Origin of the sequence: Haloechinothrix salitolerans (assembly GCF_042662605.1) — a bacterium.
Lineage (GTDB): Bacteria > Actinomycetota > Actinomycetes > Mycobacteriales > Pseudonocardiaceae > Haloechinothrix_A > Haloechinothrix_A salitolerans.
In genome coordinates this window covers 3,645,555-3,703,225 of record NZ_JBHSXX010000001.1, presented here as the reverse complement: position 1 = coordinate 3,703,225, position 57,671 = coordinate 3,645,555, and the positions used below count along the sequence as shown (strand labels likewise).

48 protein-coding genes and 1 pseudogene (2 of these 49 cut by a window edge) are annotated in these 57,671 nt (G+C 68.3%); 23 read left to right on the top strand and 26 right to left on the bottom strand.

Going from position 1 to position 57,671, the window contains the following annotated elements; translation table 11 throughout:
* The 4 genes in view from ACFQGD_RS17565 to ACFQGD_RS17550 are tightly spaced (at most 18 nt apart) and all read right to left on the bottom strand, a layout consistent with a single transcriptional unit that may run on beyond the window.
* Positions 1-721, bottom strand: the 5' portion of a protein-coding gene (locus ACFQGD_RS17565) for a CoA-transferase subunit beta (RefSeq protein ID WP_345403096.1). Its footprint begins 218 nt before the window's first position; 721 of the gene's 939 nt are visible here — the first part of the coding sequence; it begins with the start codon at positions 719-721; its stop codon lies beyond the left edge, outside the window.
* On the bottom strand, positions 718-1,638 hold the full coding sequence (locus tag ACFQGD_RS17560) for a CoA transferase subunit A (protein ID WP_345403099.1): 921 nt from the start codon (positions 1,636-1,638) through the stop codon (positions 718-720). Before ACFQGD_RS17560 ends, ACFQGD_RS17565 begins: the two co-directional genes overlap by 4 nt.
* Positions 1,639-1,648: 10 nt before the next feature.
* Complete coding sequence (locus ACFQGD_RS17555; RefSeq protein WP_345403102.1) at positions 1,649-2,419, bottom strand: SDR family NAD(P)-dependent oxidoreductase; 771 nt, start codon at positions 2,417-2,419, stop codon at positions 1,649-1,651.
* Positions 2,420-2,437: 18 nt separating this feature from the next.
* On the bottom strand, positions 2,438-3,808 hold the full coding sequence (locus ACFQGD_RS17550) for an FAD-dependent oxidoreductase (RefSeq protein ID WP_345403105.1): 1,371 nt from the start codon (positions 3,806-3,808) through the stop codon (positions 2,438-2,440).
* A gap of 182 nt (positions 3,809-3,990) precedes the next feature.
* Between ACFQGD_RS17550 and ACFQGD_RS17545 the strand changes: the two genes are divergently transcribed.
* From ACFQGD_RS17545 to ACFQGD_RS17525, 5 genes are read left to right on the top strand one after another with little or no spacing between them, the layout of a single operon-like run.
* Entirely contained in the window at positions 3,991-4,767 is a 777-nt protein-coding gene (locus ACFQGD_RS17545) for a phosphosulfolactate synthase (protein ID WP_345403108.1), read from the top strand.
* Entirely contained in the window at positions 4,764-5,684 is a 921-nt protein-coding gene (locus ACFQGD_RS17540) for an XcbA family protein (protein WP_345403111.1), read from the top strand. Before ACFQGD_RS17545 ends, ACFQGD_RS17540 begins: the two co-directional genes overlap by 4 nt.
* 2 nt (positions 5,685-5,686) lie before the next feature.
* Positions 5,687-7,030, top strand: coding sequence for a 3-sulfopropionylcysteine synthase XcbD (gene xcbD / locus ACFQGD_RS17535; protein ID WP_345403114.1), 1,344 nt, complete (start codon positions 5,687-5,689; stop codon positions 7,028-7,030).
* Positions 7,027-8,034 carry a 1-aminocyclopropane-1-carboxylate deaminase/D-cysteine desulfhydrase gene (locus ACFQGD_RS17530; RefSeq protein WP_345403117.1) on the top strand — a complete coding sequence of 336 codons (1,008 nt, stop codon included), beginning with the start codon at positions 7,027-7,029 and terminating at the stop codon, positions 8,032-8,034. The genes xcbD and ACFQGD_RS17530 overlap by 4 nt, the downstream gene beginning before the upstream one ends.
* On the top strand, positions 8,031-9,539 hold the full coding sequence (locus ACFQGD_RS17525; RefSeq protein ID WP_345403120.1) for a lyase family protein: 1,509 nt from the start codon (positions 8,031-8,033) through the stop codon (positions 9,537-9,539). Before ACFQGD_RS17530 ends, ACFQGD_RS17525 begins: the two co-directional genes overlap by 4 nt.
* 28 nt (positions 9,540-9,567) lie before the next feature.
* On the opposite strand, the gene ACFQGD_RS17520 is transcribed toward ACFQGD_RS17525, so the two are convergent.
* From ACFQGD_RS17520 to ACFQGD_RS17510, 3 genes are all read right to left on the bottom strand, one after another.
* A complete protein-coding gene (locus ACFQGD_RS17520; RefSeq protein WP_345403123.1) occupies positions 9,568-11,250 on the bottom strand; it encodes a PucR family transcriptional regulator in 1,683 nt (560 codons plus the stop codon).
* Positions 11,247-11,864, bottom strand: coding sequence for an MEDS domain-containing protein (locus ACFQGD_RS17515; RefSeq protein ID WP_345403126.1), 618 nt, complete (start codon positions 11,862-11,864; stop codon positions 11,247-11,249). Before ACFQGD_RS17515 ends, ACFQGD_RS17520 begins: the two co-directional genes overlap by 4 nt.
* A gap of 158 nt (positions 11,865-12,022) precedes the next feature.
* Complete coding sequence (locus tag ACFQGD_RS17510; RefSeq protein ID WP_345403129.1) at positions 12,023-13,081, bottom strand: hypothetical protein; 1,059 nt, start codon at positions 13,079-13,081, stop codon at positions 12,023-12,025.
* A gap of 197 nt (positions 13,082-13,278) precedes the next feature.
* On the opposite strand from ACFQGD_RS17510, the gene ACFQGD_RS17505 reads away from it, so the two are divergent.
* From ACFQGD_RS17505 to ACFQGD_RS17490, 4 genes are read left to right on the top strand one after another with little or no spacing between them, the layout of a single operon-like run.
* The gene (locus ACFQGD_RS17505) at positions 13,279-13,467 is read left to right on the top strand and encodes a hypothetical protein (protein ID WP_345403132.1); all 189 of its coding nucleotides are present in this window, start codon (positions 13,279-13,281) and stop codon (positions 13,465-13,467) included.
* Between the two features lie 30 nt (positions 13,468-13,497).
* The gene (locus tag ACFQGD_RS17500) at positions 13,498-14,640 is read left to right on the top strand and encodes a 2-hydroxypropyl-CoM lyase (RefSeq protein WP_345403135.1); all 1,143 of its coding nucleotides are present in this window, start codon (positions 13,498-13,500) and stop codon (positions 14,638-14,640) included.
* Between the two features lie 20 nt (positions 14,641-14,660).
* Positions 14,661-15,704 (top strand): cobalamin-independent methionine synthase II family protein, encoded by a 1,044-nt coding sequence (locus ACFQGD_RS17495; RefSeq protein ID WP_345403138.1) that lies wholly within the window; start codon positions 14,661-14,663, stop codon positions 15,702-15,704.
* A 12-nt stretch (positions 15,705-15,716) separates the two neighbouring features.
* Positions 15,717-17,279: an acyl-CoA synthetase gene (locus tag ACFQGD_RS17490; protein WP_345403141.1), complete on the top strand. Its 1,563-nt coding sequence runs from the start codon at positions 15,717-15,719 to the stop codon at positions 17,277-17,279.
* On the opposite strand, the gene ACFQGD_RS17485 is transcribed toward ACFQGD_RS17490, so the two are convergent.
* Genes ACFQGD_RS17485 through ACFQGD_RS17470 form a run of 4 tightly spaced genes read right to left on the bottom strand, consistent with a single transcriptional unit; the run spans position 17,204 to position 24,186 of the window.
* A complete protein-coding gene (locus ACFQGD_RS17485; protein ID WP_390221066.1) occupies positions 17,204-19,498 on the bottom strand; it encodes a molybdopterin-dependent oxidoreductase in 2,295 nt (764 codons plus the stop codon). The two genes, ACFQGD_RS17490 and ACFQGD_RS17485, sit on opposite strands and share 76 nt — an antisense overlap.
* Positions 19,499-19,505: 7 nt before the next feature.
* A complete protein-coding gene (locus ACFQGD_RS17480; RefSeq protein ID WP_345403147.1) occupies positions 19,506-20,246 on the bottom strand; it encodes an SDR family NAD(P)-dependent oxidoreductase in 741 nt (246 codons plus the stop codon).
* 25 nt (positions 20,247-20,271) lie between these two features.
* Positions 20,272-21,846, bottom strand: coding sequence for an FAD-dependent oxidoreductase (locus ACFQGD_RS17475; RefSeq protein WP_345403150.1), 1,575 nt, complete (start codon positions 21,844-21,846; stop codon positions 20,272-20,274).
* Between the two features lie 27 nt (positions 21,847-21,873).
* Positions 21,874-24,186: a helix-turn-helix domain-containing protein gene (locus ACFQGD_RS17470; protein WP_345403153.1), complete on the bottom strand. Its 2,313-nt coding sequence runs from the start codon at positions 24,184-24,186 to the stop codon at positions 21,874-21,876.
* 308 nt (positions 24,187-24,494) lie between these two features.
* Between ACFQGD_RS17470 and ACFQGD_RS17465 the strand changes: the two genes are divergently transcribed.
* Positions 24,495-25,373, top strand: coding sequence for a phytanoyl-CoA dioxygenase family protein (locus ACFQGD_RS17465; protein WP_345403156.1), 879 nt, complete (start codon positions 24,495-24,497; stop codon positions 25,371-25,373).
* Positions 25,374-25,520: 147 nt separating this feature from the next.
* Positions 25,521-26,642 (top strand): cobalamin-independent methionine synthase II family protein, encoded by a 1,122-nt coding sequence (locus tag ACFQGD_RS17460; protein WP_345403159.1) that lies wholly within the window; start codon positions 25,521-25,523, stop codon positions 26,640-26,642.
* 38 nt (positions 26,643-26,680) lie between these two features.
* Here the strand turns inward: ACFQGD_RS17460 and ACFQGD_RS17455 are convergent, their stop codons facing one another.
* Positions 26,681-27,619 carry a TIGR03564 family F420-dependent LLM class oxidoreductase gene (locus ACFQGD_RS17455; protein WP_345403162.1) on the bottom strand — a complete coding sequence of 313 codons (939 nt, stop codon included), beginning with the start codon at positions 27,617-27,619 and terminating at the stop codon, positions 26,681-26,683.
* A 117-nt stretch (positions 27,620-27,736) separates the two neighbouring features.
* Between ACFQGD_RS17455 and ACFQGD_RS17450 the strand changes: the two genes are divergently transcribed.
* Positions 27,737-29,149 carry an aldehyde dehydrogenase family protein gene (locus ACFQGD_RS17450; RefSeq protein WP_345403165.1) on the top strand — a complete coding sequence of 471 codons (1,413 nt, stop codon included), beginning with the start codon at positions 27,737-27,739 and terminating at the stop codon, positions 29,147-29,149.
* Between the two features lie 36 nt (positions 29,150-29,185).
* Here the strand turns inward: ACFQGD_RS17450 and ACFQGD_RS17445 are convergent, their stop codons facing one another.
* Positions 29,186-30,883, bottom strand: coding sequence for a PucR family transcriptional regulator (locus ACFQGD_RS17445; protein ID WP_345403168.1), 1,698 nt, complete (start codon positions 30,881-30,883; stop codon positions 29,186-29,188).
* Positions 30,880-31,500, bottom strand: a complete 621-nt coding sequence (locus ACFQGD_RS17440) for an MEDS domain-containing protein (RefSeq protein WP_345403171.1) — start codon at positions 31,498-31,500, stop codon at positions 30,880-30,882. The genes ACFQGD_RS17445 and ACFQGD_RS17440 overlap by 4 nt, the downstream gene beginning before the upstream one ends.
* Before the next feature lie 295 nt (positions 31,501-31,795).
* Between ACFQGD_RS17440 and ACFQGD_RS17435 the strand changes: the two genes are divergently transcribed.
* The gene (locus ACFQGD_RS17435; RefSeq protein WP_390221065.1) at positions 31,796-32,854 is read left to right on the top strand and encodes a sulfite exporter TauE/SafE family protein; all 1,059 of its coding nucleotides are present in this window, start codon (positions 31,796-31,798) and stop codon (positions 32,852-32,854) included.
* Positions 32,855-32,900: 46 nt separating this feature from the next.
* Here ACFQGD_RS17435 and ACFQGD_RS17430 read toward each other — a convergent pair whose 3' ends face one another.
* Positions 32,901-33,281, bottom strand: coding sequence for a cyclophilin-like fold protein (locus ACFQGD_RS17430; RefSeq protein ID WP_345403177.1), 381 nt, complete (start codon positions 33,279-33,281; stop codon positions 32,901-32,903).
* A 218-nt stretch (positions 33,282-33,499) separates the two neighbouring features.
* On the opposite strand from ACFQGD_RS17430, the gene ACFQGD_RS17425 reads away from it, so the two are divergent.
* A complete protein-coding gene (locus ACFQGD_RS17425) occupies positions 33,500-33,691 on the top strand; it encodes an antitoxin (RefSeq protein WP_345403180.1) in 192 nt (63 codons plus the stop codon).
* 184 nt (positions 33,692-33,875) lie between these two features.
* Here the strand turns inward: ACFQGD_RS17425 and ACFQGD_RS17420 are convergent, their stop codons facing one another.
* Positions 33,876-34,325, bottom strand: a complete 450-nt coding sequence (locus tag ACFQGD_RS17420) for a hypothetical protein (RefSeq protein WP_345403183.1) — start codon at positions 34,323-34,325, stop codon at positions 33,876-33,878.
* A 139-nt stretch (positions 34,326-34,464) separates the two neighbouring features.
* Positions 34,465-35,271: a 3'(2'),5'-bisphosphate nucleotidase CysQ gene (locus ACFQGD_RS17415; RefSeq protein WP_345403186.1), complete on the bottom strand. Its 807-nt coding sequence runs from the start codon at positions 35,269-35,271 to the stop codon at positions 34,465-34,467.
* Positions 35,272-35,449: 178 nt separating this feature from the next.
* Between ACFQGD_RS17415 and ACFQGD_RS17410 the strand changes: the two genes are divergently transcribed.
* Together ACFQGD_RS17410 and ACFQGD_RS17405 are read left to right on the top strand one after the other, a co-directional pair.
* Entirely contained in the window at positions 35,450-37,018 is a 1,569-nt protein-coding gene (locus ACFQGD_RS17410) for an arylsulfotransferase family protein (RefSeq protein ID WP_345403189.1), read from the top strand.
* A 225-nt stretch (positions 37,019-37,243) separates the two neighbouring features.
* Positions 37,244-38,464, top strand: a complete 1,221-nt coding sequence (locus ACFQGD_RS17405; protein WP_345403192.1) for a Cys-Gln thioester bond-forming surface protein — start codon at positions 37,244-37,246, stop codon at positions 38,462-38,464.
* A 228-nt stretch (positions 38,465-38,692) separates the two neighbouring features.
* Here ACFQGD_RS17405 and ACFQGD_RS17400 read toward each other — a convergent pair whose 3' ends face one another.
* The gene (locus tag ACFQGD_RS17400) at positions 38,693-38,971 is read right to left on the bottom strand and encodes a hypothetical protein (protein WP_345403194.1); all 279 of its coding nucleotides are present in this window, start codon (positions 38,969-38,971) and stop codon (positions 38,693-38,695) included.
* A 182-nt stretch (positions 38,972-39,153) separates the two neighbouring features.
* Positions 39,154-40,980, bottom strand: coding sequence for a flavin-containing monooxygenase (locus tag ACFQGD_RS17395; protein WP_345403197.1), 1,827 nt, complete (start codon positions 40,978-40,980; stop codon positions 39,154-39,156).
* Between the two features lie 120 nt (positions 40,981-41,100).
* On the opposite strand from ACFQGD_RS17395, the gene ACFQGD_RS17390 reads away from it, so the two are divergent.
* From ACFQGD_RS17390 to lexA, 3 genes are all read left to right on the top strand, one after another.
* A complete protein-coding gene (locus tag ACFQGD_RS17390) occupies positions 41,101-42,306 on the top strand; it encodes a sigma-54-dependent transcriptional regulator family protein (protein WP_345403200.1) in 1,206 nt (401 codons plus the stop codon).
* A gap of 125 nt (positions 42,307-42,431) precedes the next feature.
* Positions 42,432-43,697 (top strand): hypothetical protein, encoded by a 1,266-nt coding sequence (locus ACFQGD_RS17385; RefSeq protein ID WP_345403203.1) that lies wholly within the window; start codon positions 42,432-42,434, stop codon positions 43,695-43,697.
* 64 nt (positions 43,698-43,761) lie between these two features.
* Positions 43,762-44,421: a transcriptional repressor LexA gene (lexA, locus tag ACFQGD_RS17380; RefSeq protein WP_345403206.1), complete on the top strand. Its 660-nt coding sequence runs from the start codon at positions 43,762-43,764 to the stop codon at positions 44,419-44,421.
* Positions 44,422-44,468: 47 nt separating this feature from the next.
* On the opposite strand, the gene ACFQGD_RS17375 is transcribed toward lexA, so the two are convergent.
* From ACFQGD_RS17375 to ACFQGD_RS17360, 4 genes are all read right to left on the bottom strand, one after another.
* Positions 44,469-44,735: a GlsB/YeaQ/YmgE family stress response membrane protein gene (locus ACFQGD_RS17375; protein WP_345403209.1), complete on the bottom strand. Its 267-nt coding sequence runs from the start codon at positions 44,733-44,735 to the stop codon at positions 44,469-44,471.
* Between the two features lie 77 nt (positions 44,736-44,812).
* Positions 44,813-45,499, bottom strand: a complete 687-nt coding sequence (locus ACFQGD_RS17370) for a hypothetical protein (protein WP_345403212.1) — start codon at positions 45,497-45,499, stop codon at positions 44,813-44,815.
* 495 nt (positions 45,500-45,994) lie between these two features.
* A complete protein-coding gene (locus ACFQGD_RS17365) occupies positions 45,995-46,891 on the bottom strand; it encodes a hypothetical protein (RefSeq protein WP_345403215.1) in 897 nt (298 codons plus the stop codon).
* Between the two features lie 120 nt (positions 46,892-47,011).
* A complete protein-coding gene (locus tag ACFQGD_RS17360; RefSeq protein WP_345403218.1) occupies positions 47,012-47,431 on the bottom strand; it encodes a CBS domain-containing protein in 420 nt (139 codons plus the stop codon).
* Positions 47,432-47,654: 223 nt separating this feature from the next.
* Between ACFQGD_RS17360 and ACFQGD_RS17355 the strand changes: the two genes are divergently transcribed.
* A complete protein-coding gene (locus tag ACFQGD_RS17355; protein WP_345403221.1) occupies positions 47,655-48,320 on the top strand; it encodes a DUF488 domain-containing protein in 666 nt (221 codons plus the stop codon).
* Positions 48,321-48,323: 3 nt separating this feature from the next.
* Here the strand turns inward: ACFQGD_RS17355 and ACFQGD_RS17350 are convergent, their stop codons facing one another.
* A complete protein-coding gene (locus tag ACFQGD_RS17350) occupies positions 48,324-48,776 on the bottom strand; it encodes a hypothetical protein (RefSeq protein ID WP_345403224.1) in 453 nt (150 codons plus the stop codon).
* Between the two features lie 105 nt (positions 48,777-48,881).
* On the opposite strand from ACFQGD_RS17350, the gene ACFQGD_RS17345 reads away from it, so the two are divergent.
* Complete coding sequence (locus ACFQGD_RS17345) at positions 48,882-51,263, top strand: molybdopterin-containing oxidoreductase family protein (RefSeq protein WP_345403227.1); 2,382 nt, start codon at positions 48,882-48,884, stop codon at positions 51,261-51,263.
* A gap of 44 nt (positions 51,264-51,307) precedes the next feature.
* Here ACFQGD_RS17345 and ACFQGD_RS17340 read toward each other — a convergent pair.
* Together ACFQGD_RS17340 and ACFQGD_RS17335 are read right to left on the bottom strand one after the other, a co-directional pair.
* Positions 51,308-52,166, bottom strand: a pseudogene (locus ACFQGD_RS17340) (IS5 family transposase).
* Positions 52,167-52,212: 46 nt separating this feature from the next.
* Complete coding sequence (locus ACFQGD_RS17335) at positions 52,213-52,554, bottom strand: hypothetical protein (protein ID WP_345397040.1); 342 nt, start codon at positions 52,552-52,554, stop codon at positions 52,213-52,215.
* A 100-nt stretch (positions 52,555-52,654) separates the two neighbouring features.
* On the opposite strand from ACFQGD_RS17335, the gene ACFQGD_RS17330 reads away from it, so the two are divergent.
* Positions 52,655-53,326 (top strand): phosphoribosyltransferase, encoded by a 672-nt coding sequence (locus ACFQGD_RS17330; protein WP_345397037.1) that lies wholly within the window; start codon positions 52,655-52,657, stop codon positions 53,324-53,326.
* 49 nt (positions 53,327-53,375) lie between these two features.
* Positions 53,376-57,671, top strand: partial view of a cation-translocating P-type ATPase gene (locus ACFQGD_RS17325; protein ID WP_345397034.1) — the 5' portion only. Its footprint extends 192 nt past the window's final position; only the first 4,296 of its 4,488 coding nucleotides appear in the window; it begins with the start codon at positions 53,376-53,378; its stop codon lies off the right edge, out of view.

Genomic DNA, 57,671 nt, shown 5'->3' with positions numbered 1-57,671 from the left:
GGAGCCGGGCGTGGCCGTCCTCGTCATAGTCGAAGATGCCGAGCTCGGTGACCAGCCACTCCGGCCCGCCGCCGGTGAATCCGAGTTCCGCGCGGGTGCCCTCGCGGGTGCGGTGGCCGAGGTCGGTGACGAAGTCGCAGTCAGCGACCAGGGTCCGTCCTGAGCGGTGCCGCGTCGTCCACAGCGTCAGCTGCTTGATCGTCGCGGACAGGTTGCAGCCGCCCCCGCCGCCGCCGAGCTTGACCTTCGGCGCGTCGAGCGGGCCGATCGCGGTGACGTTCGTGCTGCCGTAGCCGTCGATCTGCCCGCCGGAGAGGAACATCCGGTCCACGTCGCCACGTAGCGCCGCGTCGAAGAACTCCTCGAACCGCATCCGGTAGGCCGCGCCGCGTTGCAGGCTCTCGTCGTTTCCGGTGGGCGGGATGAACGGCGGGTCGGGGTTCACCGCGTACGTCGCTCCCTCCACCAGCAACATGTCGCGGGCGGACGTCTTCCGTGCGAGGTGCATCGCGACCTGCGCGCACGGGCTGCCGAAGCCGTGGAAGACGACCTCGCGGTCGCGGATCGTGCGTGCGAGCGCGACGACGAACCACTCGTCAATCGAGAAGCCCTTGGTGCCCGGTGCCGATGATTCGTGCCTGCGAGCAGCACTCTGTGCCGATGATTCGTGCCTGCGAGCAGCACTCTGTGCCGATGATTCGTGCCTGCGAGCAGCACTCATGCGAACAGCTCCTTCCACCGCGCCGTCGACGTCGACCACGACCGCAGCGCCGCGAGCCGGTCCTCCCCGATCGCCTTGCGGTAGGCCTCCTCGGTCGGGGTGCCGGTGACGAATTCGTCGAGGTAGCCCGCGAGCGCCGCGCCGCCCTCGGTGGCGGCGTCGACGTACCCGCCGAGGTGGGCGCGGTCGTAGGCGTAGTCCGGGTAGCAGGAGCTGGGGTGCGCGCCGTACGGCACCTCGGCGAGGGCGCTGACCTGGTGCGCGGGAATGGTGATGCCCGCCAGCGCGACCTCCTCGGTCGAAACCACCCGCTCCACCGTGGCGACGACGTCGATCGCGGCGGCGGCGAACCGTTCGTCCAGCACGTACGGCTGCGCCAGGTGCAGGTTGCCGTGCCGGTCGCCGAGCCGGGCGTGGATGAGCGCGACGTCCGGGCGCAGCGGCGGCACGGCCACCAGCGTCTCCCCGGTGAACGGGCATGTCACCTCGCCGTACTCGGGGTGCAGCCGCCGGATGTCGGACCCGGCCACCCCGCGCACCGGCAGGAACGGCACCCCGAACTCGGCGGCGCGCAGCTGCGTGAGCATGGTGCCGCAGCAGCTTTCCCGCACCTCGACGCTGCCGCTCTGCGCGGCGCGACGGTAGGCGGGCGCGAGGCCGAAGTCCTGCTCGAACCCGACGTAGCTTTCCTCGCACACCGCGATCGCGCCGGCCGCGATGAGCAGGTCGACGTCGATGCCGTGCGCGGAGCCGATGACGTGCAGCCCGCGTCGTCCCTGCCGGATCAGCTCGCGGACCAGCGCCATCGGCAGCCGCGCCGACAACCCGCCGCCGAGCGCGACCAGTGCGCCGTCACCGACGAGCGCGGCCGCCCGATCCAGGCCGACCAGCTTGTCCGCGTCCAGGTGAAAGCCCATCGGTCACCTCCTACTGCGCGGTCATGCCGCCGTCGGCGGCGATGATCGACCCGGTCATAAACGACGACTCGTCGCTGCACAAAAACAGTGCGACCTTGGCGATTTCCTCGGGTGTGCCGAGCCTGCCGATCGGGTACTTCAGCAGGGTTTTCGCCAGTCCCGCGTCGAGATCGCCGCCGCCGCGCGCCCGCAGCATCGGTTCCATGAGCGGCGTGAACACCGTGCCGGGGCAGATCGCGTTCACCCGGATGCCTTGCGGTGACAGGTCAACGGCCATCGAGCGGGTCAGCGAGACGACGGCCCCCTTCGCGGCGCAGTAGGCAGCGAAGTTCGGCACGCCGACCAGCCCGGCGACCGACGCCTGGTTGACGATCGCTCCCCCGGCGGTGCGCAGGTGCGGAATCGCCGCGCGGGAGCAGAGGTACGTGCCCTTGGCGTTGACGGCGAAACAGCGGTCCCAGTCGTCCTCCGTGGTGTCAGCGACCGATCCGGAGCTGTCGACGCCCGCGTTGTTGTAGAGCAGCTGCAGCCCGCCGAACTCGCGGACGGTCCGCTCGACGGCGTCGGCGACCTGGTCGGCGGCGGAGATGTCCACGCTCAGCGCGATCGCCGTGCCGCCAGCGGTGGTGATCTTCTCGACGGTCTCGGCGGCGGCGTCACCGCGCAGGTCGGCCACCGCGACGGCGGCGCCTTCAGCGGCGAACAGCTCGGCGGCGGCGCGGCCGATGCCGGACCCCGCCCCGGTGATGAACGCGGTGCGTCCTTGTAGTCGTCCTGACATCGGGTGTCCTCCTGGGTACTAGGCGGCGACGGGGGAATCGGGTTGAGTGGCGAGCGCGTCGGCGGCCTGCGCCGCGAGCAGCACGGGTTCGTAGACGGGCGCGTATGGCGGGGCGTACGACAGGTCGGCGGCGACAAGGTCGGCCACGCTGAGCCCGGCCTGCAGCGCGACGGCCACGACGTCAATCCGTTTCGCCACGCCGTCACCGACGCCGACGACCTGCGCGCCGAGCAGCCTGCCGTCGTTCGTGTGCACCAGCCGGACATGCACCGGCCCGGAACCCGGGTAGTACTTGGCTCGGGACTTGCCGAGCGCGTCGGTCGCCACGGCGGGCAGTCCCTCGGCCAGCGCTTCGGCGAGCGTGAGCCCGGTGCGGGCCACGGCGAGGTCGAAGACCTTGACCACGGCCGTGCCGACGACGCCGGGGAAAGTGGCGCTACCGCCTGCGGCCGCGATGCCCGCGACGCGGCCCATCTTGTTGGCCGCCGGTCCCAGCGGCACGAACGCGGGCCTGCCCAGCACCCGGTGATGCGGAGCGACGCAGTCCCCCGCCGCGAAGACATCGGGCAGCGACGTACGCATGGCGGAGTCGACCAGGAGCGCGCCGGTGTCATCGGTCTTCGCGCCCACGTCGGCGGCCAGGGAGCTGGCGGCCCGCACGCCGGTGGCGAGCACGACGGCGTCCACGACGAGCCGCTGCGTGCCGACGCGCACCGCGAGTTGGTCACCGATTCGCTCGGCCCCGTGCAGCATCGTTCGCAGCCGCAGGTCAACGCCCCGTCGACGCACTTCCTGCTCAACCAGCGCGGCTACCGGCGAGTCCAGGTTCGGCATGACCTGGTTCTCGGCCTCGACAACAGTGACCGCCGCGCCACGCTCGGCCAGCGCCTCGGCCATCTCCAGCCCGATGTATCCGCCGCCGACGACGAGCACACTCCCGACACGGCCCGCGTCGAGTAGGCACCGCAGGCTGATCGCGTCCTCCAGGGTGCGGATCGTGAACACCCGCTCGTCGTCCAGACCGGGCAGTGGTGGGCGCACCGGCCGGCCACCGGTCGTCACGATGAGGCTGCCGTAGCCGAGGCGACGTTCGTGGCCGTCCTGGCTGACGGTGACGTGCCGTCGCTCCGGGTCGATGTGGCTGACGCTGGTGTGCAGCCGCAGGTCGATGCGTCGCCGGTCACGGAAGAACGTCGGTGGATAGGCGACGAGGTCGTCGGCCGAGGTCACCGATCCCGCGAGGTAGTACGGAATCCCGCACAACCCGTAGGCGGCGTACCCGCTGGCTTCGAGCACCACGATCTCCAGCGCAGGGTCGGTGCGGCGCGCGGCGGACGCGGCGGACATGCCTGCTGCGCCGCCTCCCACGACCACCAGTCGAGAGCCCACGGTTCGTTCCTCCTTGCGGCTTGACTAAGGACGAACGTAGGCGCGTCGCGCCCGAAGTCCCCATGTCCCTGGAGGGCGAAGCCACGGCCCAGGTTGGTACCCGCAGGACACAGACTCCCCGGCGTGTGGTTCGTACCGTCGAAAGCACCAGAACAGGCGTGCGGCGGCAGAGGAGACGGCGGATGTGGGACTGTCCCAGCTTCTTGGATCTACCCGAGCGTCCAGAGAAACCCCGCTCGTGCGGCCTGACGCATGTGCTCGACAAGGGCATGCCCATCCCCATCCTTGAGGCGATGCTGGCGCAGTCCGGACATCTCATCGACGTCCTCAAGATCGGCTGGGGCACGGCGTATCTCGATCCGGCGGTGAAGGACCGGGTGGCGTTGTGCCGGTCGGCAGGGATCGTGCCGTGCCTCGGTGGCACGCTGCTGGAGATCTGCCACGCTCAGCACCGGATCGACGAGCTGGTGGATTGGGCGACCGGCGTCGGTGTCAGCGCGATCGAGGTGTCCAACGGTCTGCAGGCGATCAGCCGGAGCGAGAAGACGTCGCTGGTGAACCGGTTGTCGCGGGAGTTCCTGGTGCTGGCTGAAACGGGCGCGAAGGACAGCGCCGCGCCCGTCGTGGTGTCCGACTGGGTGTCCGAGATGGCGAGCGATCTCGCGGCGGGCGCGCAGTGGGCGGTGGTCGAAGGGCGCGAGAGCGGCACCGTGGGCCTCTACCACCCGGACGGCAGCCTGCGCACCGACCTGGTCGACGCCATCGCCGCGCGGTTGCCGCTGGAGCGGGTGATCTTCGAAGCGCCCCGCAAGCAGCAGCAGGTGTGGCTGATCGAGCGGTTCGGGGCGAACGTCAACCTCGGCAACGTGCCGCCGGACGAGGTGATGCCGCTGGAGACGTTGCGGGTCGGCCTGCGGGCGGACACCGCCGTGACGCACCGGGCGGTGGTGGCGCGATGATTCCCGACCCAGCCCCGAACACGATGACCCGGCCCTACCGGGGCCTGTCGGTGCAGGAGACCGACGTGCCGCTGACCGAGGACGACCTGGTGCCGTTCCTGCTCGGCCGCGAGGTGTATCGCCGCACCGAGTATCTGGTGTTCCGGAACGGTGCCGACACCGCGCTGGTCGCGGTGCGCAAGGAGTCGTACGAGCCGTTGTTCTCGCCGGTGGTGGAGGCGCGCGTGTTGGCGAGCCCCAGCGAGGTCGTGTCGCTGCGCTCGCCGGAGACCGACGTCGGCAACGCGACGGCGTTGGCTCGCACCGCCCTGGCGCACGCGCGGCCCGGCGCCCGCGCCTACGTCGTGGAGGGGCGCTACGAGCACGTCAACTTCATTTGGGAACCGGCGCCGGTGCGGATCAAGGTCACCGAGGTCATCCCGCCGGAGCCGCCGAAGCTGTTCGCGATGGCCGAGCAGGTGGTGGCATTCGACGAGGACCTGCCGCCGATCGAGCTGGTCGCCGATCTTGTCGACATCCGCACCCTCACCGCAGAACACCCCGCCGCCGCGTACTTGCTGCCGTGTCGTGGTTCCGGCGTGCAGGTCGCGGGCACGGTGGCCTTTTTGGACACTCGTCCGGCGGAACGCCTGGACTGGACCATGGTCGGCTGCCAGCGTTCGGTCCAGTTCCACGAGCACTTCTACGGTGACGAGCCGCCCCGCGTGGACATCTGCCCTCGCGCGACGCGCGATCTGTCCGAGCCGACGCTTGCGAAATGTTGCCTGCTGGAACGCGGGGTCGAGTTCGAGGACTCCGCCGCGATCGTGCCGTGGGGGTCCAATCTGGACGAGATCCGGCTCGCGCTGCGGCGGCTCACCGGCGTGGACACCGCTAACACGCCGGACGCCGTCACGGTCGGCGCGGCGGGGGCGTAGCGATGTGCGCGCACATCACGGATTCCGTGCTGTACCGGCATCTGTGGGGCACCGACGAGACGCACGCGCTGCTCGACGACGGTCCGCGCGTGCAGCGCTGGCTCGACATCCTCGCCGCGCTGGCCGCCGCCCAGGCGGAGGTCGGCCTGATGCCGGACGACGCGGCGCGGGCGATCGCCGACCACGCCGACGTCGCCCTGCTCGACTTGGACGACGTGGCGGCCGAGACGCGTGCGTGCGGACATTCGACGCTCGGACTGATCCGGTGTCTGCGCCGGGTGTTGCCGGAGCCGGCGCGCGAGTGGGTGTACTACGGCGCCACGGTGCAGGACCTCACCGACACCTGGACCGCGCTGGTCCTACGTGACGTCGGGGCGCTGGTGGCGCGCGAGCTGGCCGACATCGAGCAGGCGGCACGCACGCTCGCGCAGCAGCATCGGGACACCGTGATGCCCGGCCGCACGCATGGCCAACCCGGTTTGCCGATCACCTTCGGGTTCAAGGCGGCGGTGTGGGCAGCGGAGCTGGGCCGCCACCGTGCCCGGCTGACGGAAGGACGTCGCCGTTGGGAAGTGGCGCAGCTGGGTGGTGCGCTGGGCACGATGGAGTTCTGGGGCGATGCGGCGTTGCCGCTGCTGGACGCCTTCGCCCGCCGGGTCGGACTGGCCGCACCGGACGTGCCGTGGCTGACCGCGCGCGACGGCGTGGCGGAGTTCGTGAACCTGCTCGCGCTGATCACGGCGACGCTCGGCAAGATCGGCCAGGAGGTCTACGCGCTGCAACGCCCGGAGATCGGTGAGCTGGCCGAGCCGGTCACCACGGGTCAGGTCGGCAGCATCACCATGCCGCACAAGCGCAATCCCGAGCTGTCCGAGCATCTGGTGACGCTGGCGCGACTGGTGCGCTCGGACGCCTCCGTCGCGGTGGAGGCGATGGTCGTCGAGCATGAACGCGACGGTCGCGCGTGGAAGACCGAGTGGGCGATCGTGCCCGAAGTGTGCCTCTACAGCCACACCGCGCTGCGACTCGCACACACGCTGCTCGACGGGCTGCGCGCCGACCCTGACCGGATGCGGGCGAACGTCGACGCGCACGGCGGGTACTTGGTCTCGGAGCCGGTCATGCGGGCGCTGGCGGCGCGAATCGGCAAGCACGCCGCGCACGAGGTGATCTACGAGGCCAGCCTGGCCGGGCGGGAACGCGGCGTCGACCTGCGGACGGCGTTGCTGGCCGACTCACGGGTGACCGCCCACCTCAAGGCCGACGACATCGACCGCTGCCTCGACCCGGAGGCCGCGTTGGGTGCGGCGCGGTCGTTCGTGGACCGCGTGGCAGGTGAGGCATGAACCGGCTGTTCACGCTGCCGCGCGTGTCGTTGGCGACGGTGCCGACGCCGTTGCAGCCCGCGCCCCGGCTCTCTGACACGCTCGGCGTCGAGGTGTGGCTGAAGCGCGACGACCTCACCGGGCTCGGGCTGGGCGGCAACAAGGCGCGCGGGCTGGAGTACCTCATCGGTGACGCGCTCGCGCAAGGCTGCGACTGCCTCGTCACCGGGGCGGGTCCGCAGTCGAACTGGGCGATGCTGGCCGCGCTCGCCGCACGCCGGACCGGCCTCGACCCGCATCTGGTGTTCTACGGCTCCCCCGGCGCTGGTCCCGCCACCGGGAACCTGCTGCTCGATGAGCTGATCGGCGCGGAGGTCCACTACACGGGCGATTCCGACCGCAGCTCGGTGGACCGGGTGATCGACGCCGTCGCCGAGAAGCTCCGCGTGATGGGACGTCGTCCGTACCGGCTGCCGAGGGGCGGCGCGACCGGTCTCGGCGCGACCGGCTACCTGCGCGCGAGCCTGGAACTCTCCGAACAGCTACTCGGAGCGGGCCTCTCCCCGAGCCAGCTGTGGCTGGCGACCGGATCGTGCGGCACACAGGCCGGCTTGGTGGCGGGTGCCCGCTGGCTCGCCGCGCCCTACGAGGTCGTGGGTGTCAGCGTCAGCAGGCCAGCGGCGGAATGCGTGCGGCGGGTCGACTCGCTCGCGAACGACGTCGCCGCGCTACTCGATCTGCCTTGTGTTCCCGGCGAGATCACCGTGCTGAGCGGCCACATCGGACCGGGATATGGCATCCCGTCCGACGAGGGCGACGCGGCCACGCGACTAGTCGCCCAGACCGAGGGTGTCTTCCTCGATCCGGTGTTCGCCGCCAAGGCGATGGGTGCGCTGGTGCGGCGGGCGCGGGAGAAGCCTCTGGTGGGGCCGGTGGTGTTTCTCGTCAGTGGTGGCGCGCCGACGTTGTTCGCCGGACGCGCGAGCACCTCACGTGGCGCGGCGGCGTTGGAGGCGGCCCTGTGAGCGGCACGTCACCCGAGGGGTACCTGGGCGCCGACGCCAGGATCACCAGCGGTCCCGCGCCGGAGCTTGTCGAGGCGGGTTATGCCGTGGAACTGGCGGACGCTCCCCTGCTGCACCACGGTCTCGGACTCGCCGATCTGGCGCACGTGCTCGCGTTGCGACGTGCCGGGGTGATCCCGGACGACGATGCGGCACGCCTGCTCGACGTCCTGCTCGACGTCCTGGACACGCCTGCCGAGGACTTCCCGTACGACGCGGTTTACGGTGACGCCTACAACAGCCGCGAGCGGGAGCTGGAACGCAGGCTGGGCAGCGTCGCCGGGTGGCTGCACACCGGGCGCACGCGGCGGGAGGCGGGCCGGATCGCGTTCCGCCTGGCGATGCGGGAGCGCGTCCTGGCGTTGCACGACGCGGTCGTGCGCTTCGTCCGCGCGCTGGTGGACCGCGCGAAACAGGAAGCCGACACCGTGTGGGCGGACACCACGTATCTGCAACCGGCGCAGCCGTCGACGTTCGGGCACTACCTCGGGGCTTTCGCGGAGGAAGGCGTCCGGCATCTCGACCGGCTCGCGGCGGCATACCGGTGGTTCGACCGCTCCCCGGCGGGCGTGGGCGGGGTGGCGGGCACGCGGGTGCCGGTGGACCGCGACGAGCTGGCCGGGCTGCTGGGGTTCGCGGACCTTGGCGCGCACACCCGCGACGTGATGTGGTCGGTGGACGGGCTCGCCGACGCCGCGCTGGCCTGCACGCAGGCGGCCACGACGGTCGATCGGCTCGCGGAGGATCTGGAGATCTTCGCTAGCCCCGGCTTCGGGTACGTGGCGCTGGATGCGTCGTTGTGCCGGGCGTCGGTGTTGTTGCCGCAGAAGCGCAACCCGTATGCGTTGGCGGTGATCCGGTCCGGGGCGAGCACGCTCATCGGGCGCACGACCGGGCTGCTGGTGGCCCAGCGCAGCCCGTCGGCGCGCACGGACAACTGGCTGCGCGCGTACGGCGAGCTGGCCTCGACGCTGGAGCTGTCCCGCCAGGTCGTCGCCCTCGGTGCGGAGGTGGCCGCGACCATGCGAGTGGACCGGGACGCATTGGCGGCCGCGGCGGGCGCGCACTTCACCGCCGCGGCTGATCTCGCTGAGGAGCTGGTGCTGCGGACGTCGGTGGACTACCGCTCGGCCTACCGGGTGGTCGGCAAGGCAGTGGCCACGGCTGTGGCGGCCGGGCGCACGGAGCTGACCTACGACGACCTCGCGCTCGCCGCGAAAGAGCTACGTGGCACCGAACTCGGCCTCGACCCCGACCACGTGCTGCGGACGCTCGACCCGGCGACCTGCACGCTCGGCAGAGACGTGCCCGGTGGCAGCGCCCCGGAGCGGGTGCGGGCGCACTGCGCCGACGTCGCCAAGCGCGTCAGCACCGCCGCCGCGTGGTCCGCCGACCGAGCGGTAGCGGCGCGGGTGGCGGAGGACGACCTCATCGAGCAGGCCCGCGCGGTCAGCACGGCGGAGTGAACACGTCAACTTCAGTGCGCGACACTCCTCACGCTTCGGTGATCACCCCGAGTACCTGCCAGGCGCGGGTGGCCAAGTGCAGGTGCAGATGCGTATCGGGGTCCCCGAGATCGTGACCCGAGACCTCTCTGATGCGTTTCAGCCGATACTTGAGGGTGCTGCGGTGGATCAGCAGCGTGTCGGCGGTTTGCTCGTGGTTGCCGCCGCAGTCGAGAAACGCGGACAGCGTGGCCACCAGATCACCGCCGTGTTCCCGGTCGTAGGTCAGCAGATCGTCCAGCCACTGTCGGGCAAGGTCCTCGATATCGCCCGGGTCGGCGACGCTGCCGAACACTTTGAGCACACCTAGATCGTCGAAGCACAGGCTACGTGCTCGGGTGCCGAGCAACCGCAACGCGAACTGGGCCTGCTGGTAGGACTGTGGGAAGCCGGACGCCCGCGCGCAGCGCCCACCGGCGACGAGGCGGCAAGACCCTTCTCCGAGTCTTCGCTGGATCGCGGTGTGCAACTTCTCCCACGGCATATCCGTATGGACGAGCAGGATCACCGCGTCGGCCCGGCTCACAAGCAGTGACCCGACGTCACATTCCGTGGCGGTTTGTCGGACAGCTCGGAACAACCGTTCCGAGCCAACTCCCGCGTCTGGTTGGACGATCACGACCCGGTGCGGTCGTTCCAGGTCGTACCGCAGGCCCTTGGCCCGCATGAGCACGCTCTCGCCGTCCGTGCCCGCGAGAAGATCCTCGACGATGTCCCTGCGCAGACGCAGTTCGGTCTCGGCGATATTGCGCACATGTGCCAGCTCGCTCGCCAGTACGGTCGCACCGTATTCGAGCGCCATGAGGTCTTGGGGCCGTGCGACGTCGTCCTGGTCGATCAACACCATCACGCCAAGGATCTCGTCACGCGCTCTCGCCAGGGCGAGCCACCGGTCGCCGTGACGGATTGACCTGCTCTCGTCCAGCGCCGCGGCAAGCATCTTGTCTCGGCGGCGTCCCGCCAGGTCGAGCCCAACCACATCGGATTCGATGCCCGCCGACGCTCCCCGCACGCCATCCCGGTATTCCACGACGACCGGAAGCCCGGTCAGTTCGTGCACGACGTTCGTGATGCCTTCCACACCGACTCCGGACGCGGCGGCGTCGGTCAGCCGTTGGTGGATTTGCATGCCCTGTCGCAGTGCCGCGACGGTCTCTTCCAACCTTTCGTTGAGCAAGGCCAACTCGCTGGCGTTGCGCCGTTCCATTTCGTGCATCGCCGCGTTCGTCAGCGCGAGGCCGGTCTGTTGGGCCAACACACGCAGCTGAAACTGCTCGTGCGGGCTCGGCTCCTGCTCTGATCCCGTGACGACGAACCCGGCGTTGCCTCGTAGGCTGCGCATCGGATATGCCCACGCCCAGCTTTCGGTGGGAAGGTCGACCGGGCCGCCCATCGCGCCAAAGGCCGAGATCTGGTCCTCGAGGTGGGCTCGCATGGCTCGCCCGGCACAGGGCCGCTTGGTCTGCCGCCACCCACCGTCGGCGAGCAGGATGCCCTCAACGTGACATCGGGTCAGTGAGGACACGGCCTCAGCGGCCAGCGCGAGCACGGAACTCGCATCGGCCGCTTCCGTCATGACCATGGACAACGCGAGTAGCGCACGCAGGTCGGACAGCTCTGCCCGATCCGTGCGGTCGGGGTGCAACGGCACCAGCGCCGACCGGGACGTCATGAGTACGTCAGCCTGCGGGCGGCGAGGAACTCGTCCGGTTTGAGGTAGTACGGGTTATCAAGCACCGCACCACCGAGCAGCACGACCGGATGCGTGCGCAAGATGTCGATGAGCAGCGCGCCGCCAAACCGGTCCAGATCGTACAGGCACACGATGACCTGCGGATGCTGGCTGACGAACCGGTTCAACTCCGACTCGTAGCACAGGAACTCGTCCATATCGGGCTTGTCGGTCAGGGCGCTGGGCATCTCCCCGATCACCCTGACGAAGTCGAACCTCGGATCAGCGAGCGTCCGCTCGACGGCGGTTTGCCAGTACTCCAGCATGTCGGCCATGACGAACTGCCCACCACGGAGATACGTCTGTTCTGGGGTCAGCACGTCAAGCACGCCGTGGCGCATGGCCGCGCCCGCCGCGTCGCCGAGCGCGGCGATCACCTCGGTGGGACCGACCGGCTCGACCACGCAAATGGTCTTGTCGCCCGCCTTGACTCCCTCTCGGAGAAAGGACAGCAGGATCTTGTCGCGCTCGTCGCGGCCGCGATAGAAGGCGCAGACATGGTCTCCGGGGTGCAGATCAACACCCGGCAGGCCGAGGACGACCGTGTCCTGCATGCGCGACCACCTCACCGCGACGCCGTCGGAAGTCTTGCCATGATTCCGCCGACGCTAGCCGCACGGCCACGGCCGCGACTCGACCTGGAGAGCTCAACACGAGCGGCGTGTTCGTCCCCCACGGTCAATCGTCACTGGCCGCAGGGGACGTCCGCCGGTCAGCGTTCGCCGGTCAGCTGTGCCCTGGCCAGGTCACGACCGGCCACGATCGCGCCGAGCTTTGCCTTGGCCACGTTGCGGCGCATCGATGCGATACCACAGTCGGTCGAGACCGATACTTGCTCCGGCGGGACCGCGTCGAACAGCCGGTGTAGCCAGCCCGCGATGGTCTCCGCCGTCTCTACACGCAGCAGTTCGATATCCACGACGCCGACACCAATGTCCTTGTCCTTCGGCCAGCCGCGCAGCGAGTCGACCTCCGCGAACTCGTGGCTTGCCATCTGGAAGTGGATCTGGTCGCAGTGCAGGTCGAACGCCCACGGGAACAGCCGGTTGCCCTTGAGGTCGAGGATGCCGGGCTGGCCTTCCTCGTGCCCGTAGCAGATATGAACGACCTTGTAGGCCGAGATGCCCTCGAACGCGGTGTTGATCGCGTCGATGATCCATTCCTCCGGCTCGAAGAAGGTGAGCGGCTCGGTGATCTGGATCATGTCGACGCCACGACGCTCCAGGTCGCGGAACTCCTCGTTGTACGCCTTCGCGACTTCCTGCGAGAGCACTTTGAGGTCGTGGTAGTGCCGGTCGGTGGACAACGCGGCGAGCGTGGCGGGGCCGAGCGACGCGTTGATCTTCAACGGCGCGTCCGTCACCAGCCGCACCGCCTCAGCGATCGGTTTGAACACCGGACGCCGCCAGGCCACCTCGCCGATCACGCTGGGTTTGTAGATCGGCAGGTCGAACGCGCCGACCTGGATTCGGTCGCCATATCCGGCGTAGCCGTCCAGCTTGTGCGCCATGGCGTGGAACAGCTCGGCATACTCGTAACCGGTCTCGTTCTCGTAGTACTGGCCGCCATCAGTGACAACGTCCAACCCGACGTCGAGCATGTCGTGCACGGCGAGGCTCACCGCGTGGTGGTACAGCTCGCGAGCACGGTAATCGACGAACTCGGGCGCGTGCACACCGATCGGCAGAATCCTGCCCTCGAGAAAGATGGGACGCGGATACGCCCCGACGATCGTGGCGGGCAGCAGGATGTCATTTCCCCGGACCTTCATCGCACTCTCCTTGTTGTGACGACTGTCACGGCGATCGTGCCGCCGGCGACCGCACTCGGGCTTCGACCTTTACAGCTCAATCCCCGCTGCGGGTTGAGCTGTACGGGTCGAGGACTTTCGCCACCGTGACTCCCTAGCGTCAGCGATGTCACCAGCAGCAACCGGGCGGCACACCCGGTGCCACGAGGAGGCTCATCATGACCCAGCCCACCCGCGTAGAACTGCCCGCCAGACTCACGCTGCGGTGTTCGGAGTGCGGTTCGACGCACACCGCGCTGGCGCTGCATGACGAGGCGCTCAGGCGTGCCCGGCGCTGTCCGGAGTGCTCGGCGACCTGTGAGGTCGTCGCGACCCATGTGGTCTCGCTCGGCTGTTCGTGCTGCTGACACCGCCTATTCACCACGAAGGAGCCCATCATGCGAATCGGCAGCAACGACGTCTTCCTGCCCACGATGAACATGGCCTATTCCAACCCGAAGTGGTACGACTTCGTCGCGGCCGGCTACAACGTGCCGTTCGGCGCGTTGGTCGAGGACACGGTTCAGGCCGAGGTCTTCAAGGACGCGCTGTGGGGCGTGATCGGTGACCAGCAGCGCGCGGGGATGGACGTCGTCGCCGACGCCCGGCTGTTCGCCGCGGGCAACTACTCCGGCGTCGTCACGTACTACTACGGCAGGCTGGCCGGGTTCGCGCCGTACGGCCCCAACGTCAAGTACCCGCTGTACTCGACGTTGCGCTCGCCGACGTGTGTCGGCGACATCTCCCGCGCCGCGCCGATGATGACGCCGATCGCCGAAGCGCTGACGGAACTCACCGACGCGCCGTTGAAGATCCAGTGGACGGCGGCGGGGACGCTGACCGGGCTGTCCGCGGACAACCACTACGGCAGCGACGCCGAGCGCGCCTTCGCTATCGCCGAGGCACTCAACGAGGACATTCTCGAGGTGGACGCGATGGACCAGGTCGCGATCCTGCAGCTCGACGAGTGGTTCTGGCCGTACGAGTACGAGGACTGGAGCATCGAGGCGTTCAACCGCACGGTCGCCGGTGTCCGCAACGCCAAGGTCATGGTGCACCTGTGCGTCGGGAACTACCGGGGTGGTCGTGGTTATCGGCCCGACGACACCGCCGTCCCCGGTGAAAGCGCGTTCGACCTGCATGCTCGCCGCGGCGAGTCGCTCGTCTACGAGTCCGTGCTTCCCCGGGTGTACGAGGCCAACATCGACATCCTCAACCTGCAGGTGATCGAGGACTCCGATGAGGGAGTGCTGGACGCGCTGCGCAAGCATCCCCTTCCAGACGACATCGACTTCGTGTGCGGCGTGATCGACCCGAAGTCGACCTACGTCGAGACACCGGACGAGGTCGCCGACCGGATCGAGCGTGTCCTTGAGGTGGTGCCCGCCGACCGGCTCGGGCTGACCACCGGGTGCGGGCTCAAGAACCTGCCGCGCCTCACCGCGTTCCAGAAGCTGCGGTCACTGGCGGACGGCGCCGCGTTGGTGCGGCTGCGTCACCAGCTCGGCACCGGCACCACAGCGACCACGGCAACCGCCTGATACGAAACGAAGGAGCCATCATGCGTGTCCGCGACACCGACATCCTCCTGCCAACCACCATGGTGGGCAGCTATCCCCGCCCGACCTGGCTGACCGGCAAGGTGTTCGGCGAGTATGACGAACCCGACTACATCGACTACGGCACCAAGGAACGGTTCTGGGACGCCGTGCAGCTCTGCGTCGACGACCAGGTCCGCGCCGGTCTCGACGTGCTGGCCGACGGGCAGCAGTACTTCGAGACCGAGACCATGCACGAGTACGGCCAGGTGTTCCACTTCTGGGCGCACCACCTCAAGGGCTTCGCCCGCTGGGGTGACCCGATCGCCATCGACCTCTACAAGAAGTTCCACGCGCCGATGGTCACCGGCGACGTCGAATGGGTCCGGCCGATCTACGCTCCCGCCGCGGAAGCCGCCCAGTTCGCCGCGAACGGCCAGCCGGTGAAGATCGCGGTACAAGGTCCGCTGTTCCTGGCGCACTGCTGCACCGACAACCACTACGGCGAGATGAAGCCGCTGGCGATGGACATCGCCAAGGCGTTCAACGCGGAGTTCAAGGACCTCGCGGCGCGCGGCGTCGACTGGATCCAGATCCACGAACCGCTCACCTACTATGGCGAGGAGCCGTGGTTCCTCGAGGTGCTGAACACCGCGTTCGAGGGCGTGGACGCGCACCGGATCTGGCACATCTGCTACGGCAACCAGGGCGGCAACCCCGGCGTCGCCGACCAGCGCGGCCAGGACATGTTCCCGTTCGCGTTCGACGCCGACGTCGATCAGATCCACATCGAGGCGGCTCGCAGAGGTCCGGGCGATCTGCCACACCTGGCGGGTCTGCCAGAGCGGATGAGCCTCGGGGTCGGCGTGATCGACGTGAAAAGCACGGTGATCGAGACGCCGGAGTCGGTGGCGGAGCTGCTGACGACGGCCGCGGAGCACGTGCCCGCCGAGCGGATCTGCGTCAGCACCGACTGCGGCATGCTCAACCTGAAACGAGAACACGCCCAGCGCAAGCTGCACGCGCTCGTCGAAGGCACCCGCATCGCCCGCGACCGGTTGTCCTGATTGGACGTATGAGTGAACATCGGGAGTTTTCTCGCCGAGGCGGCCCGGACTTACCCCGGCCGGGCCGCCCTCACCCGTGGCACGACGACGCGCACCTACGCGGAGCTACACGCCCGAGCCGGCGCGTTCGCGGCAGCATTGTCTGAGGCTGGGCTCCGCAGGGGTGACCGAGTGGTGGTGTGGAGTCACAACCGCCCCGAGGTCGTCGAAACCTACTTCGCCTGCTGGCACATCGGCCTGGTCGTTGTGCCGGTGAACGCGAAGGTGACGGTCGACGAGGTCGCGTTCCACATCAGCGACTCACGAGCGACGGCACTGGTCTACAGCGAAGACTTCGCTGACGGGGCGGCGAGCATCCCCGGTGTGCGACGCATCGGAATCGGGCCGGAGTACGAGGCGCTGCTGGCGCGGCACCAGGACGCCAGCCAGGGCGGCGTTGAGGTCGTGGACGTCGCCCCGGACACACCTGCCTGGTTGTTCTACACCTCGGGTACCACCGGTCGCCCCAAGGGTGCGATCCTGACGCACGCCAACCTCGCCTTCATGGTCGTCAGCTGGTGCGCCGACCTGCATCAGCTCCAGCCAGAGGACGTCGTGCTGCACTGCGCACCACTCTCCCACGGCGCTGGGTTCCATGCGCTCGTCACCGTCGCGCGCGGCGCGCACGCCCTCGTGCACGACCGGTTCGATCCGGCAGTCGTGCTGGACGCGATCGCGGCACACCGGGTCACCGCGACATGGCTGGTGCCGACACAGATCCGGATGCTGCTCGACCATCCGTCGCTCGCGACCGCGGATCTGTCTTCGCTCACGCATATAGTCTACGGCGGTGCCCCGATGCACGCGGCCGATCTCGCCGAGGCGGTGAAGCGCATCGGGCCGGTGTTCGTGCAGCTGTACGGGCAGGGCGAGTCACCGATGACGATCACCTACCTGCGCAGAGAGGAGCATCGTCCTGATCGGCCCGACACCGAGGTGCTGACCTCGACCGGCGTGGCCCGCACCGCCATGGAGGTGCGCGTCGTCGATGCCGACGGAGTGGCCGTCGCTCCGCGCGAGGCTGGCGAGATCATCGTGCGAGGCCCGGCGGTGATGACTGGGTACTGGAATCGGCCGGATGCGACGGCGGAGTCGTTGCGTGATGGCTGGCTGCATACCGGTGACGTGGGGATGCTTGACGAGCGTGGGTACCTGTACGTCCTTGATCGGATGAAGGACCTCATTATCACCGGCGGTAGCAACGTCTACGCTCGCGAGGTTGAGGAGGTGCTGCTGCGCCATCCGGCCGTGCACGAGGTCGCTGTCTTCGGCGTCCCAGATCGCACCTGGGGCGAACTGGTCGTCGGAGCGGTCGTGCCGGACACCGAGGTCGACCCGGATGAGCTGATCGTCTTCTGCCGTGAGCGGATGACCAGCTTCAAGCGTCCACGCCGCATTCACGTGCTCGACGCCTTGCCTCGCAACGCCTACGGCAAGGTGCTCAAGCGTGAGCTGCGCGCTCAACTCGGCGCCGGCGGCACCGGCCCGGACCATCGGGCTACCTCGACCAAGACCCTGCTTCCCGAACATCCCTGAGACAGTCGCGACGAGCCGGTGTCCCTGGTGAGTACATTGACGCTGCCAGCGGTACACAGAACGGGGTCGGTGCCCGGGACCGGCGTGAACCACGCGCCGGTCGACAGCTGGACGACGCCGGGCAGCAGGTCGTCGTCCAGCACGGCACCCGCGAGGCATGCGCCACGGTCGTTGTAGACCCGCACCAGGTCGCCATCGACAATTCCCCGTGATGCCGCGTCGGCGGGATGCATCCTGATCGGCTCGCGACCGGCCACTTTGGACGCCTGGCTGTAGGGGCCGAAGTCGAGCTGACTGTGCAGCCGCGTCGCCGGATTGTTGGCCAGCAATACCAGCGGAAACCACTCGGCACGAGGCGATCCGTGCCACTCCGCTGGTGCCAGCCACGCGGGATGGCCGGGGCAGTCTTCGTAGTCGAACGACGCGATCGTCGCGGAGTACAGCTCGATCCGCCCGCTCGGTGTGCGCAGTGGATGCGCCATGGGGTCGCGGCGGAAGTCCGCGAAAAGCACGCTCGGTTGCGGTTCCGGTAGCGTGACACTGCCCGCCGCCCAGAACGCGCCGAAGTCCGGCAGGTCGGGGTTTCCCGTCCGCTGCCGCCAGTCCTCGTAGAGGTGCCGAAGCCACTGCTCCGCTGTGCGGTCTTCGGTGTAGGCCTCGGCCACGCCGAGTCGAGCCGCCAACTCAGCGAAGATGGCGTAGTCGTCCCATGCTTCGGCGTAGGGATCGGCGCACCGGCGCATCGCGGTGAGCACGGCATCGGCACGGGACGCGCCGATGTCGTCGCGCTCCAGCGTTACGGTTGCCGGTAGCACGATATCGGCGTGCCGGGCCGTGGCGGTCCAGTACGGCTCGTGCACGACGATCGTGTTCACGCGGCGCCAGGCCTCGCGGAGCTTCGTGAGCTGCTGGTGGTGATGGAACGGGTTGCCGCCACACCAGTAAATGAGCTCGATGTCCGGATAGCGATGCCGTCGACCGTCGTAGTCGTACTCCCGCCCCGGGTTCAGTAGCATGTCGGCGATCCGGGCTACCGGGATCGCGGTCGTAACCGGGTTGGTGCCCTGCGGCAGAGTCGGCAGCGACCAGGTCTGTGCCGGAAGCCCGTTGTCCGCCATCGAGCCGTAGCCGTGTCCGAACCCACCCCCGGGTAGCCCGATCTGACCGAGCAGGGTCGCGACCAGCACCGCGGCCCACACCGGCTGTTCACCGAACTCCGCGCGCTGCAGCGCGTAGGTGACGGTCAGCATGGTGCGCCGCGTGCTCATCGCCCGTGCCAGTTCGGTGATCGCCGCTACGTCGATGCCGCACAGTGCCGCGGCCCAAGCGGGGTTCTTGGCGATCCCGTCCGCCTTTCCAGTCAGATACGGCACCACGCGGTCGAACCCAGTGCAGTGTGTCCGCACGAAAGCCGCGTCGTACCGGCGTTCGGTGACGAGGACGTACGCCAGCGCCAGCAGGAAGGCGGTGTCGGTGCCCGGCCGTACCGGCAGCCACCGCGCGCTGAGCTCCTCGGGAATGTCGGCGCGGTCAGGTCCGACGATAACGAACTCGACTCCCCTGTCCGCCATCGACCGCAGGTGCTCGCTGACACGATGCCTGCTCACCCCACCGGGTGCGACGGCGGTGTTCTTCGCGGGAAGCCCGCCGACGCACACCATGAGCTCGGTGTGCTCGGCGAGCACCTGCCAGCTGGTCAACGCGCCCAAGACCTCGACCCCACCGCCGAGGATGTGCGGGAGAAGCACCTCCGAGGTACCGACGCTGTACGTGTTCACCGACCGGACGTAGCCACCGAGGGTGTTCAGGAACCGGTGCACCTGGCTCTGCGCATGATGGAACCGGCCCGCGCTCGACCACCCGTAGGAGCCGCCGAAGACGGCGTCCGGCCCAGCCGTGTCGTAGACCCCGCGCAGTTCGTCCGCGAGCACGTCGAGCACGTCGTCCCACGACATCGACACGAAGGCGTCCTCGCCACGGCGTCGGTCGGGGCCACGACCTCGCTCCAACCAGCCTGCCCTGACATAGGGCCGGTCGATGCGCAGCGGATGGCGTAGCGAGCCGACCAGGTTGCCGAGCAGCGGTGAAGGTGCGGTGTCCGAAGTGGATGGTCGCACGGCGGTGACGTCCGCGTGACCGTCCACGCCATCGGCGCCGTCGCGCACGATGGGGCTGAACGCACCCCAGTGCGCGAGGTGCGTCGGCACCGTGTCGCTCACCTTGGGCTCACAGCGCCGTCCAGCCCCCGTCGACGGTCAGTGCGTGCCCGGTGAGGTAGCTCAGCCGCTCATCGGCGAGCAGCCCGATGGCGTCGGCGATCTCGGTAGGCTGGGCGACCCGTCGCATCGGGATGTTCTCCTCGACCCGGCTCCGCAGCTCGGGAACGTCGAGCCGCCACTGCGTCATCGGCGTCTGCACGAAGCCGGGACACACGGCGTTGGACCGGATACCATCTGTGGCATAGTCGACCGCGAGAGACTTGGCGAACAGCAGAGCCGCACCCTTCGACGCGGTATAGGCGCACCGCGCGGGGAACGCCACCTGCCCTGCCACCGACGCCACCGTGATGACGTGACCTGATCCCTGCGCGAGCATCACCGGCAGCACGACCCGGGAGCACAGGAACAGCCCACGCACGTTCACCGCGTGCACGCGGTCCCATTCCTCGATCGGCGTCTCGTGACACCGGCCCGCCGCCTGCGATCCGGTGATTCCCGCGTTGTTGACGAGCAGATCGATACGCCCGATCGTTCGCACGACAGTGTTGATCGCTTCGCGCATCGATTCGGCGTCGGCGACGTCCGCCGCCAGCCCGATGCCTTCGGGCCCCGCGGCCGCCTTGGCCGCGTCGAGATCCAGATCGAGTACCGCGAGCGTGTACCCGTCCGCCGCAAGACGTCCGCACGTGGCGGCGCCGATCCCTGAACCGCCGCCCGTCACCACGGCGACACGCTGTGGCTCACTCATCCCAGGCATCGCTGATTACCTCCGCTCACAGGTTCTCGAGCCGCTTGCGACCAGCACGCAGCCGGGACAACTGCACGAAGTGCTCCGGGTTGAGGAACAACTCGTTCATCCACCCCAGCGTGTCGATCGTCAGGCCTTCAGGGCGGTGGATGAGGTAGTCCAAGTACTGGAAAGCATCCTTGGCCCCGTAACCCACGTGGTGCGCGCCGACCACCTTCCGCGAGGTGCCGTCGACAACAAGCTTCTGGAACCCGGACAGCTCCGGCTTCCGGAACGCGTACAGCATCGTGCCCTCCGCGCACGGCAACGGCAGGTTGGGTGTGTCGAGACCTTCGACGTACGGCGGCATCTGAATGATGATCACGTCGTCGTAGGCGGCGCGCGCCTCGGCCTCGGTCAGCCCGACCCAGGTGACCTCGTAGGTGGTGTGCAGGAAGTCCGGGTATTCGGTGAAGTCGAACTCCAGGTCCTCACCCATGATGTTGCGCGCGGCGGTCACACCCGACTTGCGTGCCTTGAACATCTCCATCGGGCCGTCGATCATGTCGCCGACCGCGTAGACGCCAGGCACGCTCGTCTGCATCCGCTTGTTCACCACGACCCTGCCGGTCTCGCCGACGTCGATGCCAAGTGCCTCCTGCGCCTGGCCGACGTTGGGCCGTTCCCCCGTGCCAAGGAAGACGAAGTCGGTCGCCAGCTCGGCTTCCTCACCGGACTCCAGGCGCACGGTGACGCTGGTGGCGCGGCCGTTCGTGCCGTTCACCGAGACGGGATGGGCACCTTCGAGAATGGTCATCCCGCGCTTGCGCATCCCGTCGACGACGTAGGTCCGCAGGTCCTCGTCGACGTGGTGCAGTGCCTTGGTCCGCATCAACGGTGAGCGCGACACGATGGTCGTCTCGCACCCGGTGGCGTTGAAGAACGAGCCGTACTCCATGGCGACCTTGCTGCCGCCGATGATGACGCACTGGGTTGGCTCGTAGTCGAGTTCCTCGACCAGGCTGACGAAGTCGTAGACGCCGTCGAGATCGAGGCCGGGGATCTCGGGGTCGACCGGCCGCGCGCCCATCGACAGCACGAGGTTCTTGGTCGTGAACCTGCGGCCCGCCGCCTCGACGGTGTTCTTGTCGATGATCGTCGCGTGGGCGTTGAGGACGTACTCGGCCTCCAGCTGCTCCTTGGTCTGCCAGTTCATGAAGGCGTGCGCGGTGCCCCTGCCCGCGAGGAACACCTTCACCAACTCGAGAATGCTGGCGCGCGACGAGTCGAACTTCGGGAAGAACAGCTCGTCGGAGAACCACCGCATCCTGTCGAGCTCCTCCGCGGCCTCGGAGAACAGGTGGTGCGGCACGCACGCCTGGTGCGGGCACGAGCCACCGAGGAACGGCCAGGCGTCGATGATCAGCGGCCTGCCACCCATCGCCTTCATATAGGCAGCGCCGAACCGACCCGCCGCCCCACCACCGACGAAGATCGCGTCGTAGATCGGGTCCGGGTCGCCGGCGAGGTTGAGCAACGGCTCCGAGTTCGAGTCCGCGAGCGACCGCTCGATCAGATCGTTCCATTCGCCGAGGTTGTAGTGCTGGTTCCTGATGTCCACGTGCCACCGCCTGAAGTGAGATGTCGGTTAACTGAACTCGACGGTAGAAGTCGACCTGCGCTCCTGGCTTCGGCCCGCCAGGGCGAGGGACTCGGAAATGGTTGTCTGCTTGGGACAGGAGGGCTCAGGAGACTGGCCTGACAGCGCGAGGATCTTGCAGGCCAGCTGTGCCTCGAAACGGCTTTCCTGATCGGCGAGGCGCAACCCTGTCAAATCGGCGACCCGCTGTATTCGGTACGCGACTGTCCGGTGATGGACGCACAACATGCTGGCCGTCTGTCTCGTGCTACATCCGGCTGTCAGATAGGCACGCAATGTGCGCAGCAGCTCGCTGCCGTGGGATGCGTCGTAATCCAGGACCGGTCCAAGCACCTGACGCGCGAAGGAATCCAGATCTTCCCGGTTCGCCGGCGCGAGCAGAAATCGGAGCACTCCCAGATCCTCGAACAGGCCGGGCGCGTGACCTGGCAGCGCGGCGGAACACGCGAGCAATGCCTCCTGCCAGCCCGTGGGCATGCCGGTCATCTCCCGGACCACGCCGCCGACACCCACTCGGGCGCTGAGGTCGTCCGGCCAGGTCAACGTGGCGAACGTGGTCGCGAGACGGCGTAGTGCGGGCAGCGCGACACGCTTCGCACGCGGGACGATAATGGCGAAACGATCCGCCCGGCGTGCCAGGACGGCGTTACGCGCCCCGTACCTCTCCAGTTCGCTGCTGATCAACCGGGAGCACTGGACTCGAGCCCGTTCCAACTGCTCGGGATCGGCTGCATGCGACGCCGTCTCGGCCGAACGATGCAGTTCGATGGCGACCACCCGTGCGGGCAACGCGAATCCCATGCCGAGGTGCCGCGCCCGTACGCCCGCTTCCACCGCGTCGGGCACCCGCCCTTCCAGCACGTCCCACACGAACTCCGATTGCGCCCGCCTGCCCGCGGCGACCGCGGCCTCCTTCTGGGCCAGAAACAGTGCGGTTACCACGGCCGCCTGCTCGGCGGCGAGCCGCGCCCCCGCTGGCGGAGTGTCCGCGAACAACAATGCGAGGTGACCAAACGTCATGCCGGACGCCCGTACTCTCGCTATCAGCATCACCTGCTCGCCCGCGGGGTATTCCGCGACGGAATCGCCGTCCGCCGCCGCTGACATCACGGCGCCACGCACGTGGTCGAGCCATTTCGCGGACGGGCGACGCGCGCCGTTCGTCGCGGTACCAAGCACCCTGCCGTCCTCGCTGATCACTGCCGCCGCCGCGGTCATGAGCCTGCTGACGGCGGTGAGAATCGCCTCGACGTCGGTGCCTTCCGCGGCGATGCTGAGCAGTTCGGTGTGCACGGCCAGTTCGTTCACGGCGTGCTTGTGCCGCTCCGCGAGTTCGTTTCTGGCGGCTTCGGCCGCGTCCGCACGCAGCCGCAGTGCGCGATGGGCCTCGGCGTTGTGCAGGGAACCGACGCACAACTCGGCCAGCGTGGCGAACACACTCTCGTCCTCGTTCGTGAACGGGACACGGTGTCGCCGCCACGCGCACAACACCCCGATCACCCGGTTCTCCCATGACAGTGGAACCGCGATCGCGGAGCAGGTTCCCTCGACGTCGGACAGAGCGAGAAACTCCGGCGCCGACCGCGGATCGGTCGAGTAGTCGTCGATGCGCTCGGGACGACCCGCGAGGGCTACCCTGCCTGCCAGCCCTTGGCCGGGGCGAATGCGTAGGCGGCCGGTGTCGAAGCGGGTGTTGCCGATGGCGCACCGCATCTCCAGCTCATCATCGGGACATCGGAGCAGTACGCCCGCGATGTCAGCACGCAGCAGGTGGGCGGTCGCGTCCGCGAGCGCGACCAACACCTCGTCCGGCTCGAGCGACGAGACCACGCGAGCTGCCATACGAGCTAGGGCGAGCCCAGGAGCGCAGCCAAGCCAGGAGTGGTGCACCAGCTGCCCCAGTGCGCGTAGGGCCTCCAGATCAGCTCCGTCGAACGGCACCGCGGCAGATCGGGACACGATCAGGTCGGTGCGCGGGTCGATGGAGACGGTGGCGACCGGTCGACCGTCGGACCAGCTCATCCCTTCCGGCGGCCGTGGCGTCAGCGCTAACGGCAGTTCACCCAGTGAGTCGAGCAACATCGGGTGGCCGTCCTGCCATCGCACCACCGTGGCGATCTCAGCGCCGAGGAGCGGGCGCGCGGCCATCACGGCGACGCCCGCGACCGCTTCCGGGCTGTCGGCCGTTGCCACCGCCAGTTCCGCGATGAGGCGGGGCCATCGGATCTGCCGGCGACTGTCGTCGAGGGTCAGGTTCGTCCGCGCGCGGCGCTCATTACTCGTCGTGAAAGTGTGCCCCATTGTGCCGCTCCTCGGCCGCGATTCCGGCTACCGCTGGGCTAGTCCGCCGACCGCAGTCAACGCCTCCGCGTCAACTCGGCGCGATGTCTCACATGGACAAGTCGAGCCCCGCCGTTTGTCTCGACCGGCGCATGGCGCACCCGCTTCCCGCCGCGCGAGGTCGCTCAGCGCGTACCGGGGTCCGGACCCGTTGACTGCCACACCTGGGTAAGCGATCCGGCGTAGGTTTTCCCGTCCGCACATGGTCCCTGCCGCACACCGCGCTGTTGCATGAACCGCGCCAGACCCATGCGAGCAAGGAGTACGCCATGACCGCATCCATCCACGCCATCGATGTCGACTTTCCCCGTACCGGCCTGCTCCGGCCGGTCTCGGACGAGGAGCGGGCCGCCTACGAGCGAGACGGTGCCGCGATCGTCCGTGGCGTCATCGCCCCCGACTGGATCGAGTACATGCGCGAGGCGGTGACACGGCTGCTGGACAGCCCCGATCCGTCCTCGCAGAACTACGCCGACGACGGGGATCCGAGGTTTTTCTCGCTGACCTTTCCCTGGCTGTTCGACGATGCGTTCAAGGCATGGGCGATCCACGGCCCGCTCAAGGACATCGCACATCAGGTCATGACCGACGCGCGGAGCATCACGTTCTTCTACGACCAGGTGTTCGTGAAGGAGCCCGGGGCGACCAAGGCGACGCCGTGGCATCAGGACTTGCCGTTCCTGCCCGTCACGGGCGAACAGCAGATCCGACTGTGGGTGCCCTTCGACACGGTCACCGCGGACGGCGGGGCGATCCACTATCTCAGGGGTTCCCACAAGTGGAACGTCATCTACCACCCGATCGGATTCAAGGACATCCCGATCATCACCGACACCTACGTGAAGTCGCCGTACGAGGACATGCCGGACTTCGAAGCCGAGTACGACTCGTACGACTGGCTGATCGCGGAAGCTGAGCCCGGTGACGTCCTACTGCACCACCCGCGCACCGTCCACGGTTCCCTCGGCAACAAGACCAACAACTACCGCAGGGCGGTCACCAGCTTCTATGTCGGCGACAAGGCGACGTGGAATCCGCACCCGGCGAACATGTTCCACAACAAGAGCCTCACCGGACACGTCACCGCACCCGATCTGACTCCCGGCGCCCCGCTGGAGTGCGAGATGTTCCCGCGCGTCTGGCCGTGAGGACCGCACGCCGGACACGCTCGCGCAATCGCCGCAGCGAGGCTTTGCCCGTCCGCACATTCCCATGGCACTGGCGGCGCTGTTTCAGTGCTGACAGGTCACTCCCAATCGAGTCATCACATCACCTCCGCTCACGAAAGGTTTGTCATGCGTATCGGAAATCAGGAAGTACTGCTGCCAGCGACCATGGTCGGCAACTACCCGGAACCCCGCTGGTATCGCGGTGAATCGTTCGCTCGCTACCCAGGGCTGCCCGGCAACCTCGTCTTCGACTCGATCTCCAAGGAGGCGCTCGAAGACTGCATCCAGTGCATCGCGCGGGACCAGGAACGCGCCGGTCTCGATCTCATCGCCGATGGTCGAGTCTTTGGTGGCGAGGACGCCTACGCCCAACTGCTGTACCACTACATGGAACGGATGACGGGATACGAGCTGAACGGTCCGAACCTGCCGGTTCCGATCTACAGCGCGCTCTACGCGCCGACCTGTGTCGGTGAGGTACGGCGGCGCTATCCGTTCCACCTCGACACGCTGAAGGCGCTACGCCGCTCGACCGATCGTCCGATCAAGGTGTCCTATACCGGAGTCGGCGCCATGACCGCGGCGACGAACAACACCTACTACTCCGACATCAAAGAGCTCGGTCTCGCGTTGGCCAAGGCGATCAACGAGGACCTCAAGGATCTGGCTGACGTCGGCGTCGACGCGGTCCAGCTCGACGAGTTCGTCTGGCCGTACGGCATGGGCGACTGGGAGATCGAATGCCTCAACGCCGCGGTGAAGGGCGTCGACGCCCAGATCTGGCTGCACGTGTGTTGGGGCAACTGGGGTGGCACCCCTGCCTACTTGCCTTACGAAGGCGACGACGAGGACAAGGACCTGGGCATTTACAACCTCGAGCGCAGGCCGGAAGGCTCGACCGAGACGACCGAGCGGGCACGCAGCATCTTCCCCAAGGTGCTCGGCGCCGACATCGACGTGCTGAACTACGAGGTCGGCCGGACCGGTCCCGACGACCTCAAGCCGCTCGCGGACAACAACTGGGACAAGGCGTTCGTGGCGGGCGTCATTGACGTCAAAAGCCTGATCACGGAGACGGCGGACGAAGTGGCGGATCGGATTCGTGCGGTCATGGAGTATGTGCCGATCGAACGACTCGGCGTGACCACAGACTGCGGCCTACCGAATATGCCCCGCATGATCGCCGCCAACAAGCTGCGCGCGCTCGCCGAAGGGGCAGCGATCGTCCGGGCCGAGCACGGGGCGTGACACGTGGCGACCGAGAACACGGCACGGCGCCGCTGACCTCAGCTCGTCTCGGCCTGTCCTCGATCGTCCAGCTCCAGCAGCAACCGCTTCGTGCGCTGGACGGCGGCTGCCGAGTCGTCGCCGGTGCCGAACACGGTCGGCCACAGCTCGGTGACACCCGCGTCAGCGAACCGTCGCAGTTGCTCGGCGACCTGTTCCTCGGTGCCCACCACGGCCAACTCGCCCGGTGACGCGACACCTTCCCGCTCGAAGAGCCGCTGGTAGTTCGTCAGGGTCCCGTACCGTGCGAAAAGTTCGCTCGCCCGCGCACGTCCGGCGTCGCCGTCATCGCAGACGGTCAGTGGCACCCCCGCGATCACGCGCGGCGCCCTGGCCGTCGACTCCGCCAAGGCGGGCTGGATGACCGACTCAACCGTGCGAGGCCCGGCCAGCCAGGTAACGACGCCGTCGGCCAGGTCCCCGGCGACACGTGTCATCAACGGGGACAGCGCCGCGACGACCACCGACACCGGACTCGCGCCGGGCACGTCGAAGCCGCCGTGTACGGAGAAGAACTCGCCGTCGTGCTCGATCGAGCCGTCGCGGAGCACCGGAACCAGCACCGAGAGGTAGTCACGCATGTGCGCGGCGGGTTTCGTGTACGGGATGCCGTACAGCCCCTCGATCGCGGGCTTATGCGACACACCCACCCCGAGTGTCAGCCGCCCGCCGCTGAGCGCCTGCACCGTCGCCGCCTGCTGCGCGAGCGCGACCGGATGCCGAGGGTAGGTCGGCACGACACCAACGCCGAGCTCGATCCGACTGGTTCGGGAACCGGCGACGGACAGCGCGCTCAACGCGTCGATACCCCGAGATGTGTGGATCGTCCACGCGGCGTCGAACCCGTCTGCTTCGGCCTGGGTGATCTGCTCAACGACGTCGCCCGGCGGGATCGGCTCACCGATCACCTCGCCGCCAACGCCGATCCCGATGCGCATCACCCGAGTCTGACACACAGGTTGTCCACACAGGTTGTCCTGGTTGGGCAAGCCGCGCGCGAGACTTCGCCCCGTCGTGTCGAGTCGGCGCGCGCCGATTTCGGTCACCGTGATGGCATGAACTCGCAGACGCAGCAGGACCCCGTGCAGGCCGTGACCGAGATCGTGGCGCGGGCGCGTGGCGCGCAGGAGGCGATCGCGCACTACACCCAGCAGGAGGTGGACGACCTCTGTACCGCGGTGGGGTGGGCGGTGGCGCGCCCGGATCGCGCGGAGGCGCTGGCCAAGCTCGCGGTCGATGAGGGTGGCTTCGGCAACTACGCCGACAAGGTCACCAAAATCAGCAAGCGGGTGCTCGGCGTGCTGGGCGACATGCGCGACGTGGCCACGGTGGGCGTTGTCGAGTCCGACTCGGCTCGCGGACTCACCAAGATCGCGAAGCCGGTCGGCGTCGTCGCGGGCCTGATCCCGACCACAGGTCCTGACGCCACCCCGCCGGTGAAAGCGTTGTTCGCGCTCAAGGGCCGCAACGCCATCGTCGTCGCGCCGCACCCGAGGACGGCCGACACCACGGCGACGGTCGTGGCGTTCATGCGAGAGGCGTGCGAGCAGGTCGGCGCACCGGCGGATCTGGTGCAGGTGCTGGACAAACCGTCGCTCGCCAAGACGCAGGAACTGATGCGCCAAGCCGACCTCGTCGTCGCCACCGGTGGTGCGGCCATGGTCAAGGCCGCCTACAGCTCCGGTACTCCGGCGTACGGGGTCGGTGTCGGCAACGCAGTGCACGTCGTGGACGAGACCGCTGACCTCGACGACGCGGCCGCCGCGATCGTCGCCGGAAAGACGTTCGACTGGGCCACCAGCTGCCTCGCCGACAACGCCCTCGTCGTCGCGGACGGCGTCTACGACGACCTGCTGGCGCGACTGCGTGCGGCGGGCGGACACGTCTGCTCCGACACGGAGAAAGCCGCGCTGCGGGAGGCGATGTGGGACGCGGGCAGCCACATCCCACGCCTGGACGTCATCGCCAAGTCCGCCGCGGTGATCGCGGACCAGGCTGGCTTCACGGTCGCGCCCGAGACAACGTTCCTGCTGGTCGAAGAGGACGGCACGGGACCGGAGCATCCATTCTCCGGAGAGAAGCTGTCCGTGGTGCTGGCCGTCTATCGGTACCGGGGCGAGATCGACACCGCCGTGGACCTGGTCAACGCCATTACGGGCTATCAAGGGCTGGGTCACACCTGCGGCATCCACACCAGCTCCGACGAGCACGTGCGGCAGCTCGCCGACGGCACGCGCACGGCGCGGGTTCTGGTGAACCAGAACCTCAACGAGGGCGCGGGCAGTGCGCGCAACGGATTGCCGTTCACGCTGAGCCTGAGCTGCGGCACGTGGGGCGGTAACATCACGACCGAGAACGTCAACGCGCGCCACTTCGTGAACCTGACCTGGGTGTCCCGGCCGGTCGAGCCGCATCCGGTGAGCGAGGATGAGTTGTTCGCGCGGCACTGGGCGCGGTTCGGGCGGTGACGCACAGCGGCACAGGGTCGGCACACGGCGCGGCGTTCAGGTGCGCAGTGCCTGAAGCGTGCGCCACGCCCGGGTCGCCAGTTGCAGGTTGAAGTGGGTGTCCGGATCCGTGAGGTCGAGCCCGGAGATCTCACGGATCCGCTGGAGCCGGTACTTCAGCGTGCTGCGGTGCACGCACAGTGCGGCGGCGGTCGTGTTGTAGCTGCCGCCGCACTCCAGATACTGACTCAACGTGGCGACCAGCTCGGCTTTGCGTTTGGCGTCGTAGTCGAGCAGGTGACCGAGCCAGCGCCGCACCAGCCGTTCCACCGCTTCCGGGTCCTCGACTTCGCCGAGGATCTGATAGACGCCGAGGTCCTCGTAGGACACTGCTTGGTCGTCACCGCGCGCGGCCCACTGCATCTTCAACGCGATCGTCGCCTCGCGGTAGGAGCGCGGGAACTGGCTCGGCCGGTCACACGGTCCGCCGACGCCGATCCGGCACCGGCCACCGCCTAGTTCGGTGAGCACCGCGGCACGGAAGTCCTCCCACGATAGTTGCCGATCGGCTAGCACGACGACGGTGTCACCCCGTGCGACCAGCATCGACCCGGCCGCCGTGGTGCGCATCGCGCGGCGGACGGCGTGGAAGAATAGGTCCTGGTCCTGGGTTCTGGCGCGCCCCTCGACCACGAGGACGCGGTGGGTGCGCTCCAGGTCGTAACCTAGCGCGGCGGCTCTGCCGAGCGCGCTCTGCTCATCGGTGCCCGCCAGCAGTTCCTCCGCGAGGTCGCGGCGCAGGCGCAGCTCGGTCTCGGCGAGGCTGCGCAGCCGCACCAGCTCCATCGACAGCACGGTGGCGGCGTACTCCAGTGCGAGCAGCTCCTGGTCGCGCACGGTGGCGCCGGGGTCGATCAGCGCGACGACGCCTACGATGTCCGGTCGGGGGCTGGCGACCGCGACGAGTCTGCCTCCCTCGCGGATCGGTCTGCCCTCCCGCAACGCTCGCCGCAGCATCTGCTCGCGCCGTGCCGGTGGGTCCTTGGGATACGGCGACGGCTTGCTCGGTCCCGCCCACGCGCGGAGGTTGCCGTACTTGTCCTCGATGGCGATCGAGTAGCCGGTCAGCTCGTGCAGCGCGGTGGCGATGCCTTCTCTGCCTTCGTCGGCGACGGCGACCCTGGTGAAACGGTCGTGAATCTGGGTGGTGTGCTCCAGCGCCCTGACTGTGTCCGCGAGGGTGGCGTTAGCCGCTCGCAGCTCGGCGGCGGTGTTTCGCTCTTTGGTGTGCAACCTCGCGTTGGCGAGTGCCGCACCTGTCTGTTGCGCGAGCGCCTGCAACACGAACTGCTCGTGCTCGGATGGCGTATCGTCGGCGCTAACGATCAGGTGCCCGGCGTAGTCACCGACGCTGCGCAGCGCGAACGCCCACGCCCACGTGCGATCCAGGCTGGTGACCGGGCCGCCGTTGCGGCCGAGCGCCTTGAGTTCCGCGTCGAGGTCGGCGAGGCGTGCCCGATCCGTGAGCGATGACGCCACCGAGCGCCAGCCGCCGTCGATCAGATGCACTCCTTCGGTGCGGCAGTGCCCGAACGACGGCACCGACGTCTCCGCCAGCCGCAGGATCTGGGTCTCCTCGGTGCTTTCGGTCATCAACATCGACAGCAGCAGTAGGCCGCGCAGGTTGGAGAGCTGATCACGCAAGGCCCGCTCCGCGAACGCGGAGCGAGCGGTCGGGACGGTGGGTGCGCTCACGACCGTCCCGCGAGGAACTCGTCCGGGTCGAGGTAGTACGGGTTAGCGATGAGCATGCCGCCCACAAGAACTTTGGGGTGTGTCTTGAGCACGTCCATCAGTACCTCGCCGCTGAACCGGTCCAAGTCGTACAGGCACAGGATGATCTGGGGATACCGTGGCAGAAAGCGGTTCAGCTCCGACTCGTAACTGACGAGTTCGTCCACCCCGGGAAGCTGACGCAGCGACCACGTCATCTCACCGACCGCGCGGGTGAACTCGTAGCCCTGGCTGCACGCCCCGCCGACCGCCTTGTCCCAGAAGTCGAGCATCGCCGTCGTGGAGAAACCGTCACCGCGCAGATACGTCTCGCGGGACGACTGGACGTCGAGCGTGCGATCCGACAGCCACGACGTCAGATTGAGATCATCACCCAAGGAGGCGAGTACCGACTCCGGCTCGGTCGCGTCAACGACGCAGATGCACTTGTCGCCGCTGAGCAGGCCCTCCCGCAGATACGGAATCAGGATCTCGTCGCGTTCCTTCGTTCCTCGGTAGAAGGCGCACAGATGATCTCCCGGCGAAAGGTGCACCCCCGGTACTCCCAGCGCGACGGACGGGCTCACGGAGTCGGGCATCATCGCCCCCTTTCTCCTGTAAGAGCCAGTATAGGAACTTTTTGTCTGGAGAGATGGTCCTACGGGGGCGAAGACCGACGTCGAATTCGTCCCCCGAGGGCAAGGCCCGCCACCAGGTGTATCTGGCCGTGTGCCCGTGCGGCGCGCTGTCGCTCGATGTATTCGCAGGTCATCATCGACTCGCGACCCGAATATGACAGATTGACTCGACTTAGTGCACAATTGCAGGACTCGGGTCGTCGACGGCGCTCCCGGATCGCAGAGCACCCCTGGAGGACCGCAAGTGTGGCAAGCCGTGCAGCAGTGGGCCGCGGAAGGCTGGCTGACGTCCTACCAGAGCGAGATCCAGATCGTCATCGCGGCCTTCCTTGTGGGCATCGTGGTCGGCATCACCGGCATGGGCGGTGGTGCGCTGATGACGCCCGCACTGCTGTTCCTCGGGGCTGGTAACCCCTCGGCTGTCATCACGGCCGACCTGACCGCCGCGGCCGTGTACAAGTCCGGTGGGGCGCTTGTCCACTGGCGGCATGGTTCGCCGAATCTCAAGCTCGCACTGTGGCTGGTCATCGGCTCGGTGCCGACAGCACTGCTGGGACCTCCCCTGCTCAGGTGGCTCGCGCCACCCGGTGACCTCGAGACGATCCTGACGATGGCGATCGGCTTCGCCCTGCTGTTCGCGACCGCCACGTTCGCGCTCCGTCTCTACATTCAGCTACGCCGAGTACGGCGCGGACAACATCGCGTTGGCGAGCCGGTGATCAAACCGGTTCCCACGATGCTGGTCGGCGCCCTTGGCGGCCTGCTCGTCGGCATCACCTCGGTCGGGGCCGGGTCGGTCATCATGATCGCCCTGATCACGCTGTATCCCACGCTGTCCGCGGTCAAGCTCGTCGGCAGCGATCTTGTGCAAGCGGTTCCGCTCGTGCTTGCCGCGGCTATCGCCAACATCCTCACCCACGGGCTCGACCTTGCCCTGACCATTCCACTGATCATCGGGTCCGTCCCGGGAACGCTGCTCGGCGCGAGAATCGCGCCCAAGGTGCCCGCATCCCTGATCCGGCGCAGCCTCGTTATCGTGCTGACCATGTCAGGGTTCGCCCTGCTCGACGAAGCTGGCTGGGGGCCCTTGAGCGCGCACGACACCAACCCCTTCCTGATCTTGTGGATCGGGATCGGCATGCTGGTGGCGCTTCCCCTGGTCTGGGGGCTGCTTCGCAAGCGCGAGGGGCTGCCGATGTTCGGCAAGCCCACCGTCGACGAGATCGAGAGCGCGGCCATCCCCGAGACGCCCGACCCGGCCGACGACTCACCGGAGCTGACCGGGACGACGTCGACCGGACCAGAATCCCGCTGAACCGACCCGCGGCGCCGTCCAGGACGTGATACTCCCGGTCCTGTCGCTACCCCACCGAATCGGCGCGTGCCACGCGGATAGTGGCGCCCGAGTCAACCGTGTCCAGGGCGCGCGCGTCGCCAGTAAGTTGCCCGAGCACCGTGGCCGGTGACGCGAGTCGGCACTCACCACCACGCGAGACCGGGGTGGGACCATACGGGATAGCCGACGCGCTACCCGGTGGCCAGTAACAGACCGCTCCCGCTTCGACGACGTCCGCCGCGTCCGGCTCCAGTTCGAGATCGATCCCGATGTCGAAGTACACCTCGTCGCCCCAGGTCTGGGCGTCTGATTCGACGGGCAGCGCGTCCCACACCGCTCGCGAGGACGGGGTATCTCGCAATTCCGCGGTCACTTCTCCCGACGGCCATGTGATCTTGATGCGCACGTGCTCACCTCCGGCAGGAACTATCGCACGATGGGATTGGTTCACGCGCGCGGCGGACGAGACCGCAAGCAGGCCGACCCCTATCAAAGTGTGGATCTTGAGACGTTCTGGTCGTCAGTCGTCATAGCGACCGAAACGTCTCAAGATCATGTCGGAATGCGATCCTGATTCCTAGATAATGTCCGCACGACTAGCCAAGGGAGCACGCGGTGGCGTTCATGCGGAGGATCACGGCACTGACCGGCGCGGTAGAGGCCGCGCGTCGCTATGCCAGAAACAACCCGGAGAAGGTGCGCCAGTACACCGAGAAGGCGGGCTCCTTCGTGGACAAGCAGACTAAGGGCAAGTACCACAACAAGATCGACAATGTGGTACGCAAGATCAATAAATCGGCGGACGGCCAGGGCTAGCACTCCTCCTCTGTGCTTTTTTTGCTGGGTGGTTGTGCCTGGAGCGCGAAACGCCACGCGCCATATTGGCGCCCTATGGGTTATGTCATAGTAGATATTTGGTACATACAATTCACCCTGATCCGGAGCGCACGGCTCATCCCCACAAGTCCGCAGTCGTAACGCCCCGGTAAGAAGATGAGGGCTACTCGGGGCGCACAGTCGCGCGATACAGCCGGATCAGCCCGTACCGGATGCCAAGCACCTGCCCGGCCATCAGCCCGGCAAGCACCGCAAGACTCGTGGCGCTGCCAGTTGGGCCATGTACCCAGATGTCCACGATCTGGCTACGGAACACCGCGAACGCGACATAGAAGACAAGGACGACCGCGCCGATCGCATCGACTTTGCCGACTACCTCGCGGGCGAAGACGTCCCACCGCAGCCGTGTCATTCTGCTGGCGAGGACACCGAGTCCACTCCCTGCCAGCACTCCGCCCAGCACGAACCCTAGGGCGGCACCGCCGATCCTGACCGCTTCTAGCCCGGCCGTGACCAGCGCGAGGCCGAAAACCACCAGGTACAGCCGAACCCGCAATCGGATCGAGCGGGAGATGTACCGGCGGGCAGAACGGCGGCTAGCGTCGCGGGTCATAACCTCGGAGTCTCGCACCGATCCGCGTCAGATGTCGGCTCTCACGGCGTCGGTCGCGAACTCGGGCGACGCTCATATCGGGATCACGGCTGGCGGGGTGACGTAACCACACCCCGCGTGACGGCCCAGCGCCGAAACGCTATCCAGCGGCCTCCGCGGGTGCGTCCGCGATCGCGTTCAGCACCTGCTCCGCCACTTCGCTCCGGCACACGACCAGGTCAGGAAGCAGCACCTCCTGCTGGTTGTACTTCAGGGGGCTGCCGTCGATCCGGCTGGTGTGTGCTCCCGCTGCCCTGGCGACGGCGACGGGTGCGGCGGAGTCCCACTCGTACTGACCACCGGCATGGATGTAGGCGTCGGCAGAGCCATCGATCACCGCCATGACCTTGACTCCGGCTGAGCCCATGGGAACCAGTTCCGCGCCCAACGTCTTGGCCACGTCGTGCACCAGCGCGGGTGCGCGCGTGCGGCTCACCGCGATTCGCAACGCCGGCGTCGGCGTCGGCTCTGGCGCCTTGACCGACGCGGTGGAAAAGGTGACATCCCTGGCGGGAAGTGCGACGGCCCCCGCGATCAGCTCACCCTTCGACCACAACGCCACGTGCACCGCCCAGTCATCCCGGGGTGGTTCGGAGAACTCGCGCGTGCCATCCAGGGGGTCGATGATCCACACCCGCTCGGCGTCACGTCGCGTCGCGTCACCGTGGCTCGCGAGGCTCTCCTCGCTCAGCACCGCGTCCTCCGGGCGATGTTCCGCCAACAGGCTCAGCAACAGCTCGTTCGACTCCCGGTCCCCGGCGTTCTTGAGTTCCTTGCCCTCAAGGCCGGACTCGCGCACCTGAAGCAGCAGCCGCCCAGCTTCGGTCGCGGCCCACTCCGCGAAAGCGTGATCATCGGTGGCGACGGCGTCCGGCGCAAGGCCCCGGGTGAATGACGATGCAGGCACTGAATTCCCTCTCTTGGCGGTCATCACGTGGTTCGGACCCTATAGTGCCTGACCCCTGGCCTCACGCCCGCGACGGCCGACTCGGTATCGCGGGACTCGACGGGCGTCGGCGGTCTGGCTAGCATCCAGCGCGTTCGAACGCGCGGCTCGGTCAGCCGCAGGCGAGAGGAAGAACCGGATGTCAGACGACGACGTCAGCCGCCGACGATTCCTGCGGCGAGCGGGTTGGACCACGGCGGCGGTCGTCGCGCCCGCGGCCGCTGGCTATGTCGGCTACAGCTGGCCCCGAACCGACGCCGAGCCCGCCACGGCAGGCACCAACCAGCCATCAGGCACGGATCAGACACCGGATGTCCACCACTTCGTCTCGCGCCCCGACCTCACACCGCCGCGGCTGAGTGTCGCTGACGGCCGGGGCGGCGATGAACTGGCATCGCTCCCCCGCAGCCCCGGCTACCTCACACTGGCACCCAAGGGGTATCCCGACGACGGTCCGGGTCAGCGCGGGTGCATGCTCGCCAACCGCATGGGACAGCCGGTGTGGTTCCTTCCCCGCGAAGGGGAGAACGAGGTCCCGATGGACTTCAAGGTGCAAACCTACCGGGGCGAGCCCGTACTCACGTGGTGGCAGGGCACGGTCCATGAGGGCTACGGCACGGGCAAAGGTGTCATTTACGACAGCTCGTACCGAAAGGTGGCCGAGGTCAACACCGGCGACGACGTCGAGGACGCTGACCTGCACGAGTTTTTACTGACCGACGACGGCACCGCGCTGCTCATGGCCTACCAGCCGCACGCGGTGGACCTGTCGGAACTAGGCGGGCCCACGCGGGGCTGGGCGTTCTCCGGGGTCGTGCAGGAGGTCGACGTCGAGACCGGCAAGGTCGTGTCGCACTGGGACAGCATCGACCACGTCGACCTCACGGAGGCCTACACGGAGCTGGCGGACACGGGCTCGCGGAAGACACCGTTCGACTACTTTCACATCAACGCCATCGACCTCGATGACGACGGCGACTTGCTGATGTCCGCGCGCAATACCTGGGCGATATACAAGATCTCGCGTCGCACGGGTGAGGTGATCTGGCGGCTAGGCGGGAAGAAGTCAGACTTCACGCTCGGTGCCAACGCTGAATTTTACTGGCAGCATGACGCCAGGTGGCTGTCGAAGCGGCGAATGTCGCTGTTCGACAATGCCGCCGCACCGCCGCAAGCGGAACGATCGCGTGGACTGATACTCGACCTCGACACCCAGGCAATGCGTGCTGACGTCGTCCAGGAGTACGTCCACCCCACCAACCTGCTGGCCGACAACCAGGGCAACATGCAGGTGCTTTCCGATCGCAGGGTGATCATCGGCTGGGGTGCCCAGCCGTACGCATCGGAGTACACATCGGACGGTGAGCTGCTACGGGACTGGCGATTCCCCGCGGCCGACCAGACGTACCGGGCGTACTCGTTCGACTGGACCGGCACCCCGGATGACGCACCAGCCGTCGGCGTGACCACCAACCCAGCACGGGGCTTCCTGGTGTACGCGAGCTGGAACGGGGCCACCGACGTCCGTCGTTGGCGAATCCTCGCCGGAGCGAACGCCGACGACCTCACACCCGTGGCGACCATGCCCCGGAGTGGCTTCGAGACCGCGGTGGCCGTCAATGCCGACGGACCGTTCTTCGCCGCCGTCGCCCTCGACAAGAACGGGCGAGTCCTCGGCACATCGGACACTGTCCGGAGCGAGCAGTAACCGACGGCGATACGCCACACGTAGGACCCGTCGACAATCGTCGTCATTATTAGCGTCAGTGCTGTCCAAAAATCACCGTCCGATACTAAAGGTGTAGATCGAACGGAGTAAGAGAATCCCTATCGGGTAGCCGATTCGGGTCGTACTTGGCCTATGTGTATGCTGCGCCCTCACTAGAAAGTGTGATCTTTATCGAAAGCTCCACAGGGGAGGGTTAGGAGACGCATGCGCACGAGATCAGTCCTCACTCGCGCGGGCGCCGTCGTTCTCGGCGCCTCGTTCGCTGTCTTGTCGACCGCCACACCCGCGTCCGCCGATGACGCGTCGGGAACGGTGCTCGGCCCACGTCATGAGACCGCCGGCTATAAGGTGAACGTCGAGAACAAGACCAACCTGCACACCGCTCTGTTCGGGTTGAAGCTGGACGGCGGTAACACGCTTCGCATGTATTGCGTCGAAATCGAGGTCGACCTGCGCCACGGCGAGACGATGGTCGAAACGCCGTGGGACCAATACCCGAATCCGGAGTCCCCTTTCCACGAGAACCGCGGAAAGATCCACTGGGTGCTGCAGAACGGGTATCCGAACGTAGGCATCGAGGCGCTCGAAGCGGCGGTCGGCGCGGACACGCTGCACGACGGTTTGTCCAAGAAGGAGGCCATCACCGCGACCCAGGCCGCGGTCTGGCGGTTCAGTGATGACGAGGGCCTGCAGCGTCCTAACGCGACCCAGGCCGACGACGCCACCGATCAGGACGTCCTCGCGCTGTACGACTACCTGACCAGCGAGGCCAAGGACATCGATGAGCCAACGCCGACACTGGAGGTGGCACCAGAGACGGCGTCCGGTCAGGCTGGCGAGCGAATTGGGCCGTTCACGGTCGCGACGACCGGTGACATCTCCGAACTCACGACCGACCTGCCCGATGGCACCACGCTCACCGACGCGGATGGCAATGAACTATCGAAATCGGACATCACCGATGGTGCCGAGATCTACGTCGACGTCCCCGCGAGCATGTCCGCTGGCAACGGGTCCTTCGAAATCAAGGGGACCGGTCATGTCAACACCGGGCGGCTGTTCGTTGCCGGGAACTACGAGAAGAAGCCGGCCCAGTCGCTGATCGTGGCCCAGTCCGAGGACGTCACCCTCTCCGCCGGTGCCACCGCCACGTGGCAGGCCGCTCCGACGACGACCTCTCCCCCGCAACCGACCACGACCACGACTGCTCCGACGACGACCTCGACCGCTCCCGCACCGTCCACGTCGACGGTGCCTCCGGCCCCGACGACCACTGATACTCCGCCAGCCCCGGTGAGCAACGACGATGATCTGGCCCTGACCGGTGCCTCGATCACGACACCGCTGCTCATCGGCGCCGGGCTCGTCATCGCCGGTGCGGGTGCGTTGATCTTCCAGCGTCGCCGCAAGAACAGCACCAGCTGAGTCGACGCCAACGCTCGACAGCGTGGTGGTGGCCGGACCTTTCGGGTCCGGCCACCACCGATTCGTCCGTGCCGCGACCGTTCAGCACCACCGACCACCGCGCGCGAAGTTGATCACGTCTACTCGCGTCGTTGCGCGAAGATGCCTGGTTCGCACGGTTTCGCGAACAACAGCACGAGTAGACGTGATCAACGACGTCGTGCGGGCCTCGGGCACCGAGTCCACCGCTTACGCCGCGGCGTCGTCCCGCGCTTCGCTGACTAGCCCAAGCATCGCGCGGGCGGCATCACTGAGAGCCGCGGGAACCCGTTCTCCCGTGCGTCCCGATCGCCGCGGGACGACGAGCCGTAGATGAGCAAGCCGACGCGCCGTGCCCTGGTCACAGCACGCCAGACCGTCGATGAACAGGTCGGGTTCGGCACTACAGGTGATCTCCGCGCGGCCGACACCGACGGCGCGCAGCGTGGCACGCTCGCGGTCGTTCAGCTGCACGGACTCGCTGCTCATGGCGGACCTCCTGATTTGCCTGTCGTCCAGTGAAGCCGACTGTGGCGTGGCTCTCACTAGCCCGACGGGACAAATATCCGCGCGTGCGTTGTCCAGAACGACAAAGCCGCTCGCGAGGGACGGCGACCGCACCGAGCTCACCGGAGGCCCATCAAGGCCGACGGCGGACCGCCGCCCGACGGTCAGCTCGTGTGATGCACCTCAGGCAGCCCGTACACCGGTGTCGGAAGGCCCGCGTGACGGGCCTTCAGCTGCAACGCGAGGTACAGCGAGTAGTGCCGCGACTGGTGCAGGTTGCCGCCGTGGAACCACAGTCCCGCCTGCTGGGTCGGCTTCCACATGTTGCGCTGTTCGCCTTCCCACGGCCCGGGGTCCTTGGTCGTGTCCGAGCCAAGGCCCCACACTTTGCCCACCTTGTCGGCGACGTCCTGGCTGATCAGGTCTGCGGCCCAGCCGTTCATCGAGCCGTACCCGGTCGCGTAGACGACCAAGTCAGCGGGCAGCTCGGTCCCGTCGTCCAGCACGACAGCGTCCTCGGTGAGATGGGAAACCTCGCCGTGCGCGAGCTTGACCTCGCCGTCGGCGACCAATTCGGCAGCGCCGACGTCGATGTAGTAGCCGGACGCGCGACGCAGGTATTTCATGAACAGGCCAGAGCCGTCCTCACCCCAGTCGTGCCAGAACCCGGCCCGCTCAAGTCGTTCATAGAAGTCCCTGTCCCGTTCCGCCATCCGCTCGTACAGCGGGATCTGAAACTCGTGCATGATCCGGTACGGCAACGACGCGAAGATCAAGTCAGCCTTCTCGGTGGTCACCCCGGCAGCGACGGCGCGCTCGGAGTACAAGTCGCCGAGCCCGATGTCCATGAGGGTGTCGCTCTTGACGATGTGGGTTGAGCTGCGCTGCACCATCGTGACGTCGGCATCGTGCTCCCAGAGGGCCCCGCAGATGTCGAAGGCGCTGTTGTTACTGCCGATCACAACGCACCGCTTTCCCGCATACGCGTCCGGCCCGGGGTGCGCTGAGGAGTGATGCACGTCGCCTCGGAAGACGTCCTCGCCAGGGACGTCAGGCATGTTGGGTTTGCCGGACATGCCGGTGGCTAGCACCAACTGCTTGGGACGCAGGGTCAGCGGCTGGCCCTCCCGTTCGAGCTGGACTGTCCACTCCCCCGTCTCCTCGGAGTATGACGCCGACCTCACCTCGGTGCTCGACCAGTACGTGATCTCCATGACCTTGACGTACGACTCCAGCCAGTCGGCGATTTTGTCCTTAGGTGAGAAGATCGGCCAGTTGTCCGGGAACGGGATGTAGGGCAGGTGGTCGTACCAGACCGGGTCGTGCAGGCACAGCGACTTGTAGCGGTTCCGCCACTGGTCCCCCGGCCTCGGGTGCTTGTCCACGACCAGGCTGGGCACGCCAAGCTGTCGAAGCCGGGCACCCAGCGCTATGCCGCCCTGGCCGCCGCCGACGACGAGCACGTACGGCTGGGTGGTCACACCCAACGACTCGGCCTCCTGCTGCCGCCGCTCGCGCCACGTCACGCGGTCCTTGAAGGCGCCGTGCTGGACACCTTTGGGACGCGTGGGCCCGCGCGGCTCCTCGTGACCTTTCAGTTCATACATCGTGGTGAGGAACGTCCACGCTTTGGTTTCGCCCGCCTCTTCGACGAGTCGCACGAGGCCCTTTCCTCGGCCAACGGCGGTCTCGAACCGGAACCACGCCGTGACGACGCCGTCGGCCTCCTCCGGAGGCTCGGTGATCGTGAACCCGCTGGGGTCGGTGCGTGCCACCGTCTCGGTGAGCAGATCGGCGACGCCGTCTGGTTGTTCGACGGTGGTGAGGTTCCAGGAGAAGGCGATCAGGTCGCGCCAGTAGCTGGTGGCCGCGAACATCGCGGCCGCGCGGGAAACGTCGCGAGCGCGAAGGGCTTCTTCGAAGCCTTCGAACCAGGCCTCCGCGCGTTCCTGGGCGGACAGGGCTGTCGGAGTAATCAGGGTGTCAGTCATGTGTTTCAGGACACACCCGCGCGCGAGCGAGCCGAAGCGTTGCGGCGTGTTGCATCGCGATGGCCGTGGCGCCCCTCACACGCTCCCGCTTATCCTGAGGGGAACGTTCGCGGAGGCGAGATGACGACGGCGGTTTTCGGTGCGGTCGCACCTGGCACGGATCTGTCGACCCATGCGCGCGAGCTGCAACGGATCCACGACGCGGTGCTCGGTGGTGCCCGCCCACCGACGCGGCCACGTGCGCTGGTAGCCCGGTCCTGGTCGCGGATGATGGCGATGGGCCTTGACCCCGACCGCAATGCCCGCGAGCACCTGCCCGCGGCCGAGATCGAGCGACTGCGCCACGAGTCACCGTTGAGCCAGGTGATCGACGAGCTGCGCACCGTGCTCACCAGCGTGGCCGACGCCTCCCAGTTCCTCATGGTCGTCTGTGACGCAGAAGGCATCGTGCTGTGGCGGGAGGGCTCCGCTCGGGTACGCATCGTCGCCGACCAGCTCGGTTTCGTCGAGGGCGCTCGGTGGACCGAGCAGGTGGTCGGCACCAACGCGATCGGCACCGCGCTCACCGAGCACGCCCCGGTCGAACTGTTCTCCGCTGAGCACTTCGAGCACACGCAGCATCCGTGGTACTGCACCGCGGCACCGGTCCACGATCCCCGCAGCGGGGACCTGCTCGGCGTCGTCGACGTGAGTGGACCAGCCCTGACGCTGCATCCCGCGATCGGTTCATTGGTACGAAGCGCGGTCCGGCTGGCGGAGGCGAGGCTGTGGCGACTGCACCAAGATCAGCTCGACCGGCTGCGTCGGGAGACCGAACCACTGCTGGGCACGCGGCCGGGGCCGCTGCTCGTGGTCGACGACCATGGCTGGGTCGCCCACCACTCCGGCATCGCCGCCAAGGACCGGATCGAAGTCCCGCGTGCGAATCGTGCCCTCGCCGTGCCGGGGATGGGCCTCTGCCTGCCGGAACGCATCACCGACGGATGGCTGATACGTCCGCGCGACCAGCAGGGGGCGATCACCGCCCGGCTTGACCTCACCGGCGAACCCGTGCTGGAAGTTCGCTCCGACGAAGCAGGCTGGCGGACGTCGCTTACCCCGAGACACGCGCAGCTCCTGCGCGCGCTGAGCGAGGCAGGCTCCGATGGGCTGTCGGCAGGGTGGCTGAGTACCCTGCTCTACGGCGACGCCGAGCACGCGGTGACCGTCCGTGCCGAAGTCTCTCGGTTGCGACGTGTCGTCGGTGCCCTGATCACGCCGAATCCGTACCGGCTGGCCGACGGGGTCACCCTCACGGTCAGCGAGCCCGACTCGCCCCAGCCGTGACCGAGGCGGTCCTCGCCCTCGATCGCGCTCTCCTGCTCGGGTTCGACCTGACCTCGTCGGGCGCTGTACCACGATGGCGCTATCGTTCCCGGTGACCACGCGAAACCTAGAGACAGAGGTAAGGGTTGACCGAGGACACAACCGCTGGCCGCCGCTACCCGACGGTGTATCTGCACATCGGCACACCCAAGTCGGGCACCACGTTCCTGCAGGGAGTGCTCGGACACAATCGGGAACGCCTCGCGGAGCAGGGTGTGCTGTGGCCTGGACGCACGTGGGGCGACCAGGTCCATGCGGTGCGCGATCTCGCCAACATCACCCCTACCGACCATCGGCGCGCGGAGACGGCCGGGGCGTGGCAGCGCCTCGTCGACGAGATCCACGCCTGGGACGGTCACAGCGCCGTCGTGTCAATGGAATGGCTGGTCGACGCCAAACCACGGCACATTCGGCGTGCGATCGACAGCCTCGCTCCCGCCGACGTCCACGTCATCCTCTCCGGCCGAGATCTCGCGCGCAACATCCCCGCCAGCTGGCAAGAGGACATGCGCAACTGGTTCACCTATACCTGGGAGGACTATCTCGCCGCCGTGACCGCTCCGGAGTCCGCCACCCTCGAGGTCGCGACACGGTTCTGGCGCCAGCAAGACCTCGGCGCCATTCTGCGCAGGTGGGGCAAGGCCGTCCCGGCTGAGCGGATGCACGTCCTCACCGTCCCGCCGCCGGGAACGGACCCAAAGCTGCTGTGGCAGCGCTTCGCCGCGGTACTCGGAATTGACCCGAGTGAGTACGACATCCCACCGAAGGGCCGCAACCTCTCGCTGGGGATGGTGTCGGCCGAACTAATGCGGCGCGTCAACTCCGTCGCACGCGAACGTGGCCTGCGGTGGAAACCCAGCGAACGGCTGCTCAAACAAGTGCTCGGCAAGCGCGTCCTGACCCGACGCGGCGACCGCGAGCCCTCACTGACGCTGCCAGCCGATCTTTACCCGTGGGTCATCGAGCAGAGCAAACGCATCGCCGACGACGTCACCCACAGCGGCGTGCACGTCTGGGGCGAACTCACCGAGCTCATCCCGGACCCGGCCACCGCGCGCGATACCACGACTCCCAGCGCGATCAGCGACCGCGAGCTACTCGAGGCGGCGATTGACGGAATCGTAGGCCTTGTCGCCGCGGTCAACCGTATGCAGCGGAACGGGACGCTGAACCCGACAGAGACTGATCCCAGCTCGACGCGACCTTCCGCGCCAACCGGCCGGCTGAAAGACTTTGTGACCGCCGCGGCGCGGCGACTGCGCCATAGTGACGCGCTGCGTCGCGCCAGGCACACCGCACGCCGCGGTGCGACACTCGCTCGCCGCGGGAGGATGCGGTCACGGTCGCGGTAAGCCGCTCACGGTCCGCGAGGTGGCACTCGATCGAGAACAGCCGACGTGTCCTACGATTTCGCAGGTGACCTACTACGATGATCTTGACCCGTTCGAGCACATGGACACCTCCACCTTGCCACCGCGCCAACAGCGCATCCTGCTCGCTATCCGGGACTGGGTCGTGCGCTACGGGTACTCGCCGAGCACGCGCCAGATCGGCGACGTCGTCGGCCTTCGGTCATCGTCGTCGGTGTCGAAACACCTGGCGAGCCTTGAGGAGAAGGGGTTCCTGCGGCGCAGCGCCACGATGTCCCGGCCGATTGACGTACGTGACTTCCTGCGCGACCCCTCACCACGCGAATCCAGCGACTCGGTCAGCGTCCCCGTTGTCGGCGATATCGCCGCGGGCGCTCCCATCACGGCCGAGGAGCACGCCGACGACATGCTGACGCTGCCCCGTGGCCTCACCGGCCGAGGCACGGTGTTTGGGCTACGGGTACGCGGCGATTCGATGATCGACGCCGCGATTTGCGATGGCGACATCGTCGTGGTTCGGCAGCAGACCGAGGCGCACTCCGGACAGATCGTCGCCGCGATGCTCGACGACGAGGCCACCGTCAAGGTGTATCGCCGCCGCAACGGGCACGTCTATCTGGAGCCGAGGAACCCCGACTACGACGTCATCGACGGTGACGAGGCCGTCGTGATTGGCATCGTCGTCTCGGTACTCCGCAACATCTAGGTATTGGGCTTCCTGACGCCCTGCCTACCTCTCGCGACGCCGCTTCGTCAGTCTCTCGTTCGGACCCCGAAGATCAACCGATACACGACGAGCAGAATCAGCGCGCCAAGTATCGCCAGTCCCCAGGTGCGGGCATCGAAGAACGTGCCGAGATCGACGTCGAAGAGCGTCCGTCCGACCCAACCGCCAAGGAACGCGCCCGCCACGCCAATCAGCATGGTGATGATGCACCCGCCTGGATCCTTGCCTGGCATCAACAGCTTGGCGATCGCGCCGGCGACGAGCCCGAGAACGATCCAACCGAGTATCCCCATCTGAACCTCCAGTAGTGCGCGGTGGCGGCACCGGACATCGCTACGACGCCGCCACCGCGCTGCCCACGGTGTCTCCGCTAAGCAGCGAGGAGATCGATCACCTTGGCGATGTCGTCGTTGACCTTGGTGAAACCGCCCTCCACCTTGCTCTCCATGCGGTCGAAGCGCTCTTCGAGGCCATCCATGTGTCCCTCGAGGGTGCCCATGCGGTTTTCGAGGGCACCCATGTGCTGGTCCAGGCCGTCCATGCGCCCGTCGAGACCGTCCATACGCCCTTCCAGGGCACCCATGTGCTGGTCCAGGACACCCATGTGCTGATCCAGACCGTCCATGCGCCCGTCGAGACCGTCCATACGCCCTTCCAGGGCACCCATGTGCTGATCCAGGCCATCTATGCGCCCGTCGAGACCGTCCATGCGCCCGTCGAGGCCATCTATGCGCCCGTCGAGACCGTCCATGCGCCCGTCGAGGCCATCTATGCGCCCTTCCAGGGCGCCCATGTGCTGATCCAGACCGTCCATGCGGTTCTCAAGACAATCCATGCGGTTGTCCAGGCGGCCGAGGCACTCGCCGTGTTCGATCTGGGTCTCGCGGAGCGCGTTAAGCAGTTTCGTCTGAGCTCGGAGCTGATCCTGCATCGTGGACACATCCCAGTCGGCGCCCCCGGCGAGGACACGGGCTGCCGCCGCGTCCGCTGTGACGGCGCGCATCTTCTTCTCGAGCGCCGTCACTCGGGATTCGAGGTCGTTGGATTCTGCGGGCATAGCTATCCTAACTGTCGTGCCGCCTCGTGCGGCAATGAACGGGATCTGCAGCGCCCGCAGCGGAGCAGGGTCCGGCGAACGCCGAAATGACTCCTGCGAAGCTCGCCTACGCGAACCTCCACTACGAAAAGGACGACCGACGGATCGGCCGTACCGAGGACACTACTCTCTCGAACACCAGTTCGCTAATGCGGTCGGAGGCCCCTGAGCAGGCAGAACCGCCTACACGGCACGGTGAGGCTGGGTACGTCGGCTTATCCCGGAGCGGAAACCACTCGAACAGGCGACGACCCGCGACAGCAACGACTGGGCGCGACACCTTCTTTGTTACGGGCTCGCCGAGCCTTACGCCTGCGTTGCCGATTATCGCCTTCCATTTCCTTCGCCATGTCCCCGGATTTCCCGGTGGCGCCCGGTCCTAACCGACCGTGCCGCTGCCCGCTCACGAAGCCGGGTCGCAGCCGCGATCTCCCGCGTATCGGTCGTGTCGGGCGTCTATGCGGACGCCACCACCGTGCGCGGGGTGAGCCGTCCCTTCTCCGGCTTCCTGCTGATCGCGCCAGCCGACGCAGCTGACTGCAGCACCCGCAGGGCCTCCGCCGGGCGATAGATCGTCCGCAGCAACGTGTGTTCCTGCAAGTCAGCGACACCGCACGAGCCACGCCGCGCCAGTTCGGCCAACAGCATCCGGCGCAGCGGTGTCAGTTGCGGCGTCAGCGAGATGTCCACCAGCGCGCCCTCGTCGTCGCCGGGATCCCGGTAGCGCACGCCCGCGAACTCGTCGACGGCCCATAGCTCGTCCTTGAACGTCGCGAGATGCTTGCGTGCGCTGGTCGCGAACATCAGCAACTGCCCGTGATCCTCGTTATCCACCAGCTCGACGGCGACCACATAGGACAGTCCCGCCGAACGCAACCGAGCCCGGTGCTCGTCCACCTTCCCCGCCGTAGCGGGCGGCACCGTCAGCAAAACCTCACGCGCCTTCGCTCGTGCCAGCTCGTCAGCGAGGCGCCATGTCGCTTCCTCATCAAGCACGCTCTCCCCCACGACGTCCAAATGCGCCAGCGCGGGTCCTTCTACCACGAGCGAGTCCGGCTCCGAGACACTATGGACCGCGACCCCTGGCGGCTCTCCCAGTTCCCGCAACACCGGCGCCAACGTCTCCGCGGGCGCGCCGAGCAGCACGACGTCTAACTGATGTCCGCTGAGTCGATCCGCGAACTCCCCGAAGACGCGCAGCGCGTCCGCGGCGGGACCGCCAAGCGCCGACTCGATGTAGGTCGCGTTGCGGTGCGACCGCGTCACCGCGGCCGTCCAGGCGTCGAGATACCGCACCAGCAGCTCGCGCTTCACTGTGGCGTGCGGATCCCGGCGCTCTGCCTGTCCGGCCATACTCCGGTTGTACCGCGCTCGCGCGCACAGCACCATGGCTCGGGCTGGGTCATCGCGAAGTCACGCGAGCAGCCGTCGGACCAAACACCGCGCCGCGCGCCGACCGGTCACCCGCGCTCGTTACGCGTTCGCGGGTGCCGCGCTGATGTCGGCGAGTGCCGAGCGCGGGTCCTTCTCCACCGCCGCGTCACCGATCGACAACATCCCGACGGGCCTGCTGTCCTCGACTACCGCGATCCGCCGGATCGCGTGCTCCCGCATGCGGGCGATGGCGTCGTCCGCGTCTTCGTCTGGACGAACGGTGATCAACTGCCTGCTGCAAATGTCGCCGAGCCGGTGGCCGCTCAGATCCTCGGTGGCGGCGAGTGCGCGCACGACGATGTCCCTGTCGGTCACGATCCCGCACAACGTGCCGTTCTCGGTGACCAACACGTCTCCGATGTCGGCTTCGCGCATCTTCTTGGCCGCCTCGTGAACGGACGTGCGCGCGTCCATCTCCACCGGAGCGCTCGCCATCAGCTCACGTACGCGTTGCGCCATTGCTCTTCATCCTCCTGACAACATCGACGCGGTTGCCTGTCGCCCAAGGCATACCCAACGCCCACGCCGCCAAACCGCACGCGGGCGCCACGACGTGTAACGGCGTCGCCGCTGGGTAGCCCGTGCACATGGCACTGAACGAGTACCAGAGGAAGCGGCGGTTCTCGCGTTCCCCGAGCCATCCGGCACGACGAAGCGTCGGCATGCCGGCCCGGTGTTCCTGGTGCAGAAGCACGACGCGAGCAGGATGCACTATGACTTCCAGGATGCCCACGCCGACGCACGCCGTAATCCAGTGTCCAGCCAGCCCGAGTCCGCTTTGACCGGCCGTGACCTTCGGGAAGTCGCGCGCGTGCTCACCGTTGGTCACGGCACCGCCGATGCCGCCGAGCTCTCCCGGCTCCTGCGGTCGGCCGAGGTGCGTCGTCTGATCGATGTCCGCACCGCCCCGGGAAGCAGGCACAACCCCGACGCCAACCGAGACGCGATGGCGCGCTGGTTGCCGGACGCGGGCATCGCCTACCGCTGGGACAAGCGCCTCGGCGGCTGGCGACCGCACCACCCGGACAGCCCGGACACGGCACTGCGTAACGCGTCGTTCAGCGGCTACGCCGCCCACATGCGCACGCCGGAGTTCCTGGCCGCCATCGACGACCTGCTTGCCGACGCCGAGCAGGATCTGACGACGGTGATGTGCGCGGAGTCCGTGTGGTGGCGCTGCCACCGCAAGCTGATCGCGGATTTCCTGCTGCTCGCGCGCGGCGTCGACGTCGAACACCTCATGCCGGGCGGCGCGCTGCGCCCGCATCGCCCGACCCCGGAGGCGCGACTGGTGCGCCGCGACGAGGTGCTGGTCTATGACGCAGGGCAGGATCGGCTCAGCCGATGAGCGTCAGGTGCGCTGGATGGCCTCGTAGCTGGTGTTCGTGCCGAGCACGTACACCAGGTGGTGCGCGAGGTCGCTCGCGACCATCTCGCCGCTCCACTCGGTGATCGGCTGGCTCACCTTCAACGCGGGCAGCATGACCTGCTCTCCGCCCCATACCAGGCCGAAGAACAGCGCCGCGGCCTTCGCGCCCCGCACGCCGGTGGCGGCGAGCAGCCCGCGCAGCGCGCCGAGGCCCGCTCCGTAGCCCCAATGCACGAGGTTCGTCAGCCGCGTCTTCTCGGTCTCGCCGAGCGTCTCGACACCGAGGAGCGTGCACAACGCCGCGGCGGGTGTGGTGCTCGTCTGGCCGCCACGTAGCTTCATTTCCGCTGTGCTGGACGCGGTCATCGCGGCGGTCCCGCCGAGTCCCGCGAAGATGCCCTTGCCGACCTCGCTCGCTATCCGTCGCAACACCATGGCCAGCGGCTACCCGCGCCCGCTCGGGCGAAAACCGGCGCTCACCGACGTACCTCACACGGGTGGCTACCAGTAACGCATCCCAATCCCGCCCGACTAACCGGTATGACGGCCACACGGCCCCAGCCAGAGGCGCCTGCCACATCGGCGGCCACGCGAGTCGCGACGTTCTGCCCGCTGTGCGTGTCCCGCTGCGGAGCGACGGCGACCGTCACCGACGGCGTATTCACCGCACTCGATCCCGACCCGTCGCACCCCACCGGCCAGGCGCTGTGCATCAAGGGCAAGGCCGCGCCAGAAATCGTGGCGCACCCCGATCGGCTGCTGCACCCGCTGAAGCGCACCGCCCCGAAAGGCGCGGCTGATCCCGGCTGGCAGCGCATCGGCTGGGACGAGGCACTGGACACCATCACGGAACGGCTGCTGGCGCTGGCCCGCGAGCACGGTCCCGAGTCGGTCGTGTTCGGTTCCGCATCGCCATCGACGTCGGCGATGTCCGACTCGGTCGACTGGGTGATGCGGCTGCGGCGCGCGTTCGGCAGCCCGAACATGCTCGCCTACATGGAGCTGTGCGGGTGGGGGCGTTACCTGGCCTCGCTCTACACCTTCGGCGACTCGGTCCCCGGCGAGCAGCCGCCCGACATCGACAACGCCGGATGCCTGCTGTTCTGGGGCTACAACCCGTCCGTGTCCCGGCTGGCGCACGCCACCAGCACCACGGCTGCGCTGCGACGCGGCGCGCGGCTCGTCGTCGTGGACCCTCGGCGGGCAGGGCTGGCGAGCAAGGCGCACCACTGGCTGCGGGTCCGGCCCGGCACCGACGCCGCCCTCGCGCTCGCACTGACCCACGTGATGATCGAGCGCGGCTGGTACGACGTCGACTTCGTGCGCCGCTGGACCAACGCGCCGCTGCTGGTACGCACCGACACCGGACGGCTGCTCCGCGACGAAGGACGTTACGTCGCCTGGGAGGAGGCGTCTGGAGCGCCGGTCGCCTACGACCCCGCGCGGGGCTACGCCGTCGACGAGGCCCGGCTCTCGCTGTCCGGAACCTACGACGTGGGCGGCGTCCCCTGCCGCCCGGCGTTCGACCTGGTCACCGAGCAGTGCCGCGGCATGGCCCCGGACGTCGCGGCCGACATCACCGGCGTGCCCGCCGCCGACATCGAGGCCACCGCCCGCACCCTGTGGGAGTCTCGCCCGGTCGCGTTCTACGCCTGGAGCGGGCTGGAACAGCACAGCAACGCGACCCAGACCATCCGCGCCGTCAACCAGCTCTACGCCCTCACCGGGGACTTCGACGCGTCTGGCGGGAACGTGAAGTTCGCCGCCGTGCCGAGCAACCGCATCGACGGCAGGGGCACGCTCGCGCCGGACCAGCTCGCCAAGGCCATCGGCGTCCAGGAACGGCCGCTTGGCCCGGCGCGATTCGAGTTCGTCACCGGCGAGGACTTCTACACCGCCACACTCGACGCCCGCCCGTACCGCGCGCGGGCGCTGGTGAACTTCGGCGCGAACCTCGTGATGGCGCACGGCGACAGCACACGCGGGCGGGACGCGCTGGCCGCACTGGACTTCATGGTGCACGCCGACCTGTTCCTCAACCCGACCGCCGATCAGGCCGACATCGTGCTGCCGGTGACGAGCGCGTTCGAGAACGAGGCACTCGCCATCGGCTTCCAGGTCAACCAGGAGGCGCAGTCGCTGGTGCAGTTGCGGCGTCCCGTCGCGTCGCCGCGTGGCGAGTCGCGTTCGGACATACGCATCGTGTTCGACCTGGCTGTACGCCTGGGGCTGGGTAAGCAGTTCTGGGACGGCGACGTCGATGCCGGACTGGGGCATCAGCTCGCGCCCAGCGGCATCACGCTGGATCAGCTCCGCGCCGACCCCGCCGGAGTCCGCGTGCCGCTCACCACGCGGCACCGTAAGTACGCCGAACTTGACGACGACAGCGTGCCACGCGGGTTCGCCACGCCGTCTCGGAAGGTCGAGCTGTTCTCGGAGACGTTCGCGGACCACGGCTACGCGCCGGTCGCGGAGTTCATCGAGCCCGGCACCAGTCCCCGCTCGCGACCGGATCTGACCGAGAAGTTCCCGCTGGTCCTGACGTGCGCGAAGTCGTTGTGGTTCTGCGAAACGCAACATCGCAACATCGCGAGCCTGCGCGGCAAGATGCCCGACCCGCAGGTCGAGCTGCATCCCGACACCGCGCGGGAACGCGGTATCGCGGCGGGTGACTGGGTACGGCTGGACACGCCGCACGGCAGCGTGCGCGCCCGCGCGAAGTTGTCCACCAACCTCGACCCGAACGTCGTCAGCGGCCAGCATGGCTGGTGGCAGGCCTGCCCGGACCTCGACCTGCCCGGTTATCCGGTCACCGGACCCGGCAGCGCGAACCTCAACGCCGTATTGCGCCAGACGCCGAGCGACCCAATCAGCGGCAGCTCACCGCTACGCGCGTCGGTGTGCGACGTCGCACCGCTCTAGCCACCGCGCCACCGCGCAGCCGCGCCTAGAGCGTGTCTCCCGATTCATCGGGCGAGCATGACGGTGGCGGCGAGGAGTACGCCGCCGAAGTAGGTCCGCGCGTACTTGTCGTAGCGGGTCGCGATTCCGCGCCACTGCTTGAACCGGCCGAAACCGCGCTCGACGGTGTTGCGCTGCTTGTAGAGCTCGGGGTCGAAACCCGGTGGCCGACCACCGGCGGACCCCTTGTCCTTACGGCGTTTGGCCTGGTCGGAGCGCTCGGGGATGGTGTGCCGGAGGCGTCGCCGCCGCAGTTCGCGGCGAGTCGACGGGTGTGAGTAGGCCTTGTCCGCCAGCAGGCGATCCGGCCGGTGCCCGGTCGCGGCCAGGGCCTCGAGCAACGGCGCCAGGCGCGGATTGTCCCCGGCTTGCCCGGCGGACAGCAGCATGGCCACCGGGCGGACACCGGAGGTGACCAGGGCGTGGACCTTGGTGGTCAATCCGCCGCGCGAACGACCGATCGCGTGGTCGTCCGGCTCGGAAATCTTGTCATTCGACCTGGCCCCCTGTGTGGTCCGCGGAGGGCGCGCCGGCGGCATGCTGGTGCGCCCGCACGACGGTGGAGTCCACCGACAGCAACCAGTCCAGCTTGCCCGTATCGGCGTGGTCGGACAGCACATGCTCGAAGATCCGCTCGTACGTGCCGTCGCTTGACCAGCGGCGATGCCGCTTCCACAAGGTCTGCCAGGGGCCGAACTCAGCGGGCACATCACGCCACGGCGATCCGGTGCGAAAGCGCCACGCGATCGCTTCCAGCACCTGACGGTGATCACGCCAGCGCGCACCACGCCGCCCAACATCAGACGGCAACACCGGCTCGATCGACTCCCACAACTCGTCCGTGATCACACCAGTTCTGATCATTCACCGATCATCAGCGAACCACCGGCCGATATTCGGGAGACACGCCCTAGGCGCCCAGCGACGCGATCTCGGTGTTCAGCTCGACGGCCTGATCCAGCAGCCGCCGCGCGTCCGGCGTCGCCCCCGCCAGCCGCTCGCGGAGCCCGGCGCGGGAAATGATCGTGACCGCCCCGGTCGTGTCCCCGGAGTCCGTGCGGAGCTGCACCCTGCCCTCCTGGAGCACCAGGCGGGCGTCGTCGTCCTCGATGTCCAGTAACGCCCGCAGATCGTCCGAACGGACGCCGGTGTGCGGCTCCGTCGGTGGCGACTGGGGCGGCGTGCCGATGTCGCGCGCACCTTCCGCCGGCTCGGTCGGGTGGTCGCCGCGTGTCCAGTTCTCTCCAGCCATGCCACAGCAGTACCCGCGATCGCGCCCGTTCAACCCGGTTTGACGCCGAGGTCGATCCGGGTAATCGGAACGTACCCACGTGCGGCAGGGAGGTCCGAGGATGCCCTACACAACAGCCGATATCACCTTCGCCGACCGGCGGGACGCGGGCGAACGGCTGGCCGACATGCTGGTCGAGGCGCAGTGGACCGATCCGCTGGTGCTCGGCCTGGCACGAGGCGGCGTCCCGGTCGCTGACGCCGTCGCGGACCGCCTCGACGGCGAGCTCGATGTCCTGGTGGCGCGCAAGATCGCCGCGCCGGGCCAGCCGGAGTTCGGGGTCGGCGCGGTGACCGCGGAAGGACCGGCGTACTTCCACGAGGACACACTGCGTCGCCTAGGGCTGACGCCCTCCGACCTCGCAGCAGCCACCGCCACCGAGCGGGCCGAGGCACGCAGGCGAGTGCGGCACTACCACCAGGGCCGCGAGCACATCCCGCGTCATGGACGCGACGTCCTCGTCGTGGACGACGGGCTCGCCACCGGCGTGACCGCGACGGCCGCGCTACGGGCCGTGGCCGAGGACGCGCCGCGCCGGGTGGTGTTCGCCGCACCGGTGTGCGCACCGGAGAGCGCCGACCGTCTGCGGCACGAGGCTGACGACGTCGTCTGCCTCGCCACACCGGAAGGCTTCGGCGCGGTCGGAATGTGGTACCGCGACTTCCACCAGACTACGGACGAGCGGGTGGTGTCGCTGTTGGAGGCGGCGCGCGGCCGGACGCTCGGCGAGTGATCGACACGTGGCCGACGAGACCAACGGACGTTCGGGAGGGCCGGGATTCATGCTGCCGCTTGACGTGCCGGTACGCGCGCTGAAAGCCGCAGCGCGACTGGGCGGGTTCGGCGGAAGACAAATCCGGGCGCGCGACGGCAGGTTCTACGTCGAAGTCCACGGGCTGGACCAGCCGCACGCCCGTCGGGTCATCCGCACCGTGGAGCGCACCGTCGGGGAGCTTCCCGGCGTGCGCTGGGCGCGAGTGAACGCGCCGACCCACCGGGTCGTCGTCGACGCGGCATCGTCGCGGTCCCTGCGGGAGGACGACCTCGTGCGCGCGGTTGCCCAGGCAGAGCGGGACGCTGCCGTCCCTGCGGAATGCGACGACGAGTGTGAAGACCTGCACCATCCGTGCGAGGGACCGCGCACCACACAGTCGGTCACCGCGCTCGCCGCCGACGCGCTCGGCCTCGGCTTGTCGGCCGTCACGCGGCTGGGGAGCTGGGTGCCACTGCCGACCGAGGTGGCCGCGATTGGGTCGGTGTTCCACCATCACCCGACACTGCGACGGCTGACCGGGAAAGCGCTGCACAGCCAGCACGACGCCGATGCCGCGCTGCCGGTCGTCTCGGCGTTGGCGCAGGGCCTCGCCGCGGGCGGCGAGGGCATCGTGCTCGACGTCGTCCAGCGGATCGAGCAGTGGCGCGAGGCCCGCGCGCACCAGGACGCATGGTGGCGGCGCGAACCCGACCTGGTGCGCGACGAGTCGGACGCCGCCGCCGATCCGGTTCCGGCCAGGGAAAACCCACCGCGCGCCGACCCGGCCGACGACTACGCGCGGCGGGCGATGTCGATCGGTGCGACCGCGGGAGCCGCCGCCGTTCCGTTCACTGGACCACGGCAGGGCCTCGCGGTCGGCCTGGCGAGCCTGCCCAAGGCCCCGGCGGCGGGCCGCGAGGGCTTCGCCACCCACATCGGACGCGTCCTGGCGCAGCGCGGCGTTGTCGTCATGGATAGGAGCGTGCTGCGCCAGCTCGGCCGGATGGACACCGTCGTCATCGACGCGGCGGCGATGCGCGGCGGGCGTCACGAGATCACCGACCTGATTCCGGTCGCCAACGCGGACCCCGCCGAGATCGCCGAGGTCGGCTTCGACCTGTTCCAGCCGGACACGCCCGGCGCGCGGCAGGAACGTGATGGCTGGGTGCTCGCCCCACTGGACGACCTGGAGCTGTCCGGGACCACCGGACGTCGTGCCGCGAGGCAGTTGCGCGAGCGCGGGGCCGACCGGGTGCTCGGCATCGCCCGGGGCCGGAAGCTACGCGGTGTCGCCGGAGTGTCCGCCGAGCAGACGGACGCGCTGCGATCCGTCATCGCGGCCGCGCGCCGGGTGCGGGCAGCTGTGGTGGTCGCGGACGGCAAGGACAATGACCGAGGTCAGGCGCAGCATCCGTACGCCGACGACGTCATCCCCGGCGGCGACGAGCTGCCCGAGCAGGTGCGCGATCTGCAACGGGACGGGGCGGTCACCGTCGTTGTCTCGAACAACCAGAAGGCAGTCGCCGCCGCCGACTGTGGGCTTGGGCTGCATCGCGACGGCGAGCCGCCACCGTGGGGCGCGCACCTGTTGCTGGGCGAGGACGCCGCGGCGACCACGATTGTCATTGACGCCATCGATGTCGCCGCCACCGTCGACGATCAGAGCATGACGCTCGCGGCGGGCGGCTCCGGTGTCGGCGCGGTCGCCGCGCTGCAAGGCACGGGCGCGCGGGCCGCGTCCCGGGGGATGCTGGGCGTGAACGCGGCAGCGGCAGCGGCGTTCGCCGGTGGCCGGTGGCGCTCACGTTCGCTGCTGTCGCGGCCTGCCGTCGCGCCGGAGGGCAGCGCGCCATGGCACCTGATGCCCGCGGACACGGCGTTGGCACGCCTGGGCAGTGACCCCGACGGCCTCTCCGCGGCGGAGGCCGAGCAGCGGGCGCGCACCCAGGGCGACGGCGACGCACCGGTCGGCGTGAGCCTGTGGCAGGCGTTCGCCGATGAGCTGGCGAACCCGCTGACGCCAGTGCTCGCGGCGGGCGCTGCCCTGTCAGCCGCCACCGGGTCGCTCACCGACGCCGGGCTCGTCGCGGCCGTCACCGGCGCGTCGACCGTGATGGGCGGCATGCAGCGGGTCCGCACCGATCGGGCGCTCGGCGACCTGCTGCGGCAGTCGGCAGCCGGGGTAACGGTGCGCCGCGACGGCACCGAGCACTACGTCGCCACGTCGCGGCTCGTGCCGGGCGACGTCGTCGTGCTCGGCCATTCCGACGTCGTGCCCGCCGACTGCCGGATCATCGAGGCCGACGAGCTAGAGGTAGACGAGTCGTCGTTGTCCGGCGAGTCGCTGCCGGTCGCGAAGAGCCCTGCTCCGGTCGCGGCCGCCGACATCGGCGGCAGAACGTCGATGCTCTACGAGGGCACCACGATCTCGGTGGGCCACGCGGTCGCCGTCGTCGTCGCCACCGGAACGGCGACGGTGGCGGGCCGCAGCATGGCCGTGGCCGCCGGGTCGGAGGCGCCGCCCGGCTCTGGTGCGCGGCTGGACGAACTGACCAAGAAGGGCACGCCGCTGGCGATCGGCGGCGCGGCCACCGTCGCGGCCGCGGGGCTATCGCGTGGCGTTCCACTGAGCGAGAGCCTTGGCACAGCCGTGAACCTGGCGGTGGCGTCGGTCCCGGAAGGACTGCCGTTCGTTCGCAACGCGGCCCAGCTCGCGTCCGCACGCCGGCTAGCCGACCAGGGCGCGCTCGTGCGCGACCCTCGCACGCTGGAGGCGCTCGGCCGCGCCGATGTGCTGTGCTTCGACAAGACCGGCACCCTCACTCGCGGCACGCTGAGCCTCACCAGTGTGGGCGACACGAGCGCCACCCAGGACGTCGAGGAGCTCGACGACGCGCACCGTGCCGTGCTCGCCGCCGCCCTAAGGGCCACGCCGGGTGACAAAGACCCGGACGAGTTGGAGCACGCCACCGATCGGGGCGTCGTCGCGGGTGCGCGAGAGGCCGGGGTCGACGCGCACACGGACGCACGCGACTGGCGGCGTGGCACCGACCTGCCCTTCGAACCGTCACGCGGCTACCACGCCACGGTCGGCGACACGGGTAGCGGCTGCCTGCTCTCGGTCAAAGGCGCGCCGGAGGTGGTGCTGCCGCGCTGCACGTACGCCGATAGCGACGGCAGGCACGTCCGGTTCGGTGATCGCGCCCGCAAGGCGGTGAGCCGCACGCTCGACTGCTTGGCCGGGCAGGGACACCGAGTGCTCGTGATCGCCGAACGCACACTCGATACCAGCGCCACCGACGACACCGGTCGCGATGGCACGAGCGGCAGCCCCGAGGGCGCGCGGGACATCGACGACGACGCCGTCACCGACCTCGTGTACCGGGGATTCGTCGCGCTCGCTGATCCGGTGCGGACCAGCGCCGCCCCGGCGGCGGCGCAACTCCGGCGGGCCGGGGTGCAGGTCGTGATGCTCACGGGCGACCACCCCGCGACGGCCGACGCCATCGCGACCACGGTCAACGGCGGCGCGAACGACGATGTGCCCACCGCCACCAGTGCGGCCCACGTCGTCACCGGACCCGAACTCGCCGAGCTGGACGACGAGCAACTCGCCGACCGGCTCCGCGACGTCGACGTCATCGCCCGGTGCAGCCCAAAGGACAAGGTCCGCATCATCCAGGCGTTGCGGAGCAGGGGCCGGACGGTCGCCATGACCGGCGACGGGGCCAACGACGCGCCCGCGATCCGGCTGGCAGACGTCGGTATCGCACTCGGCCGTCGTGGCACACCCGCGGCCCGCACCGCGGCGGACGTCGTCGTCACCGACGACCAACTCGCCACCATCACCGCCGCTCTCCTGGAGGGTCGCGCGCTGTGGTCGTCCGTGCGTGACGCGCTCGCGATCCTGCTCGGCGGCAACCTCGGTGAGGTCAGCTTCAGTGTCCTCGCGTCGCTGCTCACCGGCCGCTCGCCGCTGACGGCGCGGCAGATCCTGCTGGTCAACCTGCTGACCGACCTCGCCCCCGCTGTCGCGATCGCGTTGCGTGAGCCGCGACGGGACGAGGTCGACGGTCTCCTCAGCGGCAGCCCGACGTCGGCGTTGGGCTCGCAGCTCAATCGGGAGCTCGTGCTGCGCGCCGTGGTCACCACGCTCGGTGCGACGGCGGGTTGGGGTGCGGCCCGGCTGACCGGACGTCGCCAGCGCGCGGCCACCGTGGCGCTCGCCTCGCTGGTGGGCACACAGCTCGGTCAGACGCTGGCGATCGGCGGGCTGGACCGGCGGGTGCTGCTGGCGAGCATCGGCTCGGCACTCGTGCTCGGC

Excerpts from the sequence above, each read along its gene's own strand:
- ACFQGD_RS17350 (WP_345403224.1), bottom strand. The coding sequence starts at position 48,776 with ATGGTGTTGCGACGGATAGCGAGCGAGGTCGGCAAGGGCATCTTCGCG.
- ACFQGD_RS17495 (WP_345403138.1), top strand. The coding sequence starts at position 14,661 with ATGCGTGTCCGCGACACCGACATCCTCCTGCCAACCACCATGGTGGGC.
- ACFQGD_RS17520 (WP_345403123.1), bottom strand. The coding sequence starts at position 11,250 with ATGACGTCCCGGTCGGCGCTGGTGCCGTTGCACCCCGACCGCACGGAT.
- ACFQGD_RS17390 (WP_345403200.1), top strand. The coding sequence starts at position 41,101 with ATGACGACGGCGGTTTTCGGTGCGGTCGCACCTGGCACGGATCTGTCG.
- ACFQGD_RS17370 (WP_345403212.1), bottom strand. The coding sequence starts at position 45,499 with ATGCCCGCAGAATCCAACGACCTCGAATCCCGAGTGACGGCGCTCGAG.
- ACFQGD_RS17510 (WP_345403129.1), bottom strand. The coding sequence starts at position 13,081 with ATGAAGGTCCGGGGAAATGACATCCTGCTGCCCGCCACGATCGTCGGG.
- ACFQGD_RS17410 (WP_345403189.1), top strand. The coding sequence starts at position 35,450 with ATGTCAGACGACGACGTCAGCCGCCGACGATTCCTGCGGCGAGCGGGT.
- ACFQGD_RS17395 (WP_345403197.1), bottom strand. The coding sequence starts at position 40,980 with ATGACTGACACCCTGATTACTCCGACAGCCCTGTCCGCCCAGGAACGC.
- ACFQGD_RS17335 (WP_345397040.1), bottom strand. The coding sequence starts at position 52,554 with ATGGCTGGAGAGAACTGGACACGCGGCGACCACCCGACCGAGCCGGCG.
- ACFQGD_RS17440 (WP_345403171.1), bottom strand. The coding sequence starts at position 31,500 with ATGCCCGACTCCGTGAGCCCGTCCGTCGCGCTGGGAGTACCGGGGGTG.
- ACFQGD_RS17425 (WP_345403180.1), top strand. The coding sequence starts at position 33,500 with ATGCGGAGGATCACGGCACTGACCGGCGCGGTAGAGGCCGCGCGTCGC.
- ACFQGD_RS17450 (WP_345403165.1), top strand. The coding sequence starts at position 27,737 with ATGAACTCGCAGACGCAGCAGGACCCCGTGCAGGCCGTGACCGAGATC.
- ACFQGD_RS17360 (WP_345403218.1), bottom strand. The coding sequence starts at position 47,431 with ATGGCGCAACGCGTACGTGAGCTGATGGCGAGCGCTCCGGTGGAGATG.
- ACFQGD_RS17420 (WP_345403183.1), bottom strand. The coding sequence starts at position 34,325 with ATGACCCGCGACGCTAGCCGCCGTTCTGCCCGCCGGTACATCTCCCGC.
- xcbD (WP_345403114.1), top strand. The coding sequence starts at position 5,687 with ATGTGCGCGCACATCACGGATTCCGTGCTGTACCGGCATCTGTGGGGC.
- ACFQGD_RS17500 (WP_345403135.1), top strand. The coding sequence starts at position 13,498 with ATGCGAATCGGCAGCAACGACGTCTTCCTGCCCACGATGAACATGGCC.
- ACFQGD_RS17555 (WP_345403102.1), bottom strand. The coding sequence starts at position 2,419 with ATGTCAGGACGACTACAAGGACGCACCGCGTTCATCACCGGGGCGGGG.
- ACFQGD_RS17345 (WP_345403227.1), top strand. The coding sequence starts at position 48,882 with ATGACGGCCACACGGCCCCAGCCAGAGGCGCCTGCCACATCGGCGGCC.
- ACFQGD_RS17460 (WP_345403159.1), top strand. The coding sequence starts at position 25,521 with ATGCGTATCGGAAATCAGGAAGTACTGCTGCCAGCGACCATGGTCGGC.
- ACFQGD_RS17375 (WP_345403209.1), bottom strand. The coding sequence starts at position 44,735 with ATGGGGATACTCGGTTGGATCGTTCTCGGGCTCGTCGCCGGCGCGATC.
- ACFQGD_RS17560 (WP_345403099.1), bottom strand. The coding sequence starts at position 1,638 with ATGGGCTTTCACCTGGACGCGGACAAGCTGGTCGGCCTGGATCGGGCG.
- ACFQGD_RS17365 (WP_345403215.1), bottom strand. The coding sequence starts at position 46,891 with ATGGCCGGACAGGCAGAGCGCCGGGATCCGCACGCCACAGTGAAGCGC.
- ACFQGD_RS17530 (WP_345403117.1), top strand. The coding sequence starts at position 7,027 with ATGAACCGGCTGTTCACGCTGCCGCGCGTGTCGTTGGCGACGGTGCCG.
- ACFQGD_RS17470 (WP_345403153.1), bottom strand. The coding sequence starts at position 24,186 with ATGGGGCACACTTTCACGACGAGTAATGAGCGCCGCGCGCGGACGAAC.
- ACFQGD_RS17400 (WP_345403194.1), bottom strand. The coding sequence starts at position 38,971 with ATGAGCAGCGAGTCCGTGCAGCTGAACGACCGCGAGCGTGCCACGCTG.
- ACFQGD_RS17465 (WP_345403156.1), top strand. The coding sequence starts at position 24,495 with ATGACCGCATCCATCCACGCCATCGATGTCGACTTTCCCCGTACCGGC.
- ACFQGD_RS17455 (WP_345403162.1), bottom strand. The coding sequence starts at position 27,619 with ATGCGCATCGGGATCGGCGTTGGCGGCGAGGTGATCGGTGAGCCGATC.
- ACFQGD_RS17540 (WP_345403111.1), top strand. The coding sequence starts at position 4,764 with ATGATTCCCGACCCAGCCCCGAACACGATGACCCGGCCCTACCGGGGC.
- ACFQGD_RS17330 (WP_345397037.1), top strand. The coding sequence starts at position 52,655 with ATGCCCTACACAACAGCCGATATCACCTTCGCCGACCGGCGGGACGCG.
- ACFQGD_RS17545 (WP_345403108.1), top strand. The coding sequence starts at position 3,991 with ATGTGGGACTGTCCCAGCTTCTTGGATCTACCCGAGCGTCCAGAGAAA.
- ACFQGD_RS17515 (WP_345403126.1), bottom strand. The coding sequence starts at position 11,864 with ATGCAGGACACGGTCGTCCTCGGCCTGCCGGGTGTTGATCTGCACCCC.
- ACFQGD_RS17480 (WP_345403147.1), bottom strand. The coding sequence starts at position 20,246 with ATGAGTGAGCCACAGCGTGTCGCCGTGGTGACGGGCGGCGGTTCAGGG.
- ACFQGD_RS17505 (WP_345403132.1), top strand. The coding sequence starts at position 13,279 with ATGACCCAGCCCACCCGCGTAGAACTGCCCGCCAGACTCACGCTGCGG.
- ACFQGD_RS17405 (WP_345403192.1), top strand. The coding sequence starts at position 37,244 with ATGCGCACGAGATCAGTCCTCACTCGCGCGGGCGCCGTCGTTCTCGGC.